This window comes from Heliomarina baculiformis, from assembly GCF_019966545.1.
Lineage (GTDB): Bacteria > Pseudomonadota > Alphaproteobacteria > Rhodobacterales > Rhodobacteraceae > Heliomarina > Heliomarina baculiformis.
On record NZ_JAIMIC010000004.1, the window covers coordinates 397,346 to 455,016 of the forward strand.

The 57,671-nt window shown below is 62.2% G+C and carries 48 protein-coding genes and 1 other RNA gene (2 of these 49 running past the window's edge); 17 read left to right on the forward strand and 32 right to left on the reverse strand.

Annotation, left to right across the window (positions count from 1 at the left end; all coding sequences use genetic code 11):
- The 16 genes from MF268_RS11785 to MF268_RS11860 form a co-directional block, all read right to left on the reverse strand.
- A protein-coding gene (locus tag MF268_RS11785; RefSeq protein WP_238371054.1) for an ABC transporter ATP-binding protein crosses the window boundary here: on the reverse strand, positions 1–386 show its beginning. The gene continues 1,252 nt to the left of window position 1, outside the view; the window shows 386 of its 1,638 coding nt (coding positions 1–386); it begins with the start codon at positions 384–386; its stop codon lies beyond the left edge, outside the window.
- Positions 386–1,201 (reverse strand): ABC transporter permease, encoded by an 816-nt coding sequence (locus MF268_RS11790; RefSeq protein ID WP_238371055.1) that lies wholly within the window; start codon positions 1,199–1,201, stop codon positions 386–388. Before MF268_RS11790 ends, MF268_RS11785 begins: the two co-directional genes overlap by 1 nt.
- A gap of 97 nt (positions 1,202–1,298) precedes the next feature.
- Entirely contained in the window at positions 1,299–2,255 is a 957-nt protein-coding gene (locus MF268_RS11795; RefSeq protein WP_238371056.1) for an ABC transporter permease, read from the reverse strand.
- Between the two features lies 1 nt (position 2,256).
- Positions 2,257–3,843, reverse strand: coding sequence for an ABC transporter substrate-binding protein (locus MF268_RS11800; protein WP_238371057.1), 1,587 nt, complete (start codon positions 3,841–3,843; stop codon positions 2,257–2,259).
- A gap of 119 nt (positions 3,844–3,962) precedes the next feature.
- Positions 3,963–5,957, reverse strand: coding sequence for a CocE/NonD family hydrolase (locus MF268_RS11805; RefSeq protein ID WP_420485430.1), 1,995 nt, complete (start codon positions 5,955–5,957; stop codon positions 3,963–3,965).
- A gap of 26 nt (positions 5,958–5,983) precedes the next feature.
- A complete protein-coding gene (locus tag MF268_RS11810) occupies positions 5,984–7,105 on the reverse strand; it encodes a glycerate kinase type-2 family protein (RefSeq protein WP_238371059.1) in 1,122 nt (373 codons plus the stop codon).
- Positions 7,102–7,539 (reverse strand): D-aminoacyl-tRNA deacylase, encoded by a 438-nt coding sequence (gene dtd, locus MF268_RS11815; RefSeq protein WP_238371060.1) that lies wholly within the window; start codon positions 7,537–7,539, stop codon positions 7,102–7,104. The genes MF268_RS11810 and dtd overlap by 4 nt, the downstream gene beginning before the upstream one ends.
- A gap of 1 nt (position 7,540) precedes the next feature.
- A complete protein-coding gene (locus MF268_RS11820; RefSeq protein WP_238371061.1) occupies positions 7,541–8,215 on the reverse strand; it encodes a nitroreductase in 675 nt (224 codons plus the stop codon).
- Positions 8,216–8,278: 63 nt separating this feature from the next.
- The gene (locus MF268_RS11825; RefSeq protein ID WP_238371062.1) at positions 8,279–8,947 is read right to left on the reverse strand and encodes a glutathione S-transferase; all 669 of its coding nucleotides are present in this window, start codon (positions 8,945–8,947) and stop codon (positions 8,279–8,281) included.
- Positions 8,948–8,964: 17 nt separating this feature from the next.
- Positions 8,965–10,074, reverse strand: coding sequence for a TFIIB-type zinc ribbon-containing protein (locus MF268_RS11830; RefSeq protein ID WP_238371063.1), 1,110 nt, complete (start codon positions 10,072–10,074; stop codon positions 8,965–8,967).
- A gap of 25 nt (positions 10,075–10,099) precedes the next feature.
- Entirely contained in the window at positions 10,100–11,218 is a 1,119-nt protein-coding gene (locus MF268_RS11835; protein ID WP_238371064.1) for an SPFH domain-containing protein, read from the reverse strand.
- A gap of 32 nt (positions 11,219–11,250) precedes the next feature.
- Positions 11,251–12,204 (reverse strand): DUF2927 domain-containing protein, encoded by a 954-nt coding sequence (locus tag MF268_RS11840; RefSeq protein ID WP_238371065.1) that lies wholly within the window; start codon positions 12,202–12,204, stop codon positions 11,251–11,253.
- A 77-nt stretch (positions 12,205–12,281) separates the two neighbouring features.
- A complete protein-coding gene (locus MF268_RS11845) occupies positions 12,282–13,472 on the reverse strand; it encodes a toxic anion resistance protein (RefSeq protein WP_238371066.1) in 1,191 nt (396 codons plus the stop codon).
- A gap of 42 nt (positions 13,473–13,514) precedes the next feature.
- A complete protein-coding gene (locus MF268_RS11850) occupies positions 13,515–14,390 on the reverse strand; it encodes a 5-bromo-4-chloroindolyl phosphate hydrolysis family protein (RefSeq protein ID WP_238371067.1) in 876 nt (291 codons plus the stop codon).
- Positions 14,391–14,393: 3 nt separating this feature from the next.
- Positions 14,394–14,594, reverse strand: coding sequence for a hypothetical protein (locus tag MF268_RS11855; RefSeq protein ID WP_088634007.1), 201 nt, complete (start codon positions 14,592–14,594; stop codon positions 14,394–14,396).
- Between the two features lie 135 nt (positions 14,595–14,729).
- Positions 14,730–15,656, reverse strand: a complete 927-nt coding sequence (locus MF268_RS11860; RefSeq protein WP_238371068.1) for a pseudouridine synthase — start codon at positions 15,654–15,656, stop codon at positions 14,730–14,732.
- Between the two features lie 61 nt (positions 15,657–15,717).
- Here MF268_RS11860 and MF268_RS11865 point away from each other — a divergent pair, with 61 nt between their 5' ends.
- Complete coding sequence (locus MF268_RS11865) at positions 15,718–16,173, forward strand: nucleoside deaminase (protein ID WP_238371069.1); 456 nt, start codon at positions 15,718–15,720, stop codon at positions 16,171–16,173.
- Positions 16,174–16,285: 112 nt separating this feature from the next.
- Here MF268_RS11865 and MF268_RS11870 read toward each other — a convergent pair whose 3' ends face one another.
- Positions 16,286–16,978 (reverse strand): metal-dependent hydrolase, encoded by a 693-nt coding sequence (locus MF268_RS11870; protein ID WP_238371070.1) that lies wholly within the window; start codon positions 16,976–16,978, stop codon positions 16,286–16,288.
- A gap of 258 nt (positions 16,979–17,236) precedes the next feature.
- Between MF268_RS11870 and gatC the strand changes: the two genes are divergently transcribed.
- The 8 genes from gatC to MF268_RS11910 all read left to right on the forward strand — a co-directional run bounded on the left by gatC (position 17,237) and on the right by MF268_RS11910 (position 26,165).
- Positions 17,237–17,524, forward strand: coding sequence for an Asp-tRNA(Asn)/Glu-tRNA(Gln) amidotransferase subunit GatC (gatC, locus tag MF268_RS11875; RefSeq protein ID WP_238371071.1), 288 nt, complete (start codon positions 17,237–17,239; stop codon positions 17,522–17,524).
- A complete protein-coding gene (gene gatA / locus MF268_RS11880; protein WP_238371072.1) occupies positions 17,524–19,011 on the forward strand; it encodes an Asp-tRNA(Asn)/Glu-tRNA(Gln) amidotransferase subunit GatA in 1,488 nt (495 codons plus the stop codon). The genes gatC and gatA overlap by 1 nt, the downstream gene beginning before the upstream one ends.
- A 37-nt stretch (positions 19,012–19,048) precedes the next feature.
- On the forward strand, positions 19,049–19,828 hold the full coding sequence (locus MF268_RS11885) for a hypothetical protein (protein ID WP_238371073.1): 780 nt from the start codon (positions 19,049–19,051) through the stop codon (positions 19,826–19,828).
- Entirely contained in the window at positions 19,789–20,484 is a 696-nt protein-coding gene (locus tag MF268_RS11890; protein ID WP_238371074.1) for an N-acetylmuramoyl-L-alanine amidase, read from the forward strand. Before MF268_RS11885 ends, MF268_RS11890 begins: the two co-directional genes overlap by 40 nt.
- A 33-nt stretch (positions 20,485–20,517) precedes the next feature.
- An RNA gene (gene rnpB, locus MF268_RS11895) (RNase P RNA component class A) lies at positions 20,518–20,907 on the forward strand.
- A gap of 110 nt (positions 20,908–21,017) precedes the next feature.
- Positions 21,018–22,097 carry a hypothetical protein gene (locus tag MF268_RS11900; RefSeq protein WP_238371075.1) on the forward strand — a complete coding sequence of 360 codons (1,080 nt, stop codon included), beginning with the start codon at positions 21,018–21,020 and terminating at the stop codon, positions 22,095–22,097.
- Positions 22,098–22,339: 242 nt separating this feature from the next.
- The gene (locus MF268_RS11905; protein WP_238371076.1) at positions 22,340–24,829 is read left to right on the forward strand and encodes a GcvT family protein; all 2,490 of its coding nucleotides are present in this window, start codon (positions 22,340–22,342) and stop codon (positions 24,827–24,829) included.
- Positions 24,830–25,526: 697 nt separating this feature from the next.
- Positions 25,527–26,165: a Hint domain-containing protein gene (locus tag MF268_RS11910; protein WP_238371077.1), complete on the forward strand. Its 639-nt coding sequence runs from the start codon at positions 25,527–25,529 to the stop codon at positions 26,163–26,165.
- Positions 26,166–26,175: 10 nt separating this feature from the next.
- Here MF268_RS11910 and MF268_RS11915 read toward each other — a convergent pair whose 3' ends face one another.
- From MF268_RS11915 to xdhA, 9 genes are all read right to left on the reverse strand, one after another.
- Positions 26,176–26,829, reverse strand: coding sequence for a DUF938 domain-containing protein (locus MF268_RS11915; RefSeq protein ID WP_238371078.1), 654 nt, complete (start codon positions 26,827–26,829; stop codon positions 26,176–26,178).
- Positions 26,830–26,956: 127 nt separating this feature from the next.
- Entirely contained in the window at positions 26,957–27,910 is a 954-nt protein-coding gene (locus MF268_RS11920) for an aldo/keto reductase (protein ID WP_238371079.1), read from the reverse strand.
- Between the two features lie 212 nt (positions 27,911–28,122).
- Positions 28,123–29,211, reverse strand: a complete 1,089-nt coding sequence (locus MF268_RS11925) for a BMP family ABC transporter substrate-binding protein (RefSeq protein ID WP_238371080.1) — start codon at positions 29,209–29,211, stop codon at positions 28,123–28,125.
- A gap of 209 nt (positions 29,212–29,420) precedes the next feature.
- Positions 29,421–30,341: an ABC transporter permease gene (locus tag MF268_RS11930; protein WP_238371081.1), complete on the reverse strand. Its 921-nt coding sequence runs from the start codon at positions 30,339–30,341 to the stop codon at positions 29,421–29,423.
- A complete protein-coding gene (locus MF268_RS11935; RefSeq protein ID WP_238371082.1) occupies positions 30,341–31,420 on the reverse strand; it encodes an ABC transporter permease in 1,080 nt (359 codons plus the stop codon). Before MF268_RS11935 ends, MF268_RS11930 begins: the two co-directional genes overlap by 1 nt.
- A 69-nt stretch (positions 31,421–31,489) precedes the next feature.
- Positions 31,490–33,007 (reverse strand): ABC transporter ATP-binding protein, encoded by a 1,518-nt coding sequence (locus MF268_RS11940; protein WP_238371083.1) that lies wholly within the window; start codon positions 33,005–33,007, stop codon positions 31,490–31,492.
- On the reverse strand, positions 33,004–33,945 hold the full coding sequence (gene xdhC / locus MF268_RS11945) for a xanthine dehydrogenase accessory protein XdhC (protein WP_238371084.1): 942 nt from the start codon (positions 33,943–33,945) through the stop codon (positions 33,004–33,006). Before xdhC ends, MF268_RS11940 begins: the two co-directional genes overlap by 4 nt.
- Positions 33,942–36,368 (reverse strand): xanthine dehydrogenase molybdopterin binding subunit, encoded by a 2,427-nt coding sequence (xdhB, locus tag MF268_RS11950; protein WP_238371085.1) that lies wholly within the window; start codon positions 36,366–36,368, stop codon positions 33,942–33,944. Before xdhB ends, xdhC begins: the two co-directional genes overlap by 4 nt.
- On the reverse strand, positions 36,365–37,723 hold the full coding sequence (gene xdhA, locus MF268_RS11955) for a xanthine dehydrogenase small subunit (RefSeq protein ID WP_238371086.1): 1,359 nt from the start codon (positions 37,721–37,723) through the stop codon (positions 36,365–36,367). The genes xdhB and xdhA overlap by 4 nt, the downstream gene beginning before the upstream one ends.
- A 484-nt stretch (positions 37,724–38,207) precedes the next feature.
- Here xdhA and dnaE point away from each other — a divergent pair, with 484 nt between their 5' ends.
- Entirely contained in the window at positions 38,208–41,723 is a 3,516-nt protein-coding gene (gene dnaE, locus MF268_RS11960) for a DNA polymerase III subunit alpha (RefSeq protein ID WP_238371087.1), read from the forward strand.
- A 121-nt stretch (positions 41,724–41,844) separates the two neighbouring features.
- On the opposite strand, the gene MF268_RS11965 is transcribed toward dnaE, so the two are convergent.
- Genes MF268_RS11965 through MF268_RS11975 form a run of 3 tightly spaced genes read right to left on the reverse strand, consistent with a single transcriptional unit; the run spans position 41,845 to position 43,900 of the window.
- On the reverse strand, positions 41,845–42,801 hold the full coding sequence (locus MF268_RS11965; protein WP_238371088.1) for a 2-hydroxyacid dehydrogenase: 957 nt from the start codon (positions 42,799–42,801) through the stop codon (positions 41,845–41,847).
- The gene (locus MF268_RS11970) at positions 42,798–43,646 is read right to left on the reverse strand and encodes a fumarylacetoacetate hydrolase family protein (protein ID WP_238371089.1); all 849 of its coding nucleotides are present in this window, start codon (positions 43,644–43,646) and stop codon (positions 42,798–42,800) included. The genes MF268_RS11965 and MF268_RS11970 overlap by 4 nt, the downstream gene beginning before the upstream one ends.
- Before the next feature lie 59 nt (positions 43,647–43,705).
- Entirely contained in the window at positions 43,706–43,900 is a 195-nt protein-coding gene (locus MF268_RS11975) for a SlyX family protein (protein ID WP_238371090.1), read from the reverse strand.
- Between the two features lie 186 nt (positions 43,901–44,086).
- Between MF268_RS11975 and hisS the strand changes: the two genes are divergently transcribed.
- From hisS to hisG, 3 genes are read left to right on the forward strand one after another with little or no spacing between them, the layout of a single operon-like run.
- The gene (hisS, locus tag MF268_RS11980) at positions 44,087–45,583 is read left to right on the forward strand and encodes a histidine--tRNA ligase (RefSeq protein WP_238371091.1); all 1,497 of its coding nucleotides are present in this window, start codon (positions 44,087–44,089) and stop codon (positions 45,581–45,583) included.
- The gene (locus MF268_RS11985) at positions 45,583–46,665 is read left to right on the forward strand and encodes an ATP phosphoribosyltransferase regulatory subunit (RefSeq protein WP_238371092.1); all 1,083 of its coding nucleotides are present in this window, start codon (positions 45,583–45,585) and stop codon (positions 46,663–46,665) included. Before hisS ends, MF268_RS11985 begins: the two co-directional genes overlap by 1 nt.
- Positions 46,662–47,351, forward strand: coding sequence for an ATP phosphoribosyltransferase (gene hisG, locus MF268_RS11990; protein ID WP_238371093.1), 690 nt, complete (start codon positions 46,662–46,664; stop codon positions 47,349–47,351). Before MF268_RS11985 ends, hisG begins: the two co-directional genes overlap by 4 nt.
- A gap of 92 nt (positions 47,352–47,443) precedes the next feature.
- On the opposite strand, the gene kynA is transcribed toward hisG, so the two are convergent.
- Together kynA and kynU are read right to left on the reverse strand one after the other, a co-directional pair.
- Entirely contained in the window at positions 47,444–48,277 is an 834-nt protein-coding gene (kynA, locus tag MF268_RS11995; RefSeq protein WP_238371094.1) for a tryptophan 2,3-dioxygenase, read from the reverse strand.
- A gap of 3 nt (positions 48,278–48,280) precedes the next feature.
- On the reverse strand, positions 48,281–49,474 hold the full coding sequence (kynU, locus tag MF268_RS12000; protein WP_238371095.1) for a kynureninase: 1,194 nt from the start codon (positions 49,472–49,474) through the stop codon (positions 48,281–48,283).
- A 389-nt stretch (positions 49,475–49,863) separates the two neighbouring features.
- On the opposite strand from kynU, the gene MF268_RS12005 reads away from it, so the two are divergent.
- Complete coding sequence (locus MF268_RS12005; RefSeq protein ID WP_238371096.1) at positions 49,864–51,438, forward strand: Re/Si-specific NAD(P)(+) transhydrogenase subunit alpha; 1,575 nt, start codon at positions 49,864–49,866, stop codon at positions 51,436–51,438.
- Positions 51,439–51,451: 13 nt separating this feature from the next.
- On the forward strand, positions 51,452–52,885 hold the full coding sequence (locus MF268_RS12010) for an NAD(P)(+) transhydrogenase (Re/Si-specific) subunit beta (protein WP_238371097.1): 1,434 nt from the start codon (positions 51,452–51,454) through the stop codon (positions 52,883–52,885).
- Between the two features lie 79 nt (positions 52,886–52,964).
- On the opposite strand, the gene MF268_RS12015 is transcribed toward MF268_RS12010, so the two are convergent.
- Positions 52,965–53,435 (reverse strand): DUF1489 family protein, encoded by a 471-nt coding sequence (locus tag MF268_RS12015; RefSeq protein WP_420485431.1) that lies wholly within the window; start codon positions 53,433–53,435, stop codon positions 52,965–52,967.
- Positions 53,436–53,602: 167 nt separating this feature from the next.
- Between MF268_RS12015 and MF268_RS12020 the strand changes: the two genes are divergently transcribed.
- Both MF268_RS12020 and MF268_RS12025 read left to right on the forward strand, forming a co-directional pair.
- Positions 53,603–56,089: an adenosylcobalamin-dependent ribonucleoside-diphosphate reductase gene (locus MF268_RS12020; RefSeq protein WP_238371099.1), complete on the forward strand. Its 2,487-nt coding sequence runs from the start codon at positions 53,603–53,605 to the stop codon at positions 56,087–56,089.
- A 297-nt stretch (positions 56,090–56,386) separates the two neighbouring features.
- Positions 56,387–57,671, forward strand: the 5' portion of a protein-coding gene (locus MF268_RS12025) for an MFS transporter (protein WP_238371100.1). The gene runs 35 nt beyond the window's last position; only the first 1,285 of its 1,320 coding nucleotides appear in the window; it begins with the start codon at positions 56,387–56,389; its stop codon lies off the right edge, out of view.

The window sequence follows — 57,671 nt, forward strand, 5'->3', positions numbered from 1 at the left end:
CAGCGACCGTGGGCGATGGCGGCCTCGATCACCTGTTCCATGATCTTCTTGGCCGGGTTGAACGAGGCTGCGGCGGATTGCGAGACATAGGTGACCTCGGCCCCGCGCAGAGCGCGCAGGCCCTTGAGCTTCATCTTGAGGATGTCGCGCCCGTTGACCCAGACCTCACCGCCGGTGAGTTCGACGCCACCCCGGCCATAGCCCAGGGTGGACAGGCCGATGGTGGATTTGCCGGCACCGGATTCCCCGATGAGGCCCAGCACCTTGCCCTTTTCGAGATCGAAGGAGACACCATGGACGATTTCGATGTCGCGGGGTTTTTCGCCCGGTGGGTAGACCGTGGCGCCGATTTTCAGATCGCGTACTTTGACCAGGGGATCGCTCATTATCCGCGCCCTCCCTTGAGGCTGGTGGTTCGGTTCAGGATCCAGTCGGCGACGAGGTTGACCGAAATGGCCAGCGTCGCGATGGCGATGGCCGGGACCAGTGCTGCCGGGATGCCGTAAACGATCCCGTCCTTGTTTTCTTTCACGATGCCGCCCCAGTCAGCGGCGGGCGGCTGGACGCCGAGGCCGAGGAAGGAGAGGGTCGAGACGAAGAGAACCATGAAGATGAAGCGCATGCCCATTTCCGCGACAAGCGGTGACAGGGCATTTGGCAGGATTTCCCGGAAGATCACCCAGATGTTGCCTTCGCCGCGCAGGCGGGCAGCTTCGACGAATTCCATCACGTTGATGTCCACGGCGACGGCGCGCGCAAGGCGGAAGACGCGGGTGGCGTCGAGCAGCCCCATAACGAGGATCAGGACCGGGACGGTGACGGGCATGACCGAGAGCACGACCAGCGCAAAGATCAGCGTCGGTACCGACATGAGCAGGTCGACGAAACGGGCGAGGATGTGATCCCAGATGCCGCCGAGCACAGCGGCGAGAAAGCCGAGCACCGAGCCGGTGATGAAGCTGAGCAGCGTTGCGGCGGTGGCGATGAAGATCGTGGTGCGCCCGCCGTAGATCATGCGGCTGAGCAGGTCGCGGCCGATGTTGTCGGTGCCAAGCAGAAACTCAGACGAGGACGGCTCCCACACGCCGCCGACGATCTGCGCCATGCCGTAGGGCGCGATCAGTGGCGCGAAGATCGCGGCGAGAAAATAGGCGCCTGTCAGCGCCAGCCCGATCAGGGCCGATAGGGGTATGTTTTTCATTTTCGTGCCTCCTGTCGGGGGGCGGTCTTATTTATTGTTGCCGGTTGAAGGGGAGGCGCGGCGGATGCCGCGGGCGAAACGAGCGTCGTGACGACGCTCATTTCGGGTGCCTCAACCGGGGATTGGAAATGATCGAAACGATATCCGCGACCATGTTCAGGCCGATATAGACGGCGGCAAAGACAAGGCCGCAGGCCTGTACGACGGGAACGTCGCGCTTGGAGACGTGATCGACAAGGTACTGGCCCATGCCAGGATAGGTGAATACCACCTCGATCACGACGACGCCCACCACGAGATATGCAAGGTTCAGCATGACCACGTTGACGATCGGGGCGATCGAGTTCGGGAAGGCGTGTCTCCAGATGATCTTGAACATCGTGAGGCCCTTGAGTTCGGCCGTTTCGATATAGGCCGACTGCATCACGTTGAGGATCGCGGCGCGGGTCATGCGCATCATATGCGCGAGCACCACCAGTGTCAGAACGGTGACGGGCAGGGCAATGGCGTTCAGCTTGGCGCCGAGGCTCATGCCGGGGTAGATTGTGGATACGGAAGGTGCCCAGCCGAGTTTCACGCCGATGATATACATCAGCACATAACCGATCAGGAATTCGGGCACCGAGATCGAGGCCAGCGTCACGGCCGAGATCAGCTTGTCGGGCCAGCGGTCGCGGTAGCGGACCGCGAGGAGGCCGAGAAAGATGGCCAGCGGCACCGAGATGACGGCGGCCCAGAAGGCGAGAAGCAGAGTATTCGACATGCGCGAGCCGAGCTGGCTGGCGATGTCCTGACCGGATGTGAGGGCGGTGCCCAGGTCTCCGGTGATGGCGCCTCCCAGCCAAGCGAAATAGCGGCTGACGGCAGGTTCGTTGAGGCCCAGTTCGGCGCGAAGGTTGGCAAGTGCTTCGGGCGTGGCCGACTGGCCGAGGATCGACTGCGCGACGTCGCCGGGCAGGATCTGGGTTCCCGCGAAGATCAGGATCGACACGAGAAAGAGGAGAAGCAGGCCCAGCGCGATGCGCTGGGCCAGCAGTTTTGCGATGGGCCCCATATCAGGCGGCGACCCACATCTTCTGCGGTGCGTAGAAGTTCATCAGCTCGAAGCCGACCTTGGGTTCTTCCCATCCGGTCACGCGCTGCGAGACGCCGTCGACAAAGTCGTTGAACATCGGGCAGATCAGGCCGCCTTCGTCGTGCACGAGCAGCGACATCTCGTGATACATCTCTTTGCGCTTGGCTTCGTCCAGTTCGGCGCGGGCCTTGAACAGCAGCTCGTCGAAACGCTCGTTGTTGAAACGGGTGTCGTTCCAGTCCGCGCTCGAGAGATAGGCCGTGGAGAACATCGCGTCCTGAGTCGGACGGCCACCCCAGTAGCTGGTGCAGAAGGGCTGGGCGTTCCAGACTTCGGACCAGTAACCGTCGTTGGGTTCACGCTTGATTTCCAGCGGGATACCGGCTGCGGCAGCGGATTGCTGGTACAGCGCGGAGGCGTCGGGCGCGCCCGGGAAGGAGTTGTCCGAGGTGCGCAGGATGATCGGGCCGTCATGACCGGATTTCTCGTAGTGGAAACGGGCCTTGTCCGGATCGTAGCTGCGCTGCTCCAGCTCGGTGTAGAGCGGGTAGGACGAGTTGATCGGGGTGTCGTTGCCGACGGAGCCGTAACCGAAGAGGATCTTTTCGACCATTTCCTCGCGGTTGATCGCGTATTTCAGCGCCAGACGCAGGTCGTTGTTGTCAAACGGCGACGTGTTGCAGTGCATGATGAACACGTAATGGCCCGGACCGGAGGTGGTGCGCACGTCGATGTTAGGCGCGCGGCCGACAAGAGCGGCGGTACGCGGGGGAACGCGGTTGACCATGTCGACCTGGCCGGACTGCAGCGCCGCCATACGGGCGGTGTCGTCGTTGATGACCACGTATTCGATGGTATCGGCATAGCCGAGGTCGCCCCAGTAATCGTCACGCTTGGTCGCGACAAAGCGCACGCCCATGTCGACCTCTTGCAGGACATAGGGACCGGTGCCGATGGCGGCGGTCGGATCGTCCTTGCCGCCATTGGGCTGGATGATCAGGTGATAGTCGGTCAGCAGGTAGGGAAGGTCGGCGTTGGGCTGTTCCAGTTCGACGATGAAGGTGTCGCCTTCGGTGCGCATGTTGGCAATGCCGCGCATGATGCCGAGCGCGCCCGACTTGGTATCTTCGCCCGAGTGGCGTTCCATCGTGGCGAGCACGTCTTCGGCGGTGACGGTCTTGCCGTTCGAGAAGGTGACACCGGGGCGGATCTTGAACATCCAGACCTTGGCGTCCGGTGAGCTTTCATAGCTCTCGGCGACTTTCATTTCCAGACCGCCCTCGGGGTGCAGCTCGAGCAGGGGTTCGCCCCAGAGACGGGATACGGAGGTTGCCGTGGCGTTGGCGGCCACTGCCGGGTCGAGGCTGTCGGAAGAGGCGCCGCCCTGGATGCCTACGCGGATGGTGCCGCCGGTCTGCGGGCCAGCAGCGCGGGCCGATGTCGTGTAGAGGCCGCTTGCGAGTGTCGTGGTCAGGCCAAGCGCGGTGGCGCGGCCGATGAATTCACGTCGGCCCATCTTGAGGGCCGTCACACGGCTTGCGTAATACTTGAGTTGGTCGTCGTTCATAGGAATCTCCCGTTTGAGAACGCTGCATCTGTTGTGCAGTTTTTCTTGATTGATGAGTCAATGGTTGCGTATTTACCTGCCTCCCGCAAGTCTTATTGGGGGCTGATGTAACGGTGGCGTTAAAGGTGATCCCTTTCGATGGCGTCGTTTTCATCACGCGCGTAAATCAGCACGTCGTTTTCATACGCTTCGATCCGGCCTTTGAGATAGAACCGGGTCTGGTCAGACCACATTTCGCTAAATGTCTCTGTGCGCAGAATAATATCATCCCGCTCCAATTCGGTCGTCCAGTGGCAGGTGCCACGCGCCGAAAGCGGATCGTCGGGATGAATCGACCAGCGTTCGCGGGCGATGCCGCCCGAGATCAGCCCGTGAACATCGTCCTGAACCTTGCCGAAATCGTCGGTGATCACGAGGTGGATATCGCCGCTGTTATGGTCGGTCTCGCTCACGCGGGTGTTGGAGCCTTCGCGCAGGGTGGTGATCTGCCACGGGGTTTCCGCGTCGGGGGGCGGGAAGGTCCATTCGTCCTTGTCCGCCGTCTTGCGCACCGGAAGGGCGAGTCGGCCGTCGGTAAGGGAAAGTGTCGCCATTTCCGGCGCGGGCCAGATCAGCGGCCAGTAGGCCGAGGAGATCGCGACCCGCAGGCGGTGGCCCTTGGGCAGACGATAGGCGATGTGGTCGAGATCGAGCGTGATCTCCTCAGCCTTGCCGGGGGTCATCGGTTCGGGGTTGGCCGCGCTATTGCGGTGGCTGAGGTTCAGCACGCCATAGGTGATCCGGGTCGAGGCACCATCCGGGTGGATATGGCAGAGCCGCAACGCCATCTGCGCCTGCGGCTTGTCCGCCGCAAGGGTCAGCGTGACGCGGGGGGCGCCGACGATATTCATGTCTTCGCTCGCGGGGGCGCTGTCGAAACAGGCGGAAAACGCATCGTCGCCGCGCTGGTCGCCGGGCATTTCCGGCCCCAGCCAGATGGCGCAATATTCGCCCGAGGCCGCGCCGCAATGGGCGGGCGAGTTGACGGATTGTGAAAGCGGGCCGGTATCGGGGGAAAGACCGTCATCGGTCAGGTGCCATGTTTCGATGGGCAGGTGGCTTGAGGCACCTTCGGATTCGGTGATCCAGCGCCCGTCGCGCTCAGTGTACCAAGTGGCCGGGCGGACCCCGTCCATCAGGTAGGCTCGGTAATCGGGGTCATCCTCGACGCCGGTGTCGATGCCTTTGAGCCAGTGATCCCACCAGCGCAGGGCTTCTTGCAGAAAGCCGATGCGCGGTTCGGGCACGGCGAAATGCGGATATTTGTGGACCCATGGGCCGACGATACCCTTGGCACCGGGCAGGTTTTCCACAAGCTGCGGCACCGCGTTCTTGTAGCTGTCGCCCCAGCCGCCGACGGCCAGTACCTTGGCCTTGAGCGCTGAATAGTCCTCGCAGACGGAGCCATGCTGCCAATAGGCGTCGCGGCGCTGGTGCGAGAGCCAGCGGGTCGCGAGGAAGGGTTCGTTTTCAAGCCGTTTCAGCCAGAGTTCGCGCCAGTCATCGCGCAGGGCCGGGTCGGGCGAGCGGCTGGAATAGGCCCACATGGTCGCTCCCCAGCCGAGGTTTTCGTTCAAGAGGCAACCGCCCTTGTAGTGAATGTCATCGGCAAAGCGATCCACGGTCGAGCAGAGCGTGATGATCGCCTTGAGCGGATCGGGCTGATGGGCGGCGACCTGAAGCGAGTTGAAGCCGCCCCAGCTGATGCCCATCATGCCGACATTGCCGTTGCACCAGTCCTGCGCGGCGACCCAGTTGATGACCTCGACCGCATCGGCCTGTTCCTGTGCGGTGTATTCATCCTCCATCAGACCTTCGCTGTCGCCATTGCCGCGCATGTCGACGCGCAGGCAGGCATAGCCGCGCTTGGCAAAATAGGGATGGGTCAGCGCATCGCGGGCGCAGGTGCCGTCGCGTTTGCGGTAGGGCAGGTATTCGAGGATGACCGGCACCGGGTCGTCAGCAGCATCGAGAGGACGCCAGACGCGGGCGGAAAGACGGCAGCCATCGGAAAGCGTGATGCCCAGATCGGGCAGCTCTTCGATCTCGCGGAGAGTATTTGTGGACATGGGCATGCTTTCAACGCAATGGCGTCCGCATGTCAACAGCGGAGCGCGATCAATAGGTCCATGACATTTGTACCGGTCGGACCGGTGGTGAGAAGGGCCTTGTTATCAGAAAGATAGGTGCCGCTGTCTGCATGGTTGAGCGCGTCCTGCGCGCTGTCAGTCCAGGTTGAACCATCGACAATGCCGCCTGCCGCATCGGTCGGGCCGTCGTTTCCATCGGTGCCGCCGACGATCAGGACAATATCGTCGCGCCCCTTGATATGGCGCGACAGGGCAAGCGCGAGGGCCTGATTGCGCCCGCCTCGACCGGGGTTGTCGGGCAGGCGAACCGTGGGTTCGCCGCCAAGGATGATCGCACCTTTTTCCATGTGGCTGAGGCGCGGACCCCACTGGTGGGCCAGCGTGTCGAGATCGTCGTGCAGCTCTTCGCCCGTTTTCAGGATACCGTATCCCCGCCGTTCTGCTTCAGCCAGCGCGGCGTCGCGGGCGTGAGTGTTGGAGGCGACGATGCGGGTGGTGGCCGCAAAGTTCGGTGTGGGAGGCAGCGCGCCGATACCCGAACCGATTACGGCGATATCGTCGCCCGGCACGTCGGAGATCGCGAGTACCTGCGCCGTGGCACCGGCAAAGGCCGAGAGCAGCCCGCCGCCCTTGATCCGGCTGATCTGGCGGCGCTCGACATTCATCTCGGTAATGTCCTTGCCACTGGCGAGCAGCGAGCGGTTGAGCGTCGCGAGGTCTTTGAGGGTGTGGCCCTCGGTCAGATCCTCGGCAAGGGCAGAGGCCCCGCCGGAGACGAGCAACAGCAGGTGACTGTCGGCAGCCATCCCGGCGACGCATTCGCGCAGGGCGCGGCCAGCCTTGAGGCTGCGTTCGTCGGGGACGGGATGGGCGGATTCGATCAGGGTGACTTCGGTCGGGAGACCGTCGCCGTGCCCGTCCTTGGTCACGACCAGCGCGGGGAGGGCGCCGAAATGATCAAGCGCGGCGCGGGTCATGGCGGCAGCGGCCTTGCCCACGGCGATAATCTGGTCGGGCCTCTGTGTGGAGCCTTCTTTCAGCGCGCGGGTCACGGCGTTATAGCCGCCGACCGCATCGACCCCGGCCTGCCAGATGGCGCGGGCGTCTTCGCGGGTCCGCTGCCGCACGCTCATGACTCCATCCAGATCGTGACCGGCCCGTCATTGACCAGCGAAACGGCCATATCCGCGCCGAACCGGCCTGTGCCGACGGGGATGCCCTGTTCCATGAGGGCGCGGGCGAAGTATTCATACAGCCTTTCGCCCTCGTCCGGCGGGGCGGCGGTGGAAAAGCCGGGGCGATTGCCGCGCGAGGTATCGGCGGCAAGGGTGAACTGGCTGACCACCAGCGCGCTGCCTTTCACGTCGAGGAGGGAGCGGTTCATGCGTCCTTCTTCGTCGCGAAAGATGCGCAGCTTGGCGATCTTGGCGGCCAGCCTGTCGGCCTCGGCCTCGCCATCGCCCTGCATCGCGCAGACCAGCAGCATCAGGCCGGGGCCGATTTCGCCGATGATGGTGTTGTTGACGGCAACCGACGCCTCGGTCACGCGCTGGATCAGAACCCGCATGTCAGCCCCGCCAGTCGATGATCTGGTCGAGATCGGCCCGTTCGGTCCGGAACTGGTTGGCCGGGTGATCGGGATCGGCATAGCCGAAGGAAATCGCGCAGAGCACAAGCCGGTCTTCGGGAATGTCGAAATAACGGTGCAGTAAGGGGCTGTAGCCTGCCAGCGCGGCCTGCGCGATGGTCGCTACTCCGGCGGCCTGCGCGGCAAGGGTAAAGGCGGTGACGAAACCGCCGCTGTCGAGCGCGCCATAGGCCCCGAGTTCGACCGGAGAGGACACGATCGCACAATGGGGCGCATCGAAGAGATCGAAATTGCGCAGCATCTGCTGGCGTGAGCCTTCGCGGTCGCCCTTGGTCACGCCGACCGCATCGTAAAGCGCCCAGCCGCACGTGCGGCGTCGGTCCTGATAAACGCCGGAATAGCTGTCGGGGAAGGGCAGGTCACTGCTGTGCTTGGCCTGCATGACCTCTTGTTTCAGCGCCTCGCGAAACCGGTCTGTTTCATCGCCGCTGGTGATCGCGACCTGCCACGGCTGGGCGTTGCACCATGAGGGCACGCGGCGCGCGGTGGCGACGATCTGTTCGATTGTTTCGCGCGGCACCGGACCAGGCAGAAAGCCTCGGCAGGAGTAGCGGTTTGCCATCAGCGTATCGAGGGAACCGGGGTCGACTGTCATGATCTTTCCTTGCGTGCCTTAACTTTGGCGCAGCATGGAGTGACCCCGGGTCAAGGGCAAGGATCAACTGCCAGAGTAGCGATATGCCCCTTTTTCGACGGCTTTCTGATAGGCCGGGCGCGCGCGGATTTCCTTGAGATAGGCGGCGGTGGCGGGGCCGGGGCCGTTTTCCATGGCGCGGTCGGCGGCAGCTTCAACCGGGAAGCTCATCATGATGTCGGCGGCGGAAAAGTCGGGCCCGGCGAAGTACCCGTCGCGGCCCAGTTCCGATTCCCAAAAGGCGAGGTGATCGGCCAGTTGCGGGTCGACCATCTTGTCGAGCGCGGTGTCCGAGATCTTGCGTGCGACGGGGCGGATCAGGGCGGGGGCGCGTTTCGGCAGCATGGTAAACAGCAGCTTTTGCAGCAGGAGCGGCATCGCCGAGCCTTCGGCATAGTGCATCCAGTAGCGATAACGCTCAGCGTTTTCCGTGCCGGGGGCGGGTTTGAACGCGCCCGATGTATCGTAGCGGTCGATCAGGTAGCCGGTGATCGCGCCGCTTTCCGCATAGACCGCGTTGTCTTCTTCCAGCACGGGGGATTTGCCAAGAGGGTGGATGTTTTTCAGTTCACGCGGGGCGCGCATGTCGGGGCCGCGCTTGTATGTTTTGATGTCATAGTCGAGCCCGAGTTCCTCGAGCAGCCAGAGGATGCGGTGGGCGCGGGAATCTTCAAGATAGTGAACGCGGCGCATGGGGTGTCCTTTCTGGATCAGCCGGACTGGTTGGCAATATAGCCGAAGGCGGCGGCAAGGATCAGGCCAAAGATCACGGCTATGGCGATCTTGACGGCGGAATAGGGGCGTTCGCCCTGCACCCGGCCGGTCTGGCCGTTGACGACGAAACGGTAGGTCTCGCCCCGGTACTTGTAGGCGGCAAGCCAGACCGGCAGCAGGATATGTTTGAAAGTCACGTCCGACAGGGAGGTGTCGATACTGTGCACACGCTGCTGGTCGCCGCCGATGTCGAAACGCACATCGCGTTCGATCACGCGGTCCATGTATTGGCGTGCCTCGGTAAAGCCGCTTTCGAGTTCGACGGAGTAGGCCTCGGCCCTGAAACCGGCGAGGTATTGCGGCTGGTAGGTTTCGAGCCTCGACAGATCCCAGGGTTGCAGGGCGTCTGTGTAGGATTTCGGCAGCCCGGTGGAGGCAAGCACAAGAACATCGTCGAAAAACCGCGCGACCTGGCCCCGGGCGGGGTTCCAGCGGACCTTGGGCACCTGCCGCTGGACGCGCTTGCCATTCTGAACGACGGTCTGGGTGACGTAATAGACCGTGCCCCGTTCGCCCGTGTAGCTTGAGGCGGTATGGGCATCAAAAGTCCAGTAGGGGACATAGATGCCCTCCATCCGGCGGCCTTTGCGCGCGTATTGCTTGAGCCCGTTGGGCGCGAACCAGAGCCGCCCCAGCCAGTTGCCCATCGCGTCATGGGCGCTTTTCTCGTCATAGGCAAAGGGCAGCACGCCACGGGGCTTGATATGCCGGTTCGTGCCGGTGTCGGTGACGACGGGGCTAGCGCAGAACGGGCATTCGGTCGCGTGGGTGTCGGGGTCGAATTCTATGGTCGCGCCGCAATTGGTGCAGGAAACCGTGCGGGTTTCCTCCATCTCGGCCTGCGGGAGCTGTTTCGCGATGGCGGTGCGAAAGTCGAGTTCTTTCAGCGCGGTGCCGCCCCAAGGGCCTGCGCCGATGTCTTGGCTGTGGCCGCAATGGGCGCAGACTAGGGCATTGGCCGCCGGATCAAAGCGGAGATCGGCCCCGCATTGATCGCAGGGAAAGCGGTGTTCGGCCGAGGCGGCGGGGGCGGGCGCTTGGGTCATCTTGGTGTCTTGTCTTGGCGTGCGATCAGGCACCGGGCGGGGGCGGCGGCATCACCGTGAAGAGCCGCGCCAGTTCGGTCACGTCGCCGGCGCGGGACCAGCCGTCCTGACCTTCGGTCCAGACATAGGTTTCGCGTGTCAGTTTTCCTTGCGAGACCATGCGGCCCAGCGAGGCGCGCGAGAAGGGACCGGATGTTTCGCCGTTCTCGGCAAGGTGCCAGACCTTTTCGGGGCTGGGCGGCGGGGGCGGCGCGGCAGGGGCAGAGGGGGCCGCGCCCCAGGGGCCGCTGCGCCCCTGTTGCGCCATCTGGTTGGCCATCGCCATACCCATGCCCGCGCCCAGACCGGCGGCCATGCCACCCCCGGCGGGGTTGTTGGCGGCTGCGGTCATCGCCTCGGCGGCGGAATACTGGGTGAACTTGCCCAGATCGCCCGCCAGCCCCATCGACGTGCGCTTGTCGAGCGCGGCTTCGACCGCGGGCGGGAGCGAGATGTTCTCGATGTATAGCTCGGGGATCGCGAGGCCATAGGCGGCGACCGGCTCGGCAATGGCGGAGGCTACCAGCTTGCCCAGGTCGGCGGTATTCGCAGCCATATCCAGAACCGGGATACCGGAGCTGGCCAGCACGCGCGAGAATTCCTGCACGATGATGTTGCGGATCTGGAACGAGATCTCATCCATGGTGAATTCACCATCGGTGCCGACGATTTCCTGCAGGAAGCGCGCCGGGTCGGTCACGCGGACGGAATAGGTGCCATAGGCGCGCAGCCGCACCGGGCCGAATTCGGGGTCGCGGGCGATGATCGGGTTCTTGGTGCCCCATTTCAGATCGTTGAACCGGGTCGTGTTGACGAAATAGATCTCGGATTTGAAGGGCGACTGGAACCCGTGATCCCAGTGCTGGAGCGTCGTCATGATCGGCATGTTGTTGGTCTCGAGCATGTAGAGACCGGGGGTAAAGACATCGGCGAGCTGGCCTTCGTGGACAAAAACCGCCGCCTGACCTTCGCGCACCGTCAGCTTGGCGCCGTATTTGATTTCATGGCCGTGGCGTTCGAACCGCCAGACCATCGTGTCGCGGGTGTCATCGGTCCAGTGAATGACGTCGATGAACTGTCCGGAAAGAAAATCGAAAATACTCATGGCTCAAATCCTTTGTTGCGATCCTGCCGTAATTACAGTTCCTCGCCCATCAGCTCGGTCGCGATGGTGCGGATGATGGGGCGGGCTTCTTCCAGTGACATGCCGGGTTGCAGTCTTGGGTCGTAAAGCATCTTGAGCAGAAGCTCGTCGTGGCTGGTGAGCAGCGCGAATTCGTCATCGTCGTTAAAGATCGAGGGTCGCGCGTGCGGGCTGTCATTCGGCATGCCGAGGCCTTGGGCGATTTCCTCGTGAATGCAGCTGAGCCGGACGAGGTCGGGGTGTTCGGCGCGGATCAGCGCGACCGCATGGGCGTAATTGTAGGGCTGCGACCGGCCCGCCACGGAAACCACGAGACAGTAGAAAGACCGCGGCAGGTTGCCGAAAAGCTCAAGCTCGCTCTGGCTGATCGAGGGGATCAGGCTGCGCAGACGGTCCTGCACGAAAGTTCGATCGTCTTCCCCGGCGACGAAGACGTGGAAATTGGGGTTGGTCCGCGTGGTAAAGATGGAATGTCCGGTGATCCGGGCAAGGCGCTGGGCGTAATTGTCGATACCCGCCTGATCGATCTTGCGCTTGTCCTCGGGAACGCTGTCGCCGAATTCGACGCCAAGGCGCACTGGCACGGTCCAGCGGCTGAGGGCAACACTGGTGCCGTCACTGCGATAGTTGATACCGCCGGAGCGGCTGTATTCCTGATAAAAGACGATAGTCTCGAAATCCTCGATCAGGTCGTCGACGGTAAAGGGCGTGTCCGGTCCGCCGCCATCGGTGCGCAAAAGGCCTTGGGTCAGCAGATCGTTCTGCACCGCCACGTAATAGCGGGCGAGGTCGATGCTGCGCTGCGACGGCTCATAGGGTTTGGCCTGAACGGCGACACGTTCGGGCCGGGCCTGTGGCGGCAGGGAGGTGCGCGGGCCGCCCTGTTCGCACGCGGACAATGCCAAAGCCGCGCCCAGAATCAGCGCCAGTTGCAAACGACCGATCATATTGCTGTCCGTATCCCTGAACCCTTGGAACTCTTTCGACCCCGGCGCCGGGTGGCCCGGCATCGTTGACTTGTATCTCAGACCGGCACCGCGCCCGACGCGGTATCGCCCATGCCATCCTTGCGCGCGCGGGCGGCGGCCAGCGTTTCGCGCAGTTCGGCTTCCATCTTTTGCAGCTCTTCCTCGGCGGCGGCGCGGCGCGCCTTGCCTTCATCCGCGATCTGGAGGCTCTCCTGAATGGTGCCGATCAAGTCGGCATTGGCGGCCTTGACCGCCTCGATGTCAAACACGCCGCGTTCCATCTCGGTCCGGATCGCCTTGTTGCTGTCGCGCAGGTTCTTGGCGTTCGAGGTCAGCAGCTCGTTGGTGAGGTCATTGGCCTCGCGCACCGCGCCTGCCGCTTCGGCACTGCGCTGGATGGTGACCGCCTGCGCCAGCTGGGTTTCCCAGAGCGGCACGGTGTTGACCAGCGTCGAGTTGATCTTGGTCACCAGCGACTTGTCGTTTTCCTGCACAAGCCGGATCGAGGGCAGGGATTGCATCGTGACCTGTCGCGTCAGCTTGAGATCGTGAACCCGGCGCTCCAGATCGTCGCGCGCGGCGCGCATGTCGCGCAGCTCCTGCGCCTTCATCACCTGCGCATCCTCGGGCGCGGCATCGACCTCGGCAGCCTTGGCGGGGATCTTAGTGTCGTCGAGTTCCTTGAGCTTGGCCTCACCGGCCGCGATGTAAAGGGCCAGCTCGTCATAGAAATCGAGCGTTTTCTCATAGAGCATGTCGAGCGACTTGATGTCCTTGAGCAGCGTATGCTCATGACCCAGCAGCTGATCGGTGATCCGGTCGATCTGGCCCTGCACCTCTTCGAACTGGGCGGTGAACTTGGCAAAGGGCGCGGCGCGGCCCAGGAGCTTTTCCCACCAGCTGCGCTTGCGGCGCACGTCCAGCTCGTTCACCGAAAAACCGCGGATGGTGGTGACGATGTCGCGCAGGGAATCGCCGGCGGGACCGACATCCTTGTTGCGGACGTCCTGCAGCATCGCTTGACTGATTTCCTGAAGTTCCGCCTGCGCCCGCGACCCGAAGGAAACGATGGAATTGGTGTCGTCAATATCGATTTCGGCCATGCGGGTGCGGATCGCCTCGCTCATCGGGGCGTCGGCCTGTTCGAGGGGGGTGACCTCGGCGCGGGGCTCGGGAAGGGTCACGGCCGTCGCTTCCTTGACAAGCTCTTGGGAATCCTTGGCCTTTTGGCGCAGCATTTCAGACATGGGCAAGTTCCTTAACGGCAGTGGACACTCTGGCGGACCGGCTCATTCCGGGCGCACCCCTTCGCGCTGCAACCTGTCGCGCAGCACGTCGATTTCAACGGTAAGGTCGCTGCGCTCGTCGAGCAGCATCTTCTGGGTTCGGGCATCGAAGTTCTGTTCGAGATCATCGAGCAGCGAGAGATAATCGGCGCGCGCCTCGGTATCGGGATTGCGCGCGTAGATATCGGCGAACTTGACCGTCGCGTCGCGCGCGCCCATCAGGTAGACGGTCAGGTATTTCCGTGCGGCGGTAAGGTCACGCGGATCCTCCTCGACCGTGCGGAACAGGTCGCGGGCGGTGGCCTGAAACCGCGCCACGCGGTTTTCAAGCTGACGATCCTTGGTGCGGCGGATCGTTGAGGTCATGTCGACAAGATAGGCCTCGGCCTCGCCCACCGCGCGGGCAACCCGGTCGCGCTGGAAGGTGTCGATGCCTTCCATCCCCTTGTTCTTGAACGGATCTAGACCAAAGGCGCCGAGGTGTAATCCACCAGCCACCACACCATAAAGCACCGGCGCAAGAAATCCCGGCTCGTTCGACCATGCCGCCAGCGCAACGCCGACGCCGGTCAGAAGGCTTGCCGCCAGTTTGCGCGGGAATGCGGGCCGCCGGGCCACTTTGCGCGCGTTATAGGCGGCCTGCGCCCGCAACCCTTCGCGCAGCAGCCACGCCGCCAGAAGCAGCGCCGCAGCTCCGGCCGCCCCGGCTGTGAGCGCCAGCGCGCCCTTGCCGAGCGACAGGATCAGAAGAATGGCGGGCGGCACGAAGAGCAGGTTGACCCGAAAGGCCGCCGGTTCGACATCGGCATTCCTGAAGTCATCCGGATCCTTGCCAGGATCACCTTTTGGGCTGTACTTGCCGCCGAAACGCTGGGCCATGGGCTAGAGCCCTCCAAGCCAGCCGGTGCCAACCCCGAACAAAAGCAGGATCAACGCGACATAAGCCAGTTTGCTGAACGTCTTGCCGCCCATATCGGCCCTTTCAACGGCGCGCCCTGCGGTTCTAGTCAACGCCGACGTCAGCAGGACAACGGCAAAAATGAACACGGTGATCGCCGCAGCCACCATGAGGAGCCGCAACATGATAAGTCTCCCGAAATCTTTAGCTACAGATAAGCCATTCGAGGCGCGCATAAAAGGGGCGATCCACCCCTTGCGTTGAAGCCTGCCGAAGCGGGGACATCTCAAGCTTGTGGCAGGGCGGTTTCTCGGTCGCCGTTACTTGCGCCGCGGCCGGTCCGGTTTCCCGCCACCACGAGCCGGGGAAGGGCGTCCACCCGGTTTGCGCCCTGTGCCGGATGGTTTCTCGGGGGCCGCTTTCGGCAGGCCCGGTCGGCCGGGGCCGGGTTTGCCCGCGGTGCTGCGGCGACGGGCCGGGGTTTTCCGTTTGGCAGTGCCTTCCGGCACCTCTGCCTCCAGACCGAGCTGTTCGCGCATCACGCGCCGGCGTATCTCTTCGACCTCGCCCGCCTTGATTTGACCCAGCTGGAACGGTCCGTAGGAAATCCGGATCAGCCGGTTCACCGCGAAACCAAGGTCTTCCATTGCCCGGCGAATTTCGCGATTCTTGCCTTCGCGCAGTCCCACGGTCACCCAGGCGTTCGCGCCCTGCTGGCGATCAAGCGTCACCACCATCGGCAGGAATCGCTCTCCCTCAACGGTGAGCCCCTTGCGCAGCGGTTCGAAATCCTCGTCCTTGGGGCGGCCGTTGATGCGCACCCGATATCGGCGCAGCCAGCCGGTGCTCGGCAGTTCGAGCTGCCGCTTGATCCCGCCGTCATTGGTCAGCAACAGCAGCCCCTCGGAATTGAGGTCGAGCCTGCCGATGCTCATGACCCGCGGCAAGTCCTCGGGCAGAGCGTCGAAAATCGTCTGCCGCCCCTGTTCGTCGCGGTTGCTGGTCACTAGTCCCGGTGGCTTGTGATAGAGCCAGAGCCGGGCCGGTTCCGGCTCTTTCAGCGGTTGTCCGTCCACGAGAATGCGGTCAGAGGCGGTGACGTTCAGTGCCGGGCTGTCGATCTTCTTGCCGTTCACCTGTACCCGTCCGGCTTCGATCATCCGTTCAGCCTCGCGGCGAGAGGCGAGACCGGCACGGGCCAGAACCTTGGCGATCCGGTCGCCGGGGGGTGGGGCAGAGTTACTCATGCCCGAGCGTTAGACCATATCGTGCGCTTGCGAAAGACGCAGTTGCGGTCCAGTAAGGCATATGAGCTTCACATCGCATATGGATCAGGCCCTTGCCGAGGCCCGTGCCGCCAGTGAACGCGGCGAAGTGCCGGTCGGTGCGGTTTTGGTCTCGCCCGACGGTGCGGTGCTCAGCGCGGCTGGGAACCGAACGCGAGAGCTGAGCGATCCGACGGCCCATGCGGAAATCCTCGCGATTCGCGAGGCCTGCGCCGCCGCCGGGTCCGAGCGGCTGACGGGTCACCGTCTCTACGTGACACTTGAACCCTGCGCCATGTGCGCCGCCGCCATTGCCGCAGCCCGTATCGGACGGCTCTACTACGGCGCGGCGGATCCGAAATCCGGGGGCGTCGCGCATGGCGCTAAAGTCTTCACCCGCGCACAGACCCATCACATCCCCGAAATCTACGACGGTCTCGCCGCCGCCGACTCCGAAGAACTTCTCAAAACCTTTTTCGCGGCGCGCCGCACCGGTTGAGCCGCTCTGTTCTTCTTTGGGTTTCAAATATCCCGGGGGCGGGCAAAATCATCGATTTTGTCCGGCGGGGGCAGAGCCCCCGTCGAGACACCGGCGCGAAAGAACGACGCTGCTATATTTCGATGGCGGACATCACCTCTGGCTCGATCACATCGACCCCCGGCAGACCCGCGCGCAAGTCTTTCGCATCCTGCGCAAGAAGCGGGAAAGTGCGGTAATGCATCGGGATGACCGTTTTGAAATCAAAGTATTTCTTTGCGGACCAGGCGGCGGCTTTCATGTCCATGGTGAAATGCCCCCCGGCACTCAGGATGCCGATGTCGGGCTGGTAATATTCGCCGAACCACTCCATATCCGCCATGATATCCGTGTCGCCGCTGAAATAGATCACGCGGCCTTCTGCGCGAATCATGTAGCCGACCTCGGAACCGGCCGCCTTGGGGCCATCGTCGGAGGCTAAGGTGGAGGAATGGTCCGCGCGTACCATCGAAACGGAGATGCCGCCGACATCGACCGTCCCGCCCTTGTTGAAGCCCACGGTTTCGATCTTTTCGCTGTCGGCCCAGTAGGACATCAGGTCGAACTGTCCGACCATGGGGATGTCCATTTTCCGCGCAAGATCCACCACATCTGCCGCATGGTCGAAATGCGCATGCGTGAGCAGGATATGGGTCGCGCCCTTGGTGGCTGCTTCATGCTGATCCTCGGGGAGCATCGGATTGCCGTTGAGCCACGGGTCGATGAGGATGATGGTTTCATTGCTTTCAAGGCGGAAGCTGCCGTGTCCGAGCCAGGTGAGTTTCATGTATCGCTCCGTTGGGTTTCACTGCTTCTGTCGAGCCTAGTGTGGAAGCCGCGTTTTCCAAGCCCCGAGTTTTGCCGATGGTTCGGGAGGGGCTCTGCCCCGCCGCGCGCTGCGCGGCCCCCGGAGTACTTCCTGCAAGAGGAAAAACTGGTCTTCTGCGCGAAGGGCGTGGTCGGGAAAACCTTTGCAAAGAGGCGCGGACTTGCGAGCGGGGCACAGGAGGGGTAAATGCGCGGATGACGGAGAAAGAGGGTTCTGATGTCGATTGACGAAAATACCGCTGCCCGCGTGGCAAAGCTGGCCCGTATCAAGGTCGAGGATGAAGCGCTGCCGGCGCTGGCAAGCGATTTCAACCGGATTCTCGGGTTCATCGAGCAATTGAACGAGGTGGATGTGGAGGGCGTCGAGCCGATGACCTCGGTCACGCCTGTGCGGTTGAAGCGTCGCGACGATGTGGTGACGGACGGCAACCAGCAGCAAAAGGTTCTGGCCAATGCGCCGGATGCCCGCGAAGGCTTTTTTGCCGTGCCGAAGGTGGTGGAATAATGACTGATCTGAACACGCTGGGGCTGGCCGAGGCCCGTGACCTGCTGCGCAAGGGCGAGACCACCTCTGTCGAGCTGACCGAAGCCTGCCTGGGTGCGATCGACGCGGCGGAGGCGCTGAATGCTTTCGTACACAAGACACCGGAGATTGCGCTGGAGCGGGCCAAAGCGGCCGATGCACGTCTTGCGGATGGCGATGCGCCGGCCATGTGCGGTTTGCCAATCGGGATCAAGGATCTGTTCTGCACCGAGGGTGTGCCGAGCCAGGCGGCGAGCCGGATTCTCGAAGGGTTCAAACCGCAGTACGAATCCACCGTGAGCCAGAACCTGCGCGATGCCGGGGCGGTGATGCTGGGCAAGCTGAACATGGATGAATTCGCCATGGGCTCGAGCAACGAGACGTCGACCTATGGTAATGCGATCAACCCCTGGCGGCGCGGCAATGACGAAGCGGCCCTGACGCCTGGTGGATCCTCGGGTGGGTCTGCCTCGGCCGTGGCGGCAGACCTTTGCCTTGCCGCGACCGGCACCGATACGGGCGGGTCGATCCGCCAGCCGGCCGCCTTTACCGGCACGGTAGGGATCAAGCCGACCTACGGGCGCTGCTCGCGCTGGGGGATCATCGCATTCGCCTCCTCGCTGGATCAGGCCGGTCCGATGACCAAGTCGGTCCGCGATGCGGCGATCATGCTGGAAGCCATGTGTTCCACCGATCCCAAGGATTCCACCTCGATCGATCTGCCGGTGCCGAATTTCGAAGCGATGCTGACGGGGGATATCAAGGGCAAGAAGATCGGTATCCCGACCGAATACCGTATGGAAGGCATGCCGGAGGAGATCGAGACGCTCTGGTCCGATGGCACCGCCATGCTGCGCGATGCCGGGGCGGAGATTGTCGATATCTCTTTGCCGCATACGAAATACGCGCTGCCCGCATATTACGTGATCGCGCCTGCCGAGGCGTCGTCGAACCTTGCCCGGTATGACGGGGTGCGCTATGGCCATCGTGCCAAGCTGAGCCAGGGCGACGGGATCACCGAGATGTATGAGAAGACCCGCGCCGAAGGCTTTGGCGACGAGGTGCAGCGCCGGATCATGATCGGGACCTATGTGCTGTCGGCGGGTTTCTACGATGCGTATTACAATCGGGCTCGCCGGGTACGGACGCTGATCAAGCGCGATTTCGAACAGGTTTTCGCAGATGGGATCGATGCAATCCTGACACCTGCGACGCCGTCGGCGGCTTTTGGTCTGGGCGAGATGGCGGATGCCGATCCGGTACAGATGTACCTGAACGATATCTTCACCGTGACGGTAAACCTCGCCGGGCTGCCCGGCATCGCGGTGCCGACCGGGACTGATCGTCAGGGTCTGCCGCTTGGCTTGCAGCTCATCGGTCGCCCATGGGAAGAAGGCGAGCTGCTGAATACGGCCTATGCGCTGGAATCCGCGGCGGGCTTTGTGGCCAAACCGGCGAAATGGTGGTAGGCGGTTAGCCCTGTAAACAACGCCATGAGGCTGTAGTATGCGTGTATTCCCCATTGTTCTTACCCTTGCCGTCACCGGTTTTCTTGGCGCCTGCGCGCCGCAGATTCCCGACAGCGGCGGGACGGGTTTCGACAATTCGGAAGATGCGCAGCGGGCAAGGGATCTGGCGCTGACCGGCGCCGGTGGCGGGTTCGTGCCGCCGGTCGCGATTTCCGACGAGCCTCTGTCGGCGACGACGAACAATGGCTTTGAGCCGGTGCCGCCGGTTGCTACGGCCGGATCGTCGAGCAGCGCGAATTCCGCGGATATCGCGGCCGAAACGGCGGCGGCGCTTCAGGCGACCTCGCCGAATGCATCCGCCGCGCCTGTTGCCGGGGCGACGGCGCAGCCACCGGTCAGCACGCCCCAGATCGGTCTCGATAATCCGGGCATTTCGGACGAGAACGATTTTTCCGCGGTGTCCGCCGAGCGTACGATCCAGAGCGACGCGGCGCGGACACAGGCGCTGCGCGAGAATTATCAGGTGATCGAGCCGACGGCGCTGCCGAGCCGCAGCGGTTCGGCGGATCCGAATATCGTGAATTACGCGCTGCAGACCAGCCATCCCCGGGGGACCCGGCTTTATTCACGCAGCGGAATCAACCTTGCCGCGCGGGCGCAGCGGGCCTGCGCGGGGTTTGCCTCGCCCGATCAGGCGCAGATCGAATTCCTCGCCAGTGGCGGACCCGAGCGCGACCGCCGGGGGCTTGACCCGGATGGCGACGGGTATGCCTGTGCATGGAACCCGGCGCCGTTCCGAGCGGCGGTCCAGAACTGATTTCGCCGATCTGGCAGCCTTCGCCGAATTTCACGGCACGGCGTGACGGGCTGGTGCCGTCGCTGGTGGTGATCCATTACACCGCCATGAAGAGCGCCGAGGCGGCGCTTGAACGCCTCTGCGATCCCGAGGCCGAGGTTTCCGCGCATTACCTGATCGGCGGAGATGGTCAGCTTTGGCAGATGGTCGAGGAATCCCAGCGGGCATGGCATGCCGGGGCGGGGGAATGGGCCGGGCTGAGCGATATCAATTCGCGCTCTGTCGGGATCGAACTCGATAATCGCGGGACGCATCCTTTTGCCGAGCCGCAGATGACGGTGCTCGAAGAGCTTTTGGCCGGAATCATGGAACGATGGTCGATTAGCCCGGAGGGGGTGATCGGGCATTCCTGCATGGCGCCGGGGCGCAAATCCGATCCCGGGGCGAAGTTCGACTGGGCGCGGCTGGCGCGACAGGGATTGGCGCTGGGACCGCCCTGTGCAGCAGGCGAGACGTTCCACGATCTCGCGCGGGCGGCGGGGTTCACGGCGGAGGTCAGCGACGCAGACCTGCTTGAAGCCGTGCGCCTGCGGTTCCGCCCATGGGGGCAGGGAGCGCTCTGCGAGGCGGATCTGGACGCGTTGCGCGGGCCTTTGCCCGGCGGGCTTGGGGCTTGACCGGCGCGACGCTTGCTGCCACATGCGCCTTGCGCGGAGAGCCGGATGGCCGCGGGGCGGTACGCTCCGAGGAAAGTCCGGACTCCAAGAAGCAACGGTGCCGGGTAACGCCCGGGCGGGGCAACCCGACGGATAGCGCCACAGAGAACAGACGGCCCCGCAGGTCGGGGTCAGGGTGAAACGGTGGGGTAAGAGCCCACCGCGCCGCTGGCAACAGGGGCGGCATGGCAAGCCCCACCGGGAGCAATGCCAAATAGGACCCCCGCGCGGGCTGGTCCCCTTGGGGATACCGCCGCTAGGCTCGCTTTTGCCGAGAGGGGTCGGGTTGGCAGCTAAAGGTGCATGGCAACATGTACCGTAGATGAATGGTCATCGAAGGGGGCAACCCCGGAACAAAATCCGGCTTACAGGCTCTCCGCGCGTATTTCCCGAAAGCCGGGGAGGTTTCATTCAATCGAGCGGAATGTGCCGCATTCCTGCCCGCATTGGGCGGCTAAATTAACCAAAGCATTTGAGCCGAGGAATTGCCGGAAATGAGCAAGGGATATCTTATTGTCTTCGGGGCCCTCGCAGGGCTGGCGTTTATGGGAACGGACTACCTTGCCGAGCAAAAGAAGCACGGGGGCGATTACACGCCGGGTGCCTATCTGGGGAAATGGATGGCGGCCGCCGATCTCGACACCAGCGAGATTGCCGGAAAGATGGCCCATTTCAAGGAACGGATCCTGCCCGATGCGAAACAGGGCGCCCGTCAGCGGGCCAACCCCGCCGATCATCTGGGCGCCGCGCCCGAGGGCTGGGAAATGCTGGCGTGGAGCGAAGAGCTTGAGGCTCGGATGAAGCCGCCGCGCGAGATGCAGAAGTTCGAGAAGGAACTCCTTGACGATCCCAAGATCAAGGCGCTGGTCGGCGGGAATGAAGAGGCGCGTGCCAAGGAAAGACTCGAGTCCACGCGGATCTATGCACGCGGCGATGAGCTGATCTTTGTTTCGGCGCATTATGCGCAACCCGCCCGGATGAATCAGCGCTCCAATGCGGCAATGAAACTATTGGCGACGAACCTTCAGAACATGTCCTCGTACAGCGGCTTTGACGTGATCGGGGGCGTTACATTCCTGCGCCGGACATCCTTGTGGACGCAAGAAGAGGGCGGCGATCCCCAACGGGCGGTTTTCGAGGCGAAGATGGGTGATTCCATCACGCTGAAAGTCTTGGCCAAGGCGCAGGATGACTCGGTCCGCGCGGTGCTTGAGACCATCGATTACGACGCGCTGAACGCGATGCTGGATAAGCCGTTGGTCGGTGTCGGATCGGATGCCGTGCCGCTGAGCGCGGCGCAGGCGCAGTTCATCTCGGCGCAATATGCCGAGGCGCTGAAACGGGCCGCACCGGGCCAGCGCAAGGCGGCGCAGCTGGCGATGGACAAGGCGTTTCAGCCGAGCCAGCTTGAAAGATCGCTGATCGGTGGCAGCGGGGTGACCTCTCTGACCTCGCAGAGAGATGTCGCTGTGCAGCAGATGATCGATGAGCCGACCACATCGAAACGCCCGTCGCTGAGCCAGCGGCTGAACCAGAACTGCGGTGCGGGCACCTTTTGCAAGGTCAATCCCTAGACGTTTCGCCCCGCTCTGAGTTGCGATTTGCGACATGGATGGTCGCGCGGGAAAGCGACCGCATCCGCCTGTAAAACAGGCGGAATTGAAACGTATTCGCACCCAAATCTAAGAATTTCGATGGCTTTGGCCGGTGCATTAGATTGCACATGTCGCATTCCAGCCGTGACGTGTCGGGGGCGCTTCTACGCCCGATTCATTTGACGCTATTGAGGAGGCGAAATCGAACGGAGTCGCCTTCCATGAAAACCCAGGTCAAAGCCCTTGTCGTCGGCGGTGGTGCCGTCGGTACCTCGATCGCCTATCATCTTGCCCGAGCCGGCTGGTCGGATGTCATGCTGCTGGAACGGGACGAGCTGACGTCCGGTTCGACCTGGCACGCGGCAGGGCTTTTGCCGCTGTTCAACATGTCCTACGCGACGACGCATATCCACAAGTACTCGGTCGATTTCTACAAATCGCTCGAAGCGGAGACCGGTCTGAACGCGGGCTTTTCCGTGGTGGGCAACCTTCGCATGGCGCAGACGCAGGACCGCATGGACGAATACATGCTTTATGCCTCGACCGCCGAAACCGCCGGCGTCCCCTATGAATGGATGACCCCCGACCAGATCAAGGAGCGCTGGCCGCTGGTGCGCACCGAAGACCTGAAGGGCGCGATTTTCCACCCGACCGATGGCTATATCAACCCGGCGGACGTGACCATGGCGATGGCCAAGGGTGCGCGGCAGCGGGGCGTGTTGATCGAGCGCAAGTGGCAGGTCGACGGCTATGAATGGACCGGCAGCCACTGGAACGTGACCTGCACCAAGATGGTCGAAAAGGGCGGTAACCTTGTCACCTCGGACGAGCAGATCGTCATTCAGGCCGAGCACGTGGTCACCGCGACCGGCAACCATGCGCAGCGCACCGCCAAGCTGCTGGGCATCAAGATCCCGGCGATCCCGGTCGAGCACCAGTTCGTCGTGACCGAACCCGATCCGGCGCTGGTCGAATATCGCAAGACCCATGGCGAACACCCGGTTCTGCGTGATGCGGATGCCAAGTGGTACGTGCGCGAGGAACGCGGCGGCTGGATTCTTGGACCCTATGAGGAAGGCGCGCCCGCGCGATTCAAGTACGAAGTGCCCGAGACCTTCCGCGCCGATCTCTTCCCGCTCGATCTGGACCGGATCGAAGAGGAATACATGTCGATGATCCACCGGATTCCGACTTCGGAAACCGTGGGGCTCAAGGACGATTTCAACGGCCCGATCTGCTATACGCCCGATGGCAACCCGCTGGTCGGCCCGGCGCCGGGCCTGCGTAATATGTGGCTTGCCGAAGGGTTTTCGTTCGGGATCACGGCGGCGGGCGGCACCGGCTATTACCTTGCCCAGATAATGGTCGAGGGAGAGGCCGAGATCGACATGGCCTCGCTTGACCCCAAACGCTACGGGTCGTGGATGACAACCGAGTACGCGGTGCAGAAGAACGAGGAAAGCTATGCGCATGTCTTCATCCTGCACCACCCGGATGAAGAGCGCGAAGCGGCGCGTCCGTTGCGCACCGCCCCGGCCTACGACCGGCAAAAGGCGCTGGGCGCGCAGTTCGGCCATGTGAACGGATGGGAGCGCCCGAACTATTACGCGCCGGTCGGATTTGACGATCATGCCTCGCGCAGCTTCCGTCGTGGTGGCTGGTGGGAACATGCAGTGGAAGAGGCCAAGGCGATCCGCGAAGGCGTCGGCCTTGTCGATGCGACCGCCTTTACCAAGCATGTGGTCAAAGGACCGGGCGCGACTCAGTTCCTTGATTGGTTCACCTGCAATAAGTTGCCCAAGGTGGGGCGCATCAACCTGACCTATGCGCTGACCGATGCGGGCACGACCCGGACGGAATATACCATCGTGCGGATCGCCGAGGATGCCTATTACCTCGTCTCCGCCGGTGCCTGGACAGCCTACGATGCCGATTACCTGCGCAAATCCGCCGAGGATAAAGCAGGCGCGTTCGGCTATATCGAAATTCAGGACGTGACCACGCAATGGGGTGTCTTTGCCATCGCCGGGCCGAAATCCCGTGATGTGCTGAACGAGATCATCAAGGACGCCGATCCGGCGACTGCCTTGTCGAACAAGCGTTTCCCGTGGCTGTCCTGCCGCAATATCGAGCTGGGCATGTGCCCGGTCCGCGCGATCCGCGTGGCCTACACGGGCGAGCTTGGCTGGGAATTGCATCACCCGATCGAGATGCAAAACTATCTCTGGGATCAGCTGATGGCGGCCGGTGAAAAGCACGGGTTGAAACTTGTCGGTGCACGGGCGCAGAACTGGCTGCGGCAGGAAAAATCCTATCGTGCCTTCGGCAACGAACTTGGCCGCGACGCGACCCCGCTTGAGGCCGACCTGCCGCGCTTTGTGGATCTCTCCAAGGACTTCCGTGGCAAGGAAGCGATGCAGGCGCTGGGCATCCGGTCGAAATGCGTCACCCTTCTGATCGACGGACCCGAAGATGCCGATCCTTGGGGTCGCGAGGCGCTTTATGATGGCGACACCAAGGTTGGCCGCCTGACCTCGGGCGGGTATTCCGTGGCCTTCGGCAAGTCCATCGGCATGGGTTATGTAAAGCCCGATCTGGCCACTGTCGGCACCAAGCTGAAGGTCAAGATGTTCGATCAGCTCTGGGACGCGGAAATCGTCGAGGACAGCCCCTATGACCCGTCGAATGCCGTCATCCGCAAAGACGCCTAAGACCGCGTGAAAGCCTGGCCCCGGACGCTCTGCACAAGCCAGAAGCCGGGGCCAATGCTTGTTTGCGTCAGAAATCTTTTGCCAGTTTGCGATAAGCTGTCGGCGATAGGTTAACACCTTCATCCGTTTTGCCGCGCCTCGGCTATTCTTTTAATGAAAGCGCAACCGGTATTCGTAGCGCCTTTTGCCCCCGTTCATCCGGGTCGGAGGTGAGGGAGGCATACCCGATATGGCCATCGGGGCGATCTGCATAGGCCGGATCTGCGCTTCACGGTCATATGCCGAAACGGGGACGCGCGCAGCAATCGCCGTAATTCAAAGAGGTTACGGGAAACCGCCCTCCTGTTGTCACTTGTTGCCGAACGGCGCTGGCAAAATCGGGTCACGACGACGGTCACAAGCACGCCCGATTAGTTTCGCGATGCGACAAGACAAGGCCCGGCCATTTGCGCCGGGCCTTTTTCTTGGCAAACGACAGAGGCGGCCCATTTTTCATTTTCGGAAAAATCCGGACACTATGACGGGTCGCGACAGGAAAATTGGCAATCCGTTTGGTGCACAGTTTTGATGCGGTTTCAGAAACGGGACAGGTTGCTGCCCCGGTTTTGTCCGGGAACCGGCATAGCGCGTCCCAATTTCCGCCTTAGTTCGGTGTAGAGTGGTTAAATCAATTGCAGGCAGTCAGGAAAAGATCATCGTGAGCTTTCAAGCCAAAATCGCCGTCCCGGAGCTTGTCCCGCATCGCTTTACCGGAGGTATCGCGGAGGGGGCGAACCTGCGCACCCCCTGCGGTTTGCGTCGAATCGAAATCGTGCGTGCCGGTGACCTGATCGTGACGCGGAACGGGCTAAAGCCGGTTCAGATGGTCTGGAAACGCCGCGTTACGAAAGAACAGATGCTGGCGCAGCCTGCACTGGCGCCCGTTCGACTACGTCCGCGCGCGATCGGCCCGATGATGCCGCAGCGCGATCTGCTCGTGGCTCCCGATCACCGCCTGCTGATTCCCGGTTTCCGGCTGGGCGGTGTCGCCGATGACAAATCCGTCCTGACCGAGGCCCGCAAGATCGCCGGTTCAAGCGATGCGATCTTTGCCGACAGCTCGATGGAGAGCATCACCTACTACCAGCTCGTTTTCGAAGAACATCAGGTGCTCGCGGCAAATGGCTTGCCGGTCGAAAGCTTTCTGCCGGATGCCGCCGCGATTGCCGCGCTCGCCGGTGAAATCCGCGAAGAGCTGGATGAATGCTTCCCCGGGTTGCGTGCCGCGCCCGACAGCTTTCCGTCTGCAAGCTTCCCGATCATGACCGACGTGGACTACCTGCCGTTCTACGCCTGAGGCCTTGCGGCTAAGGCTGGCGTGCAATCAGGGCAAGGTTGTTGGCGGGCATCTCGACGGTATCGACTAGCTCGAGACCTGCACTCTGCAACAGTTCCACTATCCAGGTATCGTCCTTGTACCCCACGGCGCTGTCCTGCGCCTGCAGCATCGCATGGAAATCCGCGTCGCCCTCGCTCGTGAGTTTGCCAGCGCGTTTGAAGGGGCCGTAGATCACGAAGAGACCCCCCTGTTCCAAGGCGAGTGCCGCTTCGGCGACCAGCACTTTCGCTTCCTCATCGCTGACCAGATGCAGCAGATTCACCAGAAGAATCAGGGTCTGACCTGTGTTTTCCTTCCCCCATCCGGGCGCCGTCGCATCCACACGGCAGACCTTTGAGAGATTGGGAAGATCTGCCCGCAGGACACGCGCGTCGATGGCAGCGGCCCGTTTTTCGTCAACTTCGGAGGGTTGCCATTGAAGATGCGGCAGGGCACGGGCAAGTTCAACCACATGCTGGCCCGTACCGCTCGCCAGCTCAAGCGCGTGACCCGGAGAGCTGGCATGTGACTTCAACAGGTTCCGGATCGCCTCGGCGTTTCGAGCGGCGGCAGGGGCGTGGAGAAAACCGTCGGTGTCCGGTTCCGCATAGCCTTCGGCAGAGGGGATCAGGCGTTTGGGCATGGTGGACAAACCTCAATCACGGGGGCGCGGTCGAAAATATTCATGGGGGCAGGGGCGATTCGAGCGGACAGTAAACTTACCGTCGAAATTTCAGCAGGATTGACGGTACCAACCACAGCCAATTCCCTCATGTCCCGGGCGCCCCAAGCGTCTGTTCTTCAAGCCGGTCCGTGGCCGGCGGCGGGGCAGGGCTAAGTGCTGCAAGCCGTGTGTAAAGCGCCTCGTCCATGTCGAAATCCATCGCGGCAAGCGACGGTTCAAGCTGCGCTGCATCACGTGCCGAGATGATCGGGATAGGCCGGTCCCGATGGGCCGCGACCCAGGCCACGGCCAGAACTGCCGGATCCACCGCCAGTTCCCCCGCGATCTCGACCAGACCGGCGGCGGTTTCCTGCATCCAGCCCTGTCCGTAGCGGGCACCATAGCGGTCGTCCTCGCTCAATCGGCCGCTGCCCCCGGTAAGGTATTTGCCGGTCAGCAACCCGCCGCCCAGCGGCGAATAGGCACAGACCGCGATCTGCTGGTCAGCGCACATGGGCAGGATCTCGACCTCGGCCTGCCGCTTGGCCAGATTGTACATCGGCTGCAAGGCATCGACCCGGATGTCGAAACGCTCAGCGACAGCCTGTGCCTTCATCACCTGCCACGCCGCGAAATTCGACAGGCCAATATACCTGATCTTTCCCGCATCGCGCAGCCGGGCAAAAGCCTCCATCGTTTCCGACAGATCGGTGTCCGGATCGAACCGGTGCAGGTACAGCAGATCCACCATGTCCAGATCCAGCCGCTGACGCGATCTATCGAACTGTTCGCGGATATTCTGCGCACCGGCGCCGCCGATATAGCCGACCTTTGTCGCAACCAGCAGCCTGTCGCGCTCAGCCCGGACCATCTCGCCCAGCAGGGTCTCGGAGTTCCCATCCGTATAGGCAAAAGCCGTATCGAAATGCGTGATACCGGCTGCACGGCAGGCGTCGAACATGGCGCGGCTCTGCGACGCATCGGCCCGCCCGCCAAACTGCATGGTGCCAAAGGCAAATCGGGAAATCGGCTGCCCGGCAAGTGTTTTAAGCTCTGTCATACCCTGCGTTCTGGCACGGCTTCGGGCACAGGGAAAGCCCCGTTTCGACAGGACGCCACACCGGCCTCCCTCAAGAATCCCCTGCTTCTTTGGGTCTTAAAATATCCCCGCCGGAGGCAAATGCGCCAATTGCCACGCCAGACGAGTCCCGCAAAAAGAAAAACCCGCGCCGACAAGGGCGCGGGTCGTCAGACACAAACGGTCCGATTGGCTTACTGCGGAATCTCGCCTTCGATGCCTTCGACGTAGAAATTCATGCCCGCCAGCGTGCCGTCATCGGCGGTCTCGCCCTCGGCCAGCCAGTCGGAACCATCCTGCTTCTTGAGCGGGCCGGTAAAGGGATGCATCTCGCCCGACGCGATCTTTTCCTTCATTTCCAGCGCGGCGGCTTTCACGTCATCCGGAACGGCCGAGGTGATCTCGCCGATGCCGACCATGCCCGCGCCGATACCGTCCCAACGGCTGACCGATTCCCATGTTCCGTCCATGACAGCCTTGGTGCGCTCGATGTAGTAGGGCGCCCAGTTGTCGATGATCGAGGAAATGCGCGGCTCGGGCGCGTATTCGTACATGTCCGAAGCCTGACCAAAGGTATAGACGCCACCGGCGTTCTGAGCCGCGGCCTGAGGCGCGGTAGAATCGGTGTGCTGAAGCACGACGTCAGCGCCCTGTTCGATCAGCACCTTGGCTGCATCGGCCTCTTTCGCCGGGTCAAACCAGGTGTAGACCCAGACGATTTTGAACTGCACATCCGGGTTGACCTTCTTGGCCTGAATATAGGCCGAGTTGATGCCGCGGATCACTTCGGGGATCGGGAAGGACCCGATGTAGCCGATGATGTTGCTTTCGGTCATGCTGCCCGCGATCAGACCCTGAATGGCGCGGCCCTCGTAGAAACGCGCGGAATAGGTCGACACATTCTCGGCGGTTTTGTAACCCGTTGCATGCTCGAACTTCACGTTCGGGAATTTTTTGGCGACGTTGATCGTCGGATCCATGTAACCGAAGGACGTGGTAAAGATCAGGTCCGCGCCGTTCAGCGCCATCTGCGTCATCACGCGTTCGGAATCCGGACCTTCGGCCACGTTCTCGACGAACACGGTCTCGACCTGATCGCCGAATTCTTCCTCGACGGCCAGACGGCCCTGGTTGTGTTCATAGGTCCAGCCGCCATCGCCGACGGGCCCAACAAAGACAAAGCCGACCTTGGTCTTGTCATCCTGTGCGCCGGCCGCGGTGGCCATGCCCAGTGCCGTCACGGCGGCCGCCCCGGCCAGCAGCGTTCTGCGAAGTATCGTCATTACGAGTAATCCCCTATTGGTGGTGTTTTTCTGTCAGGGAGACCATCCATGATCGCCTCCCGCTGTTCAAGGGCCGCCCCAGCGGCAGGCCCCGTTCTCCGTTGTCACGGAAAGAGATGAAACGCCCGGAAAGCCTAAAATTTAGGCTTTCCCGCGCGTCGACTGCGTGGCGGGTTACACCGGGCAAGGCAGTGTTTTTGCAGGTCGCCTTAACTGGTCGCATGGAATATCCGCCCCAACGAACCCGGTGCCCGGCTCTTGTCCGCCGACAGGATGACCAGCACGACGATGGTGATCACATAGGGCGACATGGCGAGGTACTCGACCGGGATGGCGACACCCGCCGCCTGCAGGTTCAGCTGCAACACGGTAATGCCACCAAAAAGATAAGCCCCCAGCAGAACACGCCACGGCTTCCAGCTTGCAAAGACAACCAGCGCCAGCGCGATCCAGCCGACACCGGCGGTCATGCCTTCCGTCCACTGCGGTACCCGCACAAGGCTGATATAGGCGCCGCCCAGACCGGCGCAGGCACCGCCAAACAGGATGGCCATAACCCGGATGCGCACCACCTTGTAGCCAAGCGCATGGGCCGCATCGTGGTTTTCGCCAACGGCGCGCAGGATCAGTCCCGCCCGGGTGAACTTCAGCAAAGCCCAGACACCGGCCACGATGGCGATGCCGAGATAAAGGATCAGGTCATGGCTGAACACCACCGGACCCAGGATCGGAATATCGCTGAGCAGGGGAATATGCAGGTCCGGCGTCGGCGGCGGTTTGATCCCTACGTAGGACTGTCCCAGCAGAGACGACAGCCCAAGCCCGAAAAGCGTCAGCGCCAGACCCGAAGCCACCTGATTGGCCAGCGCGAACTGGGTCAGGATGACAAATAGAAACGACAGCGCCGCCCCGCCAATTGCCGCGGCCAGAAATCCAAGCCAGGGCGAGCCGGTTTCCACCGCGACGGCAAAGCCGCAGATGGCGCCGGTGATCATCATGCCCTCTACGCCAAGGTTCAGCACCCCGGCACGTTCGACGACCAGCTCTCCGATGGCGGCCAGAAGGATCGGTGTCGCCGCCACCATCAGCGAGGCGACAAGCAGTATCGGGTTGATCTGGGACAGATCCATCAGGCGACCTCGCGGCTTTTCAGTCGGATGCGGTAATTGGTCAGCAGGTCCAGCGCCAGTAGGAAGAACAGAAGCATCCCCTGGAAAACCTGAATCGCGGCGGCGGGCAGGCCCATCTGGCTCTGCGCGATTTCCCCGCCAATATAGGTCAGCGCCATCAGCAGTCCGGCCAGCAGGATACCGATCGGGTGCAACCGGCCCAGAAAGGCCACGATAATCGCGGTAAAGCCGTAACCGGTGTTGAAATCGATACTCACCTGCCCGGCAGGGCCGGCGACTTCGAACAGCCCGGCAAGACCGGCGAGCATGCCGGAAGCCCCGAGACAGAACAACACAAGCCGCCCCGGCGAAACACCGGCGAACCGGGCCGCACGGGGCGCATCCCCGGTCAGGCGGATGTGAAAGCCAAGCATGTGCCGGTTCAGCAGTACATAGGCAAAGATCACCGCGATGGTTGCGGCAACCACGCCCCAGTGCAGACCCGCATTCTGGTTGATCCAGCTATTGGCCGATTCATACTCGTTCAGATTCCGGCTCCCCGGAAATCCGAAACCTTGCGGGTTCTTCAAAAGACCCAGCGACATCGAGGCCAGCAATTGCTCGGCCACATAGACCAGCATCAGCGAAACGAGGATCTCGTTGGTGCCGAAACGGACTTTCAGAACCCCTGGAATCATCGCCCAGGCCCATCCGCCAAGCGCCCCGGCGATCACCATCAGCGGAAAGATGTACCAGGCTTCCAGCGGGTAAAAGGCAAGCCCGACACCGGCCCCCGTCAGCGCCCCGATAATATACTGCCCTTCGGCGCCGATGTTCCAGATCCCGGCCTTGAACCCGAGCGACAGACCGATGGCGATCAGCACCAGCGGTGCGCCCTTCACCAGCAGCTGGGGCCGGTAATAGAACGCGAACTCCCCGAACAGCGGATCCCAAAAGATCGTACGGATCGCCTCAACCGGCTGCGTGCCCAAAAGCGCGAAAAGCAACCCGCCAAACACCATCGTGGCCAGCACTGCCACGACGGGCGTCGCAAGCGACCAGAGCTGCGAGGCCTGTGGCCGTTTCTCCAGCACGATCATGAACGCGCCCCTTTGCTTCTTCTCGTGTCAAATACGGCCGCCGGAGGCGGGAAATTCCTGCATGGCATATCAGACATGTGCAACCTCCATGCCATGCGCGCCACCCATCATCAGCCCGATTTCCTCCACGGTTAGTCCGGTGGTCGGGCGCGGCTCCGAAAGCCGCCCCTCGTTCAGGGCGGCAAACCGATCGGAAATTTCCATCAGCTCATCAAGGTCCTGACTGATGCAGATCACCGCCGAGCCCTTGGCGACAAGATCAAGGATCGCCTGACGGATCGCCGCCGCCGCCGAGGCATCGACGCCCCATGTGGGCTGGTTCACCACAAGCACTTCGGGACGTTGCAGAACTTCCCGGCCGATCACGAATTTCTGCAGGTTCCCGCCGGAAAGCGAGCGTGCCGCGTTATTTGGTCCCGGCGTGCGCACATCGAAAGCCTCGATGATCTTTTCGGCGAATCCCTGTGCCGCGCGCCATTTCAGAAACCCCCGCGATTCGAGGTTTTCGCGGACCGAGCCCGTCAGCATCGCGTTCTCGGTCAGGCTCATGTCCGGGGCCGCTGCATGGCCAAGCCGCTCTTCCGGCGCGGTCAAAAGCCCGATTGCGCGCCGCGCCGTCGGGCCGGTCTGACCGATAGGGCGACCATGCAGCTTGACCGATCCGGCCGCCGTCAGGATCTCTCCCGACAGCACCGCCAGCAATTCGTCCTGTCCATTCCCGGCGACACCGCCGATGCCGAGTACTTCGCCCTTTCGCACCGAGAGGCTGACCGATTTCAGTGACGTGCCAAAGGCCGAGGGCGATTTCGCGTCCAGCGCAACGATCTCCAACGCCACATCGCCCATGTCGCGCCCGGCGCGGGTAGGGGTCTTCAGCGCGGTCCCGACCATCAATTCCGCCATGTCCCGTGCAGAGGTCTCTGACGGGACGCATTCACCGACATTCTTGCCAAGCCGCAGAACCGTCGCGTGATCGCACAGGGCGCGGATCTCTTCGAGCTTGTGCGAAATATAAAGAATCGCCGTGCCTTCTTCGCTCAGCTTGCGCAGCGTCTTGAACAGGATCTCCACCTCCTGCGGGGTCAGCACGCTGGTCGGCTCATCCATGATCAGCAGCTTGGGGTCCTGCAAGAGGCAGCGGATGATCTCGACCCGCTGGCGTTCACCGGCGGAAAGGTCGCCAACCGTGCGATAGGGATCAAGCGGCAGACCATAGGTTTCGCTGACCTCGCGGATACGCGCGGCCAGATCGCGCATCGGCGGTGGGTTCTCCATGCCAAGCGCGATGTTCTCCGCCACGTTCAGCGCGTCGAAAAGCGAGAAATGCTGGAACACCATGGCAATCCCGTCGGCGCGCGCCGCCCGTGGTTCAGCCGGTGTAAAGGCTTTGCCGCGCAGGGTCATCGTGCCGCTGTCGGGCTTGACCAGACCGTAGATCATCTTGACCAGCGTCGATTTCCCGGCCCCGTTCTCGCCCAGCAGCGCATGGACCTCACCGGTCCCGATATCGAAGGAAACATTGTCATTGGCGACCACGCCGGGATAGGCCTTGGTCAGGCCCCTGAGGCTGAGAAGTATGTCGCTCATGCGCGTTTCCCCTTTAGCTTGCCCGCCAATGCACCCTCACCGTGCCGCAGCAGCGCCGTCCCGACACCCAATGCGATAGCCTGGGGGTGTTTGCCAAGAGAGGGCTCGCCAATAGGGCAGGTGAGTGTTGCAATCTTCTCCGGCGCATGTCCGAGATCGGCCAGCCTGCTGCGAAAGCGCGCCCATTTGGTGTCCGACCCGATCAGCCCGGCAAACCCGAACCCGTGGTTCAGCAGATTGTGGCACAGCTCGAGGTCGAGACTGTGCGAATAGGTCAGGATCAGGTGCTCCGCGTGTAATGGCGCATGCCGGACCAGATCGGCGGGACGTGTCGCGGGCAAAATCCGCACGCCATCCGGCCGCACCTCCGGATACCGGCTCAAATCCGTATCGGTCCAGGTGATCTCAAACTCGGGCAGCGGCGCCAGAACCTGCACAAGCGCCCGGCCCACATGCCCGGCGCCCCAGATCCAGAGGTCCCGCGAAGGCTTTCGCACCGGTTCGATCATCCATCCATCGCAAAGCTGCGGCACGGGCCGGGTGCCTTCGCCCCGTGCACGTTTCAGCAGGTTGCGCACGCCGAGCGGCATCGGCCCGGTCGAACCGGCGGGTCGCGCGATCACGTTCTCGTCCAGCTCTGCTACCTTCGCACTGTCGAAGATTTCAAAGAATAACGTCACCATGCCGCCGCAGCACTGGCCAAGACCCGGTCCCAGCGGATGCTGGCTCAGCCGGTCTGTCTCCAGCCCCGGCGCGGTCTTCGCTGCCTCGAACTCAAGCGCGCCGCCACCGATGGTGCCCGATTGCCCGCCTTGCCAGACCAGCATTGCCGCTCCGGTTTCGCGGGGTGTCGACCCCCGCGTCGCCGCAATCACCACGCGCACCACTGTTCCATGTGCCGCCACCGCCCGGCGCAGATCCTCCAGATCGAAACTCATGACCGGACCTGCCCCCGTGCCCGGCCAATCGCGCGCCAGACCTCTTCGGCCGTGGCTGGAGCATTCAGCGCTGGGTACTGGGTCCCGCATCCCGCCACCGCATCCGACAGGGCAAGAAAGGCCGAGATTCCAAGCATGAAGGGCGGCTCGCCCACGGCCTTGGAGCGATAGATCGTCTCCGCCGGATTCTCCCCCTCCCAGAGCGCCACGTTGAAAACATCCGGACGGTCGGAACAGGCGGGAATCTTGTAGGTCGAGGGGGCATGGGTCCGCAGCCGCCCGCTATCGTCCCAGACCAGCTCCTCGGTGGTCAGCCAGCCCGCCCCCTGGACATAGCCGCCTTCGATCTGCCCGATATCCAGTGCCGGGTTCAACGAAGCGCCTGCGTCATGCAGGATATCTGCCCGCAGGATCCGGTTCTCGCCAGTCAGCGTATCCACGGCCACCTCGGTCACCGCCGCCCCGTAAGCGAAATAGAAAAACGGTCGACCTGCCCCGCGTATCCGGTCCCACGACAGATCCGGCGTGCGGTAATAACCCGTCGCCGACAGGCTCACCCGTCCGACATAGGCGTATTCGGCCGCTTCGGCGAAGGAATAGCTCTCCTCGCCCACGTGCACCCGGCCATCGGCAAAGCGCACGGTGGCAGGGTCGGCTTGATGCCGCTCGGCGAGATGCGCCGCCATCCGGTCGCGGATCGTGTCGCAGGCCGCCTTCACCGCCATGCCGTTCAGATCGCTGCCCGAAGATGCCGCTGTCGCCGAGGTGTTGGGCACTTTGCCGGTGTCCGTCGCCGTGATGCGGACCGCCTCCAGCCCGACGCCGAAACGCGCCGCCGCCACTTGCGCAACCTTCTGGAACAGCCCCTGTCCCATTTCCGTGCCGCCATGGTTCAGATGGATCGACCCGTCCTGATAGACATGCACCAGTGCACCGGCCTGGTTTAGATGCGTCAGCGTGAAAGAGATCCCGAACTTGACCGGCGAAAAGGCGATCCCGCGCCTGATCACCGGGTTCTCCGCATTCCATGCGGCAATCTCGTCGCGCCTCGCGGCATACCCGCTGGTCTTCAGCAGTGTCCCGGTCATCCGCCCCAGGATGAAATCCGTAACCGCCATGCCATAGGGCGTGGTCTGCCCCTCAGCCCCGCTGTCGCCTGGCTTCTGCCGGACTTCCGTCGCGGCCCCGCGCGAGGCAAGATCCTCGCCCTTCTTTGGGTCCAAAATATCCTCGGGGGGAGAAGCCGCCGGCTTCCGGGGGGCAGACAGCCCCCCGTCCTCGGCATCGGCATAGTAATTGCATTGCCGGATCGCGACCGGATCCATGTCAAGAACATGCGCGGCATGATCCATCACCCGTTCGATGCCGACCATCCCCTGTGGGCCACCGAAACCGCGAAACGCGGTGGCGCTCTGCGTGTTGGTCTTCAGGCGATGGCTTTCGATCCGTGCGGCGGGCAGGTCATAGGCATTGTCCGCATGCAGCATGGCCCGGTCCGCGACCGGGATCGACAAGTCCTGAGACCAGCCGCAACGCGCATATTGCACGAATTCCACGCCCTTGATCCGGCCCGTGTCATCGAACCCTGCACGGTAGGTGATGCGGAAATCATGCCGCTTGCCGGTGATGACCATATCGTCGTCCCGGTCATAGCGCATCTTGCAAGTGCGCCCCGTGGCGCGGGCGGCAAGAGCGCAGGCCACCGCGAGGTGGTTGCCCTGGCTCTCTTTTCCGCCGAAACCGCCGCCCATGCGCCGGGTTTCGACCCTGACCGCGTGCATCGGCACGCCAAGTGCTTCGGCAACCTTGTGCTGGATTTCGGTCGGGTGCTGGGTCGACGACATCACGACCATGTCCCCGTTTTCCTGCGGCTGCGCCAGCGCGGCTTGTCCTTCGAGATAGAAATGCTCCTGCCCGCCGATATCGATAGCGCCTTCGATCACATGCGTGGCTGACCCAATCGCCGATGCCGCATCGCCTTTCTTGTAGACCCGCGGGCCTTCCTCGAAACGGCTGTCCGCCGCCAGAGCATCCTCGATGCTCAGGATCGCCTGCTTTTCGTCATAGGTAATCCGGGACTTGCGCGCGGCTTTCCGCGCCGCCTTGTGCGAGGTCGCGACAACACAAAAAATCGGCTGCCCGACATAATTGACCTCGCCCGACGTCAGCAGCGGTTCGTCATGGTTCGACGGCGACACGTCATTCTCGAACGGCATGTCATCTGCGGTAATCACCGTCACCACGCCGGGAGCGGATCGGACGTCATCCAGATTCATGTCGGTGATCGTGCCAAAGGCGATTTCGCTCAGGCCAAAGGCAAGGTGAAGGCAGTTGGCGGGCGTCGGAATATCATCCACGTAACGCGCCGCGCCGGTCACATGCAGATGCGCCGCGTCATGAGGCAGGGGCTTTGCGACGCTCATGGCTGCACCTCAAGCACCGAACCAGCCACGCCCCGATCCTCGGCGAAATAGCGCGAGAGAAGGGCCCGTGCCGTTTCCAGACGATAGGTGGCCGAGGCGCGCATGTCGCTGAGCGGCGCGAAATCCTCGTCAAAGCCTGCGCGTGCAGTATCCACCGTGTCGTCGGACCACGGCTTTCCGATCAGGGCATTTTCAACGGAAGTCGCCCGCTTGGGGATTCCGGCCATGCCGCCGAAGGCAATCCGTGCCTCGCTGACGACACCATCGGCCACCGTGATGTTGAAACAGCCGCAGACCGCCGAAATATCCTGATCGAAGCGTTTGGAAATCTTGTAGCATTTCAGCCGGTCTGTTTGCCGGGAAAAGCTCACCGCCTCGACAAATTCCCCGGGCCGCCTGTCCTGCTTGCCATAGTCAAGGAAAAACGCCTCAAGCGGCAGATCGCGCCGTTGATCGCCCTTGCGCAAGTGCAGGGTCGCGCCAAGCGCGATCAGCGCGGGCGGGTTGTCCCCGATAGGCGAACCATTGGCGATATTGCCACCGATGGTTGCCGCGTTGCGCACCTGAACGGACCCGTAGCGCCGGATCATTTCGGCGTATGAGGGATGCAGGTCAGCAATTGCCGCCCGCACGGTATTCATGTCCGCCATCGCTCCGAAACGCAGGGTTTCATCGTCGATGGATACCTGTTTCAGATCCGAGCAGCCTGCCAGAAAGATGACCGGGTCGATATCGCGAAGTCCTTTCGTGACCCAAAGCCCAACATCGGTGGCCCCGGCGACAAGGGTCGCGTCGGGGTTGGCCTCGTAGAGTTTCGCCAGCGCGTCGGAAGAGTCTGGCATGAACCGGTTCGCCGTCGCAGTCACCGGCGCATCGGTGATCCAGTCGGGGACTGGCTGATCGGCTGCCGACCGGGTGGCCCGAATGATCGGCGCATACCCGGTGCAGCGGCACAGGTTGCCCGCAAGCTGGTCATCAAAATCGCGCGCCCCGTTCCGATGGGCCGTCGCCATCGACACGATGAAACCGGGTGTGCAAAAGCCGCACTGGCTGCCGTGATCGTCGATCATCGCCTGTTGCACCGGGTGCAGCCTGCCATCAGGCGCGGCGATGCCTTCGACAGTGCGCAGCGACTTGCCGTTCAGTTGAGGCAGGAACAGGATGCAGGCGTTGAGCGCGCGCGACCCGTTCTCGTCGCTCACCATCACCGTGCAGGCACCGCAATCGCCTTCGTTGCAACCTTCCTTGGTGCCTTTGAGGCCGCGTTCCTCGCGCAGCCAGTCAAGCAAGGTGGTCGTCGCGTCCGCGTCCGCCAGTTCAACAGTCTCTCCGTTCAGAAGAAACGTGATGTTCATATGTTAAACCCGTCGCCTTACCCTGTTTTGACCAATGGCACGCGATTCCGATGCGACGTAGAAATAGCGTTGGCCCTTTGATTGTTAGCTCAGAGGTTAGAAAGGTGCGGCACGCTCTGGCAAGCAAAAGCTTGAAGGCAACGTGCTGCAGGATCTTGGAAAATGGGCAGTTAAGGCGCTGGGGCCGCTAATATATGCAGCGGAACCGGCGCAGACCTTGGGTCACCCGGCCGTTGCCGGTTGAAACAGTTTATAGAAAACCAAGATAATGATGCTCTATTTTCAGGCAAATCTACATGCCTGGCTGCGTGGAAGGCTGCCGGCTTGTCCAAATGCGTTCGGGCCGACACAGGTATCAGCCAAAACCCGTCTCAAGTTCTGCAGATTGCACCCTTCCCGGCGTAGTCCCGATATCTGCCGGAAAACTGCCCCTGCGATCCGGGTTAGGATTGCTCCCCCATGCGGCGCGCCATAGGATCGCGGCATGATCAATTCCCCCCGATTCATCCATCTGCGCGTGCACACCGAATACTCCCTGCTTGAGGGGGCGGTGCGTCTCAAGAAACTGCCCGGTCTTTGTGAGGCGGCAGGCATGCCTGCCGTTGCCGTGACCGACACCAACAACATGTTCTCCGCGCTGGAGTTTTCGGTCACGGCGGCGGGGGCGGGCGTGCAGCCGATCATCGGCTGTCAGGTCGATCTGACCTATCTGGAAAGCCAGCCCGGCGAAAAGCCAAAGGACCCGGCGGGTGTGGTTCTGCTGGCCCAGAACGAACGCGGTTATGAAAACCTGATGAAGCTGAACTCTTGTCTCTACATCGACAAGGGCGGGCAGGAACCGCAGGTATCGCTGGACGAGTTGGTTTCTCATTCCGAGGGCGTGATCTGTCTGAGTGGCGGCCCCGATGGGCCGGTCGGACGGCTGCTGCGCGCGGGACAACGGCCCGCGGCCGAGGAACTGGTGCAACGCCTGCACGAAGCTTTTGCCGACCGGTTCTACATCGAACTTCAGCGGCACCCGGGAGAGGACGGCAGCCAGCCCGAGGCGGAACGGATGAGCGAACGCGGCCACGTGGAAATGGCCTATGCGCGCCACATTCCGCTTGTCGCGACAAATGATGTCTATTTCCCGAAATCCGACATGTACGAGGCGCATGACGCGCTGATTTGCATATCCGAAGGGGCTTATGTCGACCAGCAGCAGGCCCGGCGGCGGCTGACCCCGCAGCACTACTTCAAGTCCCCGCAGGAAATGGCCGTTCTCTTCGCGGATCTGCCCGAAGCGCTGGAAAACACGGTCGAGATCGCACAGCGCTGCGCCTTCATGGCCTATCGTCGCGATCCGATCCTGCCAAAATTCGCCGATGACGAGGTCGCCGAACTGCGGCGCATGGCGAATGAGGGTTTGCAGGCGCGTCTGGCGGTCATCCCCCATGCGGTCAGCGTCGAGGAGTACCAGAAACGGCTGGATTTCGAGCTTGGAATCATCGAGGGGATGGGCTTTCCGGGCTACTTCCTGATCGTTGCCGACTTTATCCAATGGGCCAAGGATCACGACATTCCGGTCGGGCCGGGGCGGGGGTCCGGGGCCGGGTCGCTTGTCGCCTATGCGCTGACGATCACCGACCTCGATCCGTTGCGCTATTCGCTGCTTTTCGAACGCTTCCTCAACCCGGAACGTGTGTCGATGCCCGACTTTGACATCGACTTTTGCATGGACCGCCGCGAAGAGGTGATACGCTACGTGCAAGAGAAATACGGGCGTGACAAGGTGGGGCAGATCATCACCTTTGGGGCGCTCTTGTCCAAGGCGGCGGTACGCGACGTCGGTCGTGTTCTGCAGATGCCCTACGGGCAGGTAGACCGGCTCTCGAAAATGATCCCGGTCGAAGGCGTGAAACCGGTGTCCATCGAAAAGGCGCTGAAAGACGAACCGCGCCTGGCCGAGGAAGCGCGCAACGAGGAAGTGGTGGATCGTCTGCTGACATATGGTCAGCAGGTGGAAGGTCTGCTGCGCAACGCCTCGACCCACGCGGCGGGTGTGGTGATCGGGGATCGGCCGCTGGATGCGCTGGTGCCGCTTTATCAGGATCCGCGTTCCGACATGCCGGCGACCCAGTTCAACATGAAATGGGTCGAACAGGCGGGGCTGGTGAAGTTCGATTTTCTGGGGCTGAAAACCCTGACCGTCATCCAGAACGCTGTGGATCTTATCCTGAAATCCGGACGGCCCATCCATGTCACCGCCGATGGGCATGAGCTTTACCAGCCAGCGGAGGGTGGTGAGAACCAGATGAACCTCATCCCGCTGGATGACGAGAAAACCTACAAGCTGTATTCCGCGGCCAAGACGGTTGCCGTGTTCCAGGTTGAAAGCTCGGGGATGATGGATGCGCTCAAGCGCATGAAGCCGACCTGTATCGAGGATATCGTCGCGCTTGTGGCACTGTATCGCCCGGGTCCGATGGAGAACATCCCTGTTTATTGTGAGGTCAAGAACGGGGTGAAAGAGATCACCTCGGTCCATCCCTCGATCGACCATATCCTTGCCGAAACGCAGGGTATCATCGTTTATCAGGAACAGGTGATGCAGATCGCACAGGTCATGGCGGGTTATTCGCTTGGCGGCGCCGACCTGCTGCGCCGTGCGATGGGTAAGAAGATCAAGGAGGCGATGGACGCCGAGCGACCCAAGTTCGAAAAGGGCGCGGCGGAGAACGGGGTCGACAAGAAAAAGGCGACCGAGGTTTTCGACCTTCTGGAAAAATTCGCCAACTACGGGTTCAACAAGTCGCACGCGGCCGCTTATGCGGTGGTGTCCTACCAGACCGCGTGGCTCAAGGCGAACCATCCGGTCGAGTTCATGGCGGGGGTCATGAACTGCGATATCCACCTGACCGACAAGCTCGCGATCTATTTCGAGGAAGTGCGCAAGGGGCTGGGCCTGCCCTGGGTGCCGCCTTGCGTCAACCGGTCCCAGGCCCTGTTCGATGTGCAGGACGGCCAGCTTGTCTATGCGCTGGGCGCGCTCAAGAACGTGGGTGTCGAGGCGATGAAAATCATCACCGAGGCCCGCTGCAAGGATGGGGTCGACAAGCCCTTCAAGACCCTGTTCGACCTTGCCCGCCGGGCCGATCTGAAACGGGTGGGCAAACGCCCGATGGAGATGCTGGCGCGGGCTGGTGCCTTTGACGAGCTCGATTCCAACCGGCGTCGGGTGTTCGACAGTCTGGATGCGCTGGTTGCCTATTCCGGTGCGATCCACGAACAGAAGGCCTCGAATCAGGTGTCGCTATTCGGTGAGGCGGGTGACGACCTCCCGGAGCCGCGTCTTTCAAGCGCGCCGGACTGGATGCCTGCGGAGCGATTGAGCGAGGAATTCAAGGCGGTCGGTTTCTATCTTTCGGGCCATCCGCTGGACGATTACATGGCACCGCTCAAGCGCAAGGGCGTGATGACGCTCGATGAAGTTCGGGCAAAGGCGGCGAAATCGCCGATGGTGGCCAAGCTGGCCGGTGTCGTCGCGGGGCGGCAGGAGCGGAAATCCGCGCGCGGCAACCGGTTTGCCTTTGCACAGATGAGCGACACGACCGGCGCCTACGAGGTGACGCTGTTTTCCGAAACGCTGGAAAAATCGCGCGAGTTTCTCGAAACCGGTGCGAAGGTCGTGGTGACGGTCGAAGCGACGATGGAAAGCGATCAGCTGAAGCTCTTGGGTCGCGGTGTGGCGCCCGTCGACGTCGCGGTGGCGCAGGCCGGCAGTGCGGGGCTGCGGGTGTTCGTTGAAAATGCGATTGCGATCAATACGGTCGCTACGGTTCTGGAAGACGCGCAGAAAGTCGTAAAGACAGCGGCGAAAGGACCTGTGCAGCTCTACCTGATGGATCCCGGGCTGCCGGGCGAGGTCGAGATGGACCTCGGTCAGGATTTCGCGATCAACCCCGAGATCAAAGGCGCGTTGAAGAGCCTTGAAGGGGTGATGGACGTCGAGGAGCTCTAGCCGCCCGATCCGAGGCGTCGCGCCTGTTGCGGGGACGTCGCAGCCTCCGGCGGGGATATTTTAAGACCCAAAGAAGGGGCGGTCGCGGTAAATTCCGGGACCGTCCCGTTTTTGGTAGTCGTTACTGCAGGTCCGCACATTCCGGAACTGGCGTGAGCACCGTTCCGTCTTTCAGCCACTGGCTGAGGTTGTCGCAGGTCAGATCGCCCATCGCGGCACGGGTTTCGACAGTGGCGCTGCCCACATGCGGTTGCAGGGTCACGTTATCCATCGCGCGCAGGGCGGTCGGGACGTGGGGTTCGTTTTCGAAAACATCGAGACCCGCCCCGCCGAGCCGTTTGTGTTCGAGCGCCTCGATCAGCGCGGTTTCATCGACCACCGGACCGCGCGCGACATTCACGAGGATTCCGTCGGGGCCGAGCGCCTCGATCACCTCGGCATTGACGATGTGATGGGTCTCTGCGCCGCCGGGGGTAATGCAGATCAGCACGTCGCAGGTGCGGGCCATATCGGTCAGGTTTTCGAAATACTCGTGGGGCACGTCTTTCCTGCTGCGCGAATGGTAGACGATTCTTGCGCCGAACGGGGGCAGGCGGTCGGCGATGGCGAGGCCGATCCGGCCAAGCCCGAGAATGCCGACGGTACGGTTCTGCGTGCCGCGCGTGAGGGGCGGGTTGCCGTCCTTCTCCCACCGTCCGGCGCGCACATAGGTGTCATAGGCGGGCAGTTTGCGGGCGGTCGCGAGCCAGAGCAGGATCGCGGTATTCGCCACTTCGTCGTTCAGCACGTCCGGGGTGTGGGACACGAGAATGCCACGCTCGACCGCACGCCCCATGTCGATGCCGTCATAGCCGACCCCGTAATTCGAAACGATTTTCAGGTTCGGCAGCCGGTCCATCAGCTCCGGCGTCAGACCCGCGCCGCCAAAGGTGATGGCTGCCGTGATTTTCTTTGCGGTGTCATCGGCCAGCGTGTCGGTTTCATCGCGCGGCAGGGGAATGACCTCGAAGTCGCTCTCGATCCGCTCGCGCATGCGGGGCGTGATTTCACCGATCAGAAGAAGGGCGGGTTTGCTCATGTGTCTGCCTCCAGGACTTGGGTTTGCCGGCCGAGACCTTCAATGGCAAGGGTCATGCGGTCGCCGGGCCGCAGGAAGACCGGTTCCGGCTTCATGCCGAGGGCGACGCCCGGCGGTGTGCCGGTGGCGATCACATCGCCCGGGTGCAGCGTGAAGAGCTGGCTGAGATGGGAGATGATCTGCGCGACGGTGAAGATCATCGTCGCGGTATTGCCGGTCTGGCGTCGTTCGCCATTCACTTCGAGCGTCATGTCGAGCTTCTGCGGATCGGGGATCTCATCGGCAGTGACCAGCCAGGGGCCGACGGGTCCGAAGGTGTCGCAGGATTTGCCCTTGGTCCACTGGCCGGTCAGTTTTGACTGGAAGGTCCGTTCCGAGACATCGTTCACAATGCAGTAGCCCGCCACGTGTTTCAGTGCCGCTGCCTCGGAGACATATTTCGCGGTCGATCCGATGACCACGCCAAGTTCGACTTCGTAATCGACGGTGGTGGCGTTGCGCGGGATGATTACCGCGTCATCCGGTCCGGAAATCGCCGAATTGGCTTTGAGAAAGAGGATCGGATGTTCGGGGATGTCGGCGCCGGTTTCCGCCGCGTGATCGGAGTAGTTGAGACCGATGCACATGAACTTGCCGATATTGCCGACGCAAGGGCCCATCCGCTGGTTGCCCGAAACCGGGGGCAGGCCTTCCGGATCCAGCGCCTGCAACCGGGCGAGAGTCTGGCCGGAAAGGGTCGGTCCGGTGATGTCATCCACATGGCTGGAAAGATCGCGAAGTTGGCCATTTGCATCGATAAGGCCCGGTTTTTCCTGCCCGGGGGCGCCGTATCTGACGAGTTTCATATGACTTCCTGGTAGTTGTTCATGGCGACCTGCCTAGCATCGGAACCGGTCGCGGTCACCTAGTAGTGCGGCGGGCGTTCGTCGCCTAGGACCACGCCTCCCGAGCCTTCGGCCTCGCGCTGGGCCTCGCGTTCCATCAGCATGTGCACGTGCCGGGTCAGGCGGTCGATGTCCTTTTGCTGGGCGGTGACGATCGCGTTCAGCTCTTCGACCGTGCGATCGAGATGGGCGAGGTGTTCTTCGATCTGTTGCATGTGAGATCCTTTCCGGCTTGGGCAACCATAGAAGGCGGGTCAGCCGGGGCCAAGGGGCGGTCTTTGTGCCCGGCCGCTGCCGTCGCCTGCAAGAACGTTGGCTGGACGGCCGGTGGCGGGGCTGCTTGCCCCCGTCGGGGGCTTGGGATAGACCGCGCCGCGAATGGATCCTTGAAGGACATCGACATGGCCAAGGTCAAGAAACAGCCGCGCCCGAAGGCGGAGACGCCGAAGGGGTTCAGAGATTACTTTGGTGCCGAGGTCACTCAGCGCAGCGAAATGCTGCGCAAGATCGCCCAAGTGTATCATCTCTATGGTTTCGATGCCCTTGAAACCAGCGCGGTTGAAACGGTCGAGGCGCTTGGCAAGTTTCTTCCCGACGTCGACCGTCCCAATGAGGGCGTTTTCGCCTGGCAGGAAGCGGACGACGCGGACAAGGGCGACTGGCTGGCCCTGCGCTATGACATGACGGCGCCGCTTGCACGGGTGTTTGCGCAGCATCGCAATGACCTGCCGGTGCCCTATCGCCGCTATGCGATGGGACCGGTCTGGCGCAATGAAAAGCCGGGGCCGGGTCGTTTCCGGCAGTTTTATCAATGCGATGCGGATACGGTCGGGTCGGGCTCGATGGCCTCCGACGCCGAGATCTGCGCGCTTCTGGCCGACACGCTGGAAGCGGTCGGGATCGCGCGGGGCGACTACCTGATCCGGGTGAACAATCGCAAGGTTCTGAACGGCGTGCTCGAGGCGACCGGCGTCGAGGATGACGGCCAACGGGATGCGGTTCTGCGCACCATCGACAAGTTCGACAAGGTTGGCGAGTCCGGTGTTCGCGAGCTTCTGGGCAAAGGACGGCTTGACGATTCCGGTGCCTTCATTGACGGGGTCGGCCTGACCGAGGCGCAGGCCGCACCGGTGCTGGCTTTTCTGACGTCGAAAGGGGCGGATGCAGGCGAAACGCTTGCCAACTTGCGCTTAGCCGTCGGTGAAAGCGCCAGCGGGGCCGAAGGCGTGGATGAGCTTGAGGAAATCGCCGCCATTCTGAACGCGCAAGGCTATGGGCCGGACCGGATCGTCATCGATCCTTCGGTGGTGCGCGGTCTGGGATATTACACCGGCCCGGTTTACGAGGCCGAGTTGACCTTTGACATCCTCGACGAAAAGGGGCGCAAGCGGCAGTTCGGGTCGGTCGCCGGCGGGGGGCGCTATGACGATCTTGTCAAGCGGTTCACCGGCCAGTCGGTCCCGGCCACGGGTGTCTCGATCGGGGTCGACCGGTTGCTGGCGGCGCTGCATGCCAAGGGGCGTGTCAGCAAGGACGCGGCGGGTCCGGTCATCGTGACGGTCATGGATCGCGACAGGATGGCGGATTACCAGGCCATGGTTTCCGAGCTGCGCGGGTCTGGTATCCGGGCCGAGGTCTACCTTGGCAATCCCAAGAATTTTGGCAATCAGCTTAAATACGCGGACCGCCGCGGCAGCCCGGTCGCCGTCATCGAAGGCGGCGAGGAGAAAGAGCGCGGTGTGGTGCAGATCAAGGATCTGATCCTTGGTGCGAAGATCGCCGAAAGCGCGACGCTTGAGGAATGGAAGGAACGGCCCAGCCAGTACGAGATTTCCCGTTCGGATCTCGTGGCCAAAGTCCGAGAAATTCTGGCCGATCAGGCCGGGGAGCAGGCGTGATGCCCGACCGGGCAGATGCACTGGCGCGGGCCGCCGCGTTGCGCAAGCGTTTCGAGGATCTCGGCGCGCAGGTCGTGGAAACCCCGATACTGCAACCGGCCGAGGTTCTGCTGGACCTCTACGGCGAGGACATCCGTGCCCGTGCCTATGTCACCTCGGATGCACTTCGGGGCGAGCAGATGCTGCGCCCGGATTTCACCGTTCCGGTCGTGCAGATGCACATGACCCAAGGGGCGGAACCGGCGCGCTATACCTACTCGGGCGAGGTGTTCCGCCGTCAGGAACTCGACGAGGACCGGGCGAACGAATACCTTCAGGTAGGCTATGAGGTCTTCGACCGGAACGATGTCGCGGCTGCGGATGCAGAGGTGTTTGCCCAGATCAAAGAAGCAGTGGCCGGATTGCAGCTTCACGCGGCCACGGGCGATATCGGCATTCTCATGGCAGCCGTGCGAGGGCTCTCGACGACCGAGGCACGCCGCGCCGCGCTGATGCGCCATATCTGGCGACCGCGCCGTTTTCGCAGCCTTTTGAACCGCTATGCCGGGCGCGTGGCCCCGAGCCCGCGCAGGCAGGCCCTGCTCGCGGCAGGCGATCCCTTCGAAGGGGCAGGGCCGTTCAACGGTGTGCGCGACAAGGCAGAGATTGCCGCGCGGATCGATGCGCTCCGCGAAGACGCGGCAGCGGCGCCCATCGCGGCGCAGGAGATGGCCGGAATCGAAGCGCTGCTGAAGGTGCGCGAAACGCTGCCTTTCGCCTTGGAGCAACTGCGCGATATCGCGGTGGATCTGCCGTCGATCACCCCGGCACTCGACCGGCTGGAAGCCCGGACCGAGGCGCTGGCGGCCCGTAACGTGGATGTGGCCAACCTTGACTTCGAAGCGAGTTTCGGACGGACCTCAATGGAATATTACGACGGCTTCGTCTTTGGTTTCTACGCAGAGCAGGCACCTGATCTTCCGCCCATCGCAACCGGCGGGCGCTATGACGCGTTGACCCGGCACCTTGGACGCGGTGCCGAGATACCGGCGGTGGGTGGCGTTCTGCGCCCCGGCCTGATCCTGCAACTGGAGCGCATGTGATGCTGAAACTGGGTGTGCCCTCCAAGGGGCGGTTGATGGAGAAGACCTTTGCCTGGTTCGAAAAGCACGGCATTCGTCTGTCCCGCACGGGGTCCGACCGTGAATATGCGGGCACGGTCGAGGGCATCGACGGGGTGGGGCTCGTGCTGCTCTCTGCCGGTGAGATCCCCCGCGAACTCGCGGCAGGACGCATCCATCTTGGCGTGACGGGCACGGATCTCGTTCACGAGAAACTGGCGAGATGGGAAAGCCAGGTACAAGAGATCGAACCGCTCGGCTTTGGCCATGCGGATCTGGTTCTGGCCGTTCCGCAATGCTGGGTGGATGTGGATACGCTCGAAGATCTGGATGCGGCGGCGGCAGCCTTCCGGGCGCGCCACGGGTACCGGATGCGGATCGCCACGAAGTATCACCGGCTGGTGCGGGATTTCCTGCGCGAGGCCGGTGTTGCCGATTACGCGCTTGTCGATAGCCAGGGGGCGACCGAAGGCACAGTCAAAAACGAAACCGCAGAGGCAGTGGCGGATATCACCTCAACAGGCGATACCCTGCGCGCCAACCATCTGAAATTGCTGTCTGACGGTCTGGTCCTGAAGAGCCAGGCGACGCTCTGGCGCAGCCGTGTCGCAGAGTGCGATGACGCGGACCAGCGGGCAATGCAGGAAATTCTGGACCGGCTGGGGTAGCGGCGGCTCCTGTCGGAACCGCCCTCCCGTTTGCGCCAAGAATTTTTGAGAATTCTTGGTAAATTTCTTTCAGAAATTTGGCTGCGGCGTGATCAGAGATCCGTGCGCAGATGCCAGAGTTCCGGGAACAGCTCCGTTTCCAGCATCCGCTTCAGGTAGCTCACGCCGCCGGTGCCACCTGTTCCCCGCTTGAAGCCGATGACCCGTTCGACCGTGGTGACATGGTTGAACCGCCAGCGTCTGAAGTAGTCCTCAAGGTCCACCAGCTTTTCTGCCAGCTCGTAGAGCGCCCAGTAGGTTTCCGGCTGCTTGTACACGTTGCTCCAAGCGGCGGCGACAGCCGGGTCCGGCGCGTGTTTCTTCGTCGTGTCGCGCCCGGTAACCCCTTCGGGCAGGGGGAATGCCTCGGAGAGGGCACGCATCGCCACATCATAAAGCGAGGGCCGTTCCAGTTCTTCCGTAAGGAGTTGCAGCACCTCTGGGCGGTGTTCGTGCGGGCGCAGCATGGCCGGGTTCCGGTTGCCGAGGATGAACTCGATCTGCCGGTACTGGTGCGACTGAAACCCGGAACTCTGGCCAAGCGTTTCCCGGAAGCTCGTGTAATCCGAGGGCGTCATCGTGCGCAGCACATCCCATGCGCTGTTGAGCTGTTCGAAGATCCGGCTCACACGGCTCAGCATCTTGAACGCCGGGCGCATGTCGGGCTGGGCAAGCGCCTCTCGCGCAGCCGTCAGCTCATGTATCGCCAGCCGCATCCAAAGCTCCGAGGTCTGGTGCTGGACGATAAACAGCATTTCGTCATGCGCATCGGACAGAGGTGACTGCGCGCTCAGGATCTTTGAAAGCTGCAGGTAGTCGCCGTAGGACATGCGTCCGTCAAAAGACATCTGCGCGCCTTCGGTCTCCGGATTGTATGGTTCACTCATGGCTCAGGTCACCGCGTTCCGCGTCTTGTAGGCATCGTTGTCCCACAGTTTCTTGTTCATGACATCCGAGATCACTTTGGCCGCGCCGCGAATGTCGTCTTCGTCCAGATAAAGCGGCGTGATGCCGAACCGCATGATGTCGGGCGACCGGAAATCGCCGATCACCCCGTTTGCGATCAGCGCCTGCATCGCGGCATAACCCTGCTCGAACCTGAACGAAACCTGGCTGCCGCGTTCCTGCGGATTGCGCGGGCTGGCAAGCGAAAGCATCGGACAGGCGGCTTCGACTTCGGCGATGAAGAGCTCGCTAAGTTCGATGGAGCGGGCGCGCAAGTCGTCCATGTCGACCATGTCCCAGATGTCGAGCGCGCATTCGAGCGATGTCATCTGGATGACCGGCGGCGTTCCCACGCGCATCCGCGATACCCCCGCACCGGCCCGGTAATCGAGATCGAAATCGAAAGGCGCGTCATGCCCAAGCCAGCCGGACAGGGCAGGCAGGGTCTGATCCGCATGTTTCGGCGCAACATAGATAAAGGCCGGGGCGCCGGGGCCGCCGTTCAGATATTTGTAGCTGCAGCCGACCGCGAAATCGGCGTCTGCTTCCGCCAGCCGGACGGGCAGGGCACCTGCCGTATGCGCAAGGTCCCAAACGGCCAGAGCACCGACCGCATGCGCTTTTTCCGTCAGCGCCTTCATGTCATGCAACCGGCCGGTCCGGTAATCGACCTCGGTCAGCATCATCACGGCGATCTCTTCCGAGAACTCGGATTCGACGTCTTCCGGATTCACGACGCGCAGCTCGTACGCCGGCCCCAATGTCTTGAGCAGACCTTGGGCGATGTAGAGATCCGAGGGAAAGTTGCCGTTGTCCGACAGGATGACCTTGCGCTCGGGCCGCATGGCCAGCGCCGAGGCCAGCGCCTGATAGACCTTGATCGACAGGGTGTCGCCGGTTGCGACGCTGCCCGCCTCTGCGCCGATCAGACGTGCGATCCGGTCGCCGATGGCCATGGGCTGCGCCATCCAGCCGGCTTTGTTCCAGCCGGTGATCAGCATGTCGCCCCATTCGTCGCGCATCATGGCTGCAATGCGATCCGGGGCTGCTTTCGGCAGGGGGCCGAGCGAATTGCCATCAAGGTAGAGAAGACCCTCCGGCAGGTGAAAACGCGCTTTGATCGCCGCAAAATCCGTCATGTTCCCGACACTCGCAGTTGTTTTATGCTTGAAGTAATTCGGTCGTATCCGCTTCCTTTGGTTCTGTCCAGCGGCTTGTGCTCGTCTGCCCGGGGTGGTTATTTCCGCCCCGCCACAGGGCTGATCGTGCCTTTGTGCCCTTAAAACGATCATCTCCCAAAGAACGATTTCTCAGTTTCAGTTGTCAATTTGGAACGAAATGTCGTTGGATCCCATGTCAGGGCTTCATGTTAGCGTTCACGAACAAAAGATGCGCGCGACAACGGTATCTTTTGCGATAATTGCGGAGCGAAACACGGGCTTTGCTTGCGCATCCATGACACGCAGGGTAGTGAATCTCGGAACTATCATGCCGGGGCTATATCGGCACAGAGATGAGGGAGTAATCGGTGAAGATAGGGACGCCCAAAGAAGTTTTCGACGGTGAAAACAGGGTTGCGATGACGCCAGACAGCGCGCGCGCCTTGCAAAAACTCGGATATGAATGCGTGATCGAGGCCGGGGCAGGCGGCCGGGCTGGTTTCAACGACGAGGCCTATGCCGAGGCCGGGGTCGAGATCGCCAAAACCGGGGCCGCTCTTTACAAGGCGGCGGACATCATCGCCAAGGTGCGTCCGCCCAGCGAGACTGAAATCAAACGTCTCAATTCCAACAAGACGCTGATTTCGTTCTTTTATCCCGGCTCCAACGAAGAGCTGATGCAAAAGGCCGCCGAAACTGGCGCCTCTGTCATCGCGATGGACATGGTGCCACGGATCAGCCGCGCCCAGAAGATGGACGCGCTGAGTTCGATGGCCAATATCGCTGGCTACCGCGCGGTCATCGAGGCAGGCAACAACTTTGGCCGTTTCTTTACCGGTCAGGTGACGGCGGCGGGCAAGGTGCCCCCGGCCAAGGTTCTGATCGTCGGTGCCGGTGTTGCCGGTCTTGCCGCGATCGGCACCTCGACCTCGCTTGGTGCGATGACCTATGCCTTTGACGTGCGCCCCGAAGTGGCCGAGCAGGTCGAATCCATGGGGGCCGAATTCGTCTATCTCGATTTCGAGGAAGAGCAGACCGATGGTTCCGCAACCGGCGGCTATGCCTCTGTTTCTTCTCCGGAATTCCGCGAGGCGCAGCTGGCGAAGTTCCGCGAACTGGCCCCGGAAATGGACATCGTCATCACCACGGCGCTGATCCCGAACCGCGAAGCGCCCGAACTCTGGACCGAGGATATGGTCAAGGCGATGAAACCGGGCTCGGTCATCGTCGACCTCGCCGCCGAGCGTGGTGGCAACTGCAAGCTGACCGTACCGGACGAAAAGATCGTCACGGATAACGGTGTCACCATCATCGGTTACACCGACTTCCCGTCGCGCATGGCCACCCAGTCCTCGACGCTCTATGCCACCAACGTACGCCACATGATGACGGACCTGACGCCCGAAAAGGACGGCATGGTCAATCACAACATGGACGATGACGTGATCCGTGGGGCGACGATTACCCATGCGAAAGAAGTCACCTTCCCGCCACCGCCGCCAAAGGTGAAGGCGATTGCTGCGCAAAAGCCCAAGGAAAAAGTCAAAGAACTGACCCCGGCGGAAAAGCGCGAACAGGAAATCGAAGCGTTCAAGAAACAGACCAAAAGCCAGGTGACCCTGATCGCCGTCGGTGCTGTGCTTCTGCTTCTGCTTGGCCTCGTGGCCCCGGCAAGCTTCATGCAGCACTTCATCGTGTTCGTTCTGGCCGTTTTTGTCGGCTTCCAGGTGATCTGGGGCGTGGCGCATTCGCTGCACACACCGCTGATGGCCGTGACCAACGCGATTTCGTCCATCATCATCCTTGGTGCCCTGATGCAGATCGGCTCGGGGTCTTTCCTTGTGATCCTGCTTGCCGCCCTGTCGGTCTTTATGGCCGGTATCAACATCTTTGGTGGCTTCCTCGTGACCCGGCGCATGCTCGCCATGTTCCAGAAATCGTAAGGAGTAGAGGATTATGGAATTCGGATTTACCACGGCGGCATATGTCGTTGCAGCCGTCCTCTTCATCCTGAGCCTTGGCGGCCTTTCCGGCCAGGAAAGCGCCAAGCGCGCGGTCTGGTATGGCATCGCCGGTATGGCTCTGGCGGTATTCGCCACGCTCATCGGACCGGGCTCGGGCCTGTGGCTGTTGTCGGTTCTGCTGATCGCGGCCGGTGGCGTCATCGGCGTGATCGTGGCCAAGCGGGTCCAGATGACCGAGATGCCGCAGCTTGTTGCGGCGATGCACTCTCTCGTCGGTCTCGCGGCGGTTTTCGTCGGCTATAACGCCCATATCGAACTGAACAACGTGCTCGCCATGACCCCCGAACAGCGCCTGTCGCTCGAAGGGTTCGCGGCCGTTCTGGCCCATAAAACCAGCGTCGAGCAAAGCATCCTGCGGGTTGAATTGTTCCTTGGCGTCTTTATCGGTGCGATCACCTTTACCGGATCGGTCATTGCCTTTGGCAAGCTGGCGGGCAAGGTCAGCTCGGCGGCGACGAAACTGCCGGGCGGGCATATGCTCAACCTCGCGGCAGCTATCATCTCGCTGCTCTGCCTGTTCTGGTACATGGCTTCGGGTGGCTTCCTGCCGCTGCTGATCATGACGCTGGCGGCGCTGTTTATCGGCTACCACTTGATCATGGGTATCGGCGGCGCGGATATGCCTGTCGTGGTCTCGATGCTGAACAGCTATTCCGGCTGGGCGGCGGCGGCCATCGGCTTCAGCCTTGGCAACGACCTGCTGATCGTGGTTGGTGCGCTGGTCGGTTCCTCGGGTGCAATCCTGTCCTACATCATGTGCAAGGCGATGAACCGGTCGTTTGTTTCGGTGATCCTTGGCGGCTTTGGCGGCTCTGCCGGTCCGGCAATGGAAGTCGAAGGCGAACAGGTCGCCATCGAGGCCGACGGTGTGGCCGCGGCGCTGAACGAAGCCGACAGCATCATCATCATCCCCGGCTATGGCATGGCGGTGGCACAGGCGCAGAACGCGGTCAGCGACCTGACCAAGAAACTGCGTGCGGCGGGCAAGAACGTCCGTTTCGCCATCCACCCTGTTGCCGGTCGTTTGCCCGGCCACATGAACGTGCTGCTGGCCGAAGCCAAGGTCCCCTACGATATCGTGCTTGAAATGGACGAGATCAACGAGGACTTCCCGGACACGGATGTGGCCATCGTCATCGGTTCGAACGATATCGTGAACCCGGCGGCGCAGGAAGATCCGAACTCCCCCATCGCGGGGATGCCGGTTCTGGAATGCTGGAAGGCCAAGCAGGTGTTCGTTTCCAAGCGCGGGCAGGGCACCGGCTATTCGGGTATCGAGAACCCGCTTTTCTTCAAGGACAACACGCGGATGTTCTATGGTGACGCCAAGGCGTCGCTCGACAAACTGCTACCGATGATCGACTAAACGTCATCAGGCGTGAAACAGAAAACGGCGGTGCAGGAATGCACCGCCGTTTTTGTTTGCCGTCTAGGCGTTCAAGGGATCAGATAACGCCGATTTCCGCCAGCGCCTGATTGAGTTCGACCGGCAATGCCTCGTCATTCTGGCGGCTCGCGGGCAGGTCCGGCGGCGCATCCGAAGGCGCAAGGTAACGCCAGCCCTGAAAGGGTCTCTTCTGGACGCTCTGGGTGCGGTGAACTTCGGGCTCAAGCACGATGGCGCAGCGCCGGATTCCGTCGCCGCCGTTGACTTCGTCAAGCCGGAGAATGCGCTGACGGCACTGGATCAGCCCCTTGATCACCCAGTAGATCGATCCGCCTTCAAGGATCTCGGCCTCGCGCTTGGGCCACATGCGGGTGACATGCCGCGGTAACCCGTCCGACGTCTGAACGCGGCGCAGTTTCTGCCAGCGGAGCAGGTCATCGACTGTTTCCGTTCCGACAGAGAGTTTGATGAGATGTGTAAATTTATCCACAGAGTCGTCCCCATTCCACCATCCATATAGTAGCATCATCAAGGATGACTGCAAATTATGGGGGGTGTTTTCTGTGATTGGAACAGATTTCCTTTAAGTGTTGGCACGAAGATGGCCCGCGATTTGACGGTTCTGCCCGATTGGTCCTTGCCTGAACGGGCCATATATCCTGAACTGAAGTCAGCAACCTGAGGGCCGGTTTCAAGATGACGCAATTCACGACGCCGATCGCCGAACAGATCTGGGATATGAAATACCGCCTGAAAGAGGCGGACGGAACGGCCATCGACGAAACCGTCGAAGACACCTGGCGCAGAATCGCAAAGGATCTGGCCAGTCGCGAGTCCGAACCAGAGGTCTGGGAAGACCGGTTCTACGACGCGCTCGACGGGTTCAAGTTCCTGCCCGCCGGTCGGATCGTGGCAGGCGCCGGGACGGGGCGACAGGTCACGCTGTTCAACTGTTTCGTCATGGGGACGGTCCCCGACAGTATCGATGGTATTTTCGACATGCTGAAGGAAGCGGCCCTTACCATGCAGCAGGGTGGGGGGATCGGCTATGATTTCTCGACCATCCGGCCCAAGGGTGCTGCCGTGTCCGGCGTCTCTGCCGATGCCTCGGGGCCGCTGACCTTCATGGACGTCTGGGACGCTATGTGCCGGACGATCATGTCCGCCGGGGCGCGGCGCGGCGCGATGATGGCCACCATGCGCTGCGACCATCCGGATATTCAGGACTTCATCTCGGCCAAGGCAGACCCGGCGCGCCTGCGCATGTTCAACCTGTCGGTGCTGGTCACCGATGCCTTCATGCAGGCGGTCAAGGACGACACCGAATGGGAGCTTGTTTTCGGAGATCGGGTTTATAGCCGCTTGCCCGCTCGCGCGCTCTGGAACCAGATCATGCAATCCACCTATGATTACGCCGAGCCGGGCGTGATCTTTATCGACCGGATCAACGCGGCCAATAACCTTAACTACTGCGAGACGATTGCCGCCACGAACCCCTGTGGCGAGCAGCCCCTGCCGCCCTATGGCGCCTGCCTGCTTGGCTCGATCAACCTTGCGCGGCTGATCGCCAGCCTGTTCGACGAAGATGCCGGTCTTGATGAGGAGCAACTGGACGATCTGGTCACCATTGCCGTCCGGATGATGGACAACGTGATCGACGCCTCGAAATTCCCGCTGGTCGCACAAGCCGAGGAAGCCCGCGCCAAGCGGCGCATCGGGCTGGGTGTCACCGGTCTGGCCGATGCGCTGGCGATGATGGGGGTGAGCTATGGCGCAGAGGAGGCGGCGCGTCTGACCGAGCGCTGGATGCACCGGATCGCCCGCGCCGCGTATCTGGCCTCGGTGGATCTGGCGAGGGAGAAGGGGAGCTTTCCGCTGTTCGACGCGGATGGCTACCTGAACTCGGGCAACATGCGCGCGATGGATGAGGACGTGCGCGCCGCTATCGCCGAACATGGCATCCGCAACGCGCTTCTGACGTCGATTGCACCGACGGGGACGATCTCGCTTTATGCTGGAAACGTCAGTTCCGGGATCGAGCCGATTTTCGCCTTTTCCTACACAAGGCAGGTCCTGCAACGCGACGGGTCGAGACGCGCCGAAGAGGTGGTGGATTACGCCGTGCAGATGTGGCGCGAACGGTTCGGCGAGGCGGAACTGCCGGAAAGTTTCGTGACCGCGCAGACCCTTGCCCCCGAGGATCACGTCCGCATGCAGGCCGCCGCGCAGCGATGGGTGGATTCCTCTATTTCCAAGACCATCAACTGCCCCGAGGATATCTCTTTCGAGGCGTTCAAGGACGTCTACATGCTGGCCTGGGATACCGGCTGCAAGGGCTGCACGACCTATCGGCCGAACGAGGTGAGCGGGTCGGTCCTGGCGGTATCACAGCCTGCAGAGGAAGACAGCGCAGCGAAACGCATTGCCCGTGCGATGAGCGATGCGGGCCTTGAAGATCGCGAGACGCTTTCAGAGAAATCCGGGCTTTCGGTCTCTCTCCTCGATAATATCGCGACCGGCAGTAAGGACCTGTCCCGATCTGCCGCCAAGAAACTTGCCACCGTCTTGAACGTCACGGCCGACTGGCTGGTGTCGGGGAATACGGCCCTTACGACCTCGGCGATTCCGGCTGTATCCGACAGTGCGCCCGAAACCTCTTACCTGGCTGAACCCCTGAACCGCCCGCCCGAGCTTGAAGGCAACACATACAAGCTGAAATGGCCCGACAGCGAGCACGCAATCTATATCACCATCAACGATATCGAGATCGACGGGCGCCGACGGCCTTTCGAAGTCTTCATCAATTCCAAGAACATGGAGCATTTCGCCTGGACGGTGGCCCTGACGCGCATGATTTCGGCGGTGTTCCGTCGCGGCGGTGACGTATCTTTTGTCGTCGAAGAGCTGAAAGCTGTTTTCGATCCGAGGGGGGGCGCTTGGATGCAGGGCAAATACGTTCCTTCGATCCTTGCCGCCATTGGCGGGGTGATTGAAAAGCACCTGATCGCGATCGGTTTCATCGACGGAGAAGGGCTGGGCCTGAAAGCCGATCCTCACGCCGCCAACGGCAACTCAGCCAAACCGCGCGGTCCTGCCTGCCCCTCTTGCGGTCAGTATGACATGCACATGATCGAGGGCTGTGCCACCTGCGCCAATTGCGGTTACTCGAAATGTTCGGGGTGATGTGATTGCGTTTTGTTCGCAAAATCCAGCAGAAGAATTGTGCCCGGCGACGGCGTCGCTACTGAGGCGCACTTTGATAATCGAGGCGCTCAATAAAACGCGCGCGATCGAAGGGCGCCGGCCGGTGGCTGCACCGTCTGCAACTGACCTAGGCGCCCTCAAGCAGAGGCAACAATGCAAACAACCGCAGCGGCCGCGCGTACGACCGGTTGCAGCCAGTCAAAGATCTTCTGATGCTGTCGGCGCTTTCATTGTTATGATCGAGCTACCGGTGATCATTTCCCCGTCGAGGCCGCGATGTTGAACGTTCTAGCCGACCGTACCTATCGCCATCTCTTTCTCGCGCAGGTCGTTGCGCTTCTGGGCACCGGCCTTGCGACCGTGGCGCTCGGGCTGCTGGCCTATGATCTTGCCGGGAACGACGCGGCGATGGTGCTGGGCACGGTTTTCACGATCAAGATGGTGGCCTACGTCGGCGTGGCCCCGGTCGCCGGTGCCTTTGCGGATCGCTTGAACAGGCGGGTGCTGCTGGTGGCGCTCGATCTCGTCCGGGCTCTATGTGCGCTGGCGCTGCCCTTCGTGACCGAGGTCTGGCAGGTCTACGTGCTGATCTTCCTGCTGCAATCGGCCTCGGCCGGGTTTACACCGACCTTTCAGGCGACCATCCCCGACGTGTTGCCCGAGGAAGATCGGTACACCCGCGCCCTGTCACTCTCGCGCCTTGCCTATGATCTTGAAAACATCGTCAGCCCGATGCTCGCCGCTCTGCTGTTGACAGTGATGGGCTACAACACGCTTTTCCTCGGCACCGTCGCCGGTTTCATCGGCTCGGCCCTTCTGGTGGTTTCGGTGATGCTGCCAAGCCCGGCTGCACCCGCCACGCGCGGGATCTATGATCGCACCACCCGGGGCATCCGCATCTACCTTGCCACGCCCCGGCTGCGCGGGCTTCTCGCGCTCAACGTCTCGGTTGCGGCGGCAAGCGCCATGGTGCTGGTAAATTCCGTCGTTCTCGTGCGCGGGATGCTGGGCCTCTCCGACAGTGCGCTCGGCTGGACGATGTTCGCCTTTGGTGCGGGTTCGATGAGCGCGGCACTGTCGTTGCCGCGACTGCTGGACCGGCTGCCGGATCGACCAGTCATGCTGGCGGGGGCGGTGCTGACGGTGGCGACACTGGTCTGCCTTGCCGGTGGCATCGGCCTCACCGGCCTGAACTGGGGTATGCTGCTCTGCGCCTGGTTCTTGAACGGGGTCGGTTTTTCCGCTGTTCTGACACCCTCTGGGCGGCTGCTGCGGCGCTCGGCCCATCCCGAAGACAGGCCCGCCATTTTCGCGGCGCAGTTCGCCCTGTCCCATGCCTGTTGGCTGGTGTGTTATCCGTTGTCAGGCTGGCTGATGACACGCTTCGGTGCCATCCCGGCACTTATCGTACTGGCAGGGGCAGGTCTCATCGGCATTATTGCCGCCCTGCGCCTCTGGCCCGCTGGCGAAGTGGCAGAGGTCGAGCATATTCATGACAACCTCGCGCCGGACGATCCGCATCTTAACGGCGAAAGACGCCACAGCCATCCGCTGGTGATCG

Coding starts and splice junctions, on each gene's coding strand:
- MF268_RS11965 (WP_238371088.1), bottom strand. CDS start 42,801: ATGAGCAAACCCGCCCTTCTTCTGATCGGTGAAATCACGCCCCGCATG.
- dtd (WP_238371060.1), bottom strand. CDS start 7,539: ATGCGGGTTCTGATCCAGCGCGTGACCGAGGCGTCGGTTGCCGTCAAC.
- MF268_RS11885 (WP_238371073.1), top strand. CDS start 19,049: ATGCGTGTATTCCCCATTGTTCTTACCCTTGCCGTCACCGGTTTTCTT.
- hisS (WP_238371091.1), top strand. CDS start 44,087: ATGGCCAAGGTCAAGAAACAGCCGCGCCCGAAGGCGGAGACGCCGAAG.
- xdhC (WP_238371084.1), bottom strand. CDS start 33,945: ATGAGTTTCGATCTGGAGGATCTGCGCCGGGCGGTGGCGGCACATGGA.
- MF268_RS11800 (WP_238371057.1), bottom strand. CDS start 3,843: ATGAACGACGACCAACTCAAGTATTACGCAAGCCGTGTGACGGCCCTC.
- MF268_RS12010 (WP_238371097.1), top strand. CDS start 51,452: ATGGAATTCGGATTTACCACGGCGGCATATGTCGTTGCAGCCGTCCTC.
- MF268_RS11970 (WP_238371089.1), bottom strand. CDS start 43,646: ATGAAACTCGTCAGATACGGCGCCCCCGGGCAGGAAAAACCGGGCCTT.
- MF268_RS11850 (WP_238371067.1), bottom strand. CDS start 14,390: ATGGCCCAGCGTTTCGGCGGCAAGTACAGCCCAAAAGGTGATCCTGGC.
- MF268_RS11810 (WP_238371059.1), bottom strand. CDS start 7,105: ATGAGCGTGCGGCAGCGGACCCGCGAAGACGCCCGCGCCATCTGGCAG.
- MF268_RS11985 (WP_238371092.1), top strand. CDS start 45,583: ATGCCCGACCGGGCAGATGCACTGGCGCGGGCCGCCGCGTTGCGCAAG.
- kynA (WP_238371094.1), bottom strand. CDS start 48,277: ATGAGTGAACCATACAATCCGGAGACCGAAGGCGCGCAGATGTCTTTT.
- MF268_RS11820 (WP_238371061.1), bottom strand. CDS start 8,215: ATGACAGTCGACCCCGGTTCCCTCGATACGCTGATGGCAAACCGCTAC.
- MF268_RS11795 (WP_238371056.1), bottom strand. CDS start 2,255: ATGGGGCCCATCGCAAAACTGCTGGCCCAGCGCATCGCGCTGGGCCTG.
- MF268_RS11890 (WP_238371074.1), top strand. CDS start 19,789: ATGGAACCCGGCGCCGTTCCGAGCGGCGGTCCAGAACTGATTTCGCCG.
- MF268_RS11835 (WP_238371064.1), bottom strand. CDS start 11,218: ATGAGTATTTTCGATTTTCTTTCCGGACAGTTCATCGACGTCATTCAC.
- MF268_RS11855 (WP_088634007.1), bottom strand. CDS start 14,594: ATGTTGCGGCTCCTCATGGTGGCTGCGGCGATCACCGTGTTCATTTTT.
- MF268_RS11930 (WP_238371081.1), bottom strand. CDS start 30,341: ATGGATCTGTCCCAGATCAACCCGATACTGCTTGTCGCCTCGCTGATG.
- MF268_RS11915 (WP_238371078.1), bottom strand. CDS start 26,829: ATGCCCAAACGCCTGATCCCCTCTGCCGAAGGCTATGCGGAACCGGAC.
- gatC (WP_238371071.1), top strand. CDS start 17,237: ATGTCGATTGACGAAAATACCGCTGCCCGCGTGGCAAAGCTGGCCCGT.
- MF268_RS11975 (WP_238371090.1), bottom strand. CDS start 43,900: ATGCAACAGATCGAAGAACACCTCGCCCATCTCGATCGCACGGTCGAA.
- MF268_RS11825 (WP_238371062.1), bottom strand. CDS start 8,947: ATGCGCCGCGTTCACTATCTTGAAGATTCCCGCGCCCACCGCATCCTC.
- MF268_RS11805 (WP_420485430.1), bottom strand. CDS start 5,957: ATGCCCATGTCCACAAATACTCTCCGCGAGATCGAAGAGCTGCCCGAT.
- dnaE (WP_238371087.1), top strand. CDS start 38,208: ATGATCAATTCCCCCCGATTCATCCATCTGCGCGTGCACACCGAATAC.
- MF268_RS11940 (WP_238371083.1), bottom strand. CDS start 33,007: ATGAGCGACATACTTCTCAGCCTCAGGGGCCTGACCAAGGCCTATCCC.
- gatA (WP_238371072.1), top strand. CDS start 17,524: ATGACTGATCTGAACACGCTGGGGCTGGCCGAGGCCCGTGACCTGCTG.
- xdhB (WP_238371085.1), bottom strand. CDS start 36,368: ATGAGCGTCGCAAAGCCCCTGCCTCATGACGCGGCGCATCTGCATGTG.
- MF268_RS11905 (WP_238371076.1), top strand. CDS start 22,340: ATGAAAACCCAGGTCAAAGCCCTTGTCGTCGGCGGTGGTGCCGTCGGT.
- MF268_RS11865 (WP_238371069.1), top strand. CDS start 15,718: ATGAGCTTCACATCGCATATGGATCAGGCCCTTGCCGAGGCCCGTGCC.
- MF268_RS11790 (WP_238371055.1), bottom strand. CDS start 1,201: ATGAAAAACATACCCCTATCGGCCCTGATCGGGCTGGCGCTGACAGGC.
- MF268_RS11845 (WP_238371066.1), bottom strand. CDS start 13,472: ATGTCTGAAATGCTGCGCCAAAAGGCCAAGGATTCCCAAGAGCTTGTC.
- kynU (WP_238371095.1), bottom strand. CDS start 49,474: ATGACGGATTTTGCGGCGATCAAAGCGCGTTTTCACCTGCCGGAGGGT.
- MF268_RS11870 (WP_238371070.1), bottom strand. CDS start 16,978: ATGAAACTCACCTGGCTCGGACACGGCAGCTTCCGCCTTGAAAGCAAT.
- MF268_RS11935 (WP_238371082.1), bottom strand. CDS start 31,420: ATGATCGTGCTGGAGAAACGGCCACAGGCCTCGCAGCTCTGGTCGCTT.
- MF268_RS11920 (WP_238371079.1), bottom strand. CDS start 27,910: ATGACAGAGCTTAAAACACTTGCCGGGCAGCCGATTTCCCGATTTGCC.
- MF268_RS12020 (WP_238371099.1), top strand. CDS start 53,603: ATGACGCAATTCACGACGCCGATCGCCGAACAGATCTGGGATATGAAA.
- MF268_RS11925 (WP_238371080.1), bottom strand. CDS start 29,211: ATGACGATACTTCGCAGAACGCTGCTGGCCGGGGCGGCCGCCGTGACG.
- MF268_RS11900 (WP_238371075.1), top strand. CDS start 21,018: ATGAGCAAGGGATATCTTATTGTCTTCGGGGCCCTCGCAGGGCTGGCG.
- MF268_RS12015 (WP_420485431.1), bottom strand. CDS start 53,435: ATGATGCTACTATATGGATGGTGGAATGGGGACGACTCTGTGGATAAA.
- MF268_RS11830 (WP_238371063.1), bottom strand. CDS start 10,074: ATGACCCAAGCGCCCGCCCCCGCCGCCTCGGCCGAACACCGCTTTCCC.
- MF268_RS11860 (WP_238371068.1), bottom strand. CDS start 15,656: ATGAGTAACTCTGCCCCACCCCCCGGCGACCGGATCGCCAAGGTTCTG.
- xdhA (WP_238371086.1), bottom strand. CDS start 37,723: ATGAACATCACGTTTCTTCTGAACGGAGAGACTGTTGAACTGGCGGAC.
- MF268_RS11840 (WP_238371065.1), bottom strand. CDS start 12,204: ATGATCGGTCGTTTGCAACTGGCGCTGATTCTGGGCGCGGCTTTGGCA.